Source organism: Actinomyces sp. HMSC075C01 (assembly GCF_001812965.1).
GTDB lineage: Bacteria > Actinomycetota > Actinomycetes > Actinomycetales > Actinomycetaceae > Actinomyces > Actinomyces acetigenes.
In genome coordinates, this window is sequence record NZ_KV811036.1 from 403 (window position 1) to 42,528 (window position 42,126).

The window sequence follows — 42,126 nt, forward strand, 5'->3', positions numbered from 1 at the left end:
CTCGACAATCAGGCCCACAACCACACCAGTCTCAACGCCAACACCAGCCGCAGCCGCAGCGGCAGGGCCCGGTTAGAGACCCGCGGCCCCCAACCCGGCCAGAAACCCGGAGCCTTTGAGACCACCCCCTACCCCCAGGCCGCCCACACCCTCCAACTCGCACCCCTCATCGACCAAGCCCCACCCTTCTGACGAGGACGAAGCGGGCAGCCTCGGGTGCTACGCGAGCGCCGCGCTGTCCATCTGCGCGGGCACGAACCCGCCCCAGCCGTCCTCGATGAGGCCGGTCCGCAGGCGCTCCATGGCGGCATCGAGCTCGGGGGCCTCGGGGCGGCGGGCCGAGGAGAAGGACAGGTCCTCCTCGCAGCGGATCGGCAGCACATGAAGGTGCAGGTGGTCGACGCCGTATCCGGCCACGACGAGCCCGGCCCGGGGCGCCTCGAAGACTCGCACCTGTGTGGCACCGATGCGCTTGGCGACTACGGCCAGGTGCGCCACCACGTCGTCGGGCGCATCCACGTAGGAGTCGACCTCGGCTCGGGGGACCACGAGGACGTGCCCGTCAGTGTGCGGCTCAATGGTGGCGAAGGCGACGCAGACCTCGTCCGCCCACACGAAACGGCCGGGAATCTCGCCGGCGATGATCTTGGTGAAAATCGTGCTCATGGTCCCATTGTCCCCCAGCCGCGCCCGGATCCGTCCAGGCCCTTGTCCCAGATCAGGCCAGCAGCCACAGGGAGCCGTCAGGGATGACGGCGTCCGGAGCACCCTTGGGCCCTGCGCTGCGTGAGGCGTCGTCGTCCAGCAGGGTGATGACGGTAGCCCGACGGCGGCCACCGCCCTCCACGGCCGGCGCCACGGTGCCCCGATCCCGGATCCGCACCCGGCTGTCCAGCCCGATGCCGACCCTCTCCAGGCGGCGCAGTGTCTCGGTGTCGTCCTGGATCCGTCCGACGACGCCGTCGGAGCCCACCGGCAGGGTCTCCAGGCCCACCAGGTCGGGCACGATGAGGCGGCCGTCCGCCGTGGGGATCGGGTCCCCGTGCGGATCACGGGTGGGGTGCCCCAGGACCGCATCGAGTCTCTCCAGCAGCCGCTCGGAGACGGCGTGCTCAAGCTCCTCGGCCTCGGCGTGCACCTCGTCCCAGCCAAAGCCGAGCCGAGTGACCAGGTAGGTCTCCAGGATGCGGTGGCGGCGGATCATGCCCATGGCCCGGCGCCGCCCCTCCTCGGAGAGGGTGACGGCCTTGTAGGGCTCGTGGACGAGCAGCCCCTCCTCCACGAGGCGAGCCACGTTCTCCGAGGCGGTCGAGGGCGCCACCCCCATACGTTTGGCCAAGCCGGTGACGGAGGCGCCCGCGCCGCCCCACTCACTGGCGACCCACACGACCTTGAGGTAGTCCTGCGTGACGGTCGAGTCCCCCGCCACCGAGGACTTCCCGCCGGATCCGCTCGGAGTCCTCCGCTCCATGGGCGCAGTCACCCGAACAGCCTGGCCAGCTGGCCGCCGAAGGCGATGACGATGGTGAGGATCACCGCCAGGTACATCGCCGCCATGATCCACCAGCGGGCCTTGAGCACGTCCAGCGCCAGGTTGTCGCGCAGCCCCAGGTGCCCGCCGGCCGCAGCCCAGGCCCAGGAGTGGGCGGCCACCGGGATGGTGACGGACCAGATGACCATGCAGAAGGGGCAGAGCTTGCCGAAGGTCATGATGGAGACGGACAGGAACCAGATGACGAAGGCGATCCCGCCGAGGCTGCCGGCGCTGAGCCCCCACCACATCCAGCGTGGCAGGCGCGCGCCGCTGAGCAGGACCGCACCGATCGCGGCCAGGGCCCCGAAGGCGATGGCCCCGACAAAGGAGTTCGGCACTCCCAGCAGGTTGCCCTGCCACACGTTGAGGGAGTCGCCGCAGGACACCAGGGGGCTGACGTCGCAGACGAGCTCCGCGTCCGGGTTGCGCAGCAGGTCGAGCTGGGCGCTGATGAGCTCCCAGCAGGCGAGGATCCCGATGAGCGCGCACACAGTGAGCAGCCAGCCGAATCCCCGCTCGGCCCCGGAGCGCCGCAGCCAGGACGGGCGCGCGGCTAGGTCCTCGCCGGCATCGCGGCGGGTGCGCCGGTCGAGCTCCTGAGCGGGGGCGGAGCCCAGGTAGGCCTCGAGCTCTTCCTCGCTCATCTCATCGATCTCGGCATCTGTGGGCATGCGCGACATCGTCAGTCTCCTCACCGGTGGTGCGTCAGCAGTTCTTCTGGGCGTCATGGGGGTTGTCAGGACGAGAGCGTATGCCACATGCGGCCACCTGCGCCCTACCCGTCCGAGGAATCGCTCTCCCCCTGGGCCTCGGCCCCCTCCTGTGGCTGCGTGGCCTCCTCAGGCCCCACGCTCTGCGAAGCCTCGGTCGGTGCCTGCACCGAGGTGGCCGACGCCGACGGGCTCGGAGTCGACGCCATCGTGGCCGTCGTCTGTCCCGAGGCGATACCGGGCACGGGCCGCCACGCCCCCACAGTCACTGAGGCATCGGAGTGAAGGATGACCGCCCGCCAGGCCACCAGCGCCCCGGTGGCATCGAAGGACAAGACGTGGAGGAAGGCGTCCTCGGTGACCGCGCCCAGTGACGTGCCACCCTTGCCCGCGCCCGAGATGATCCCGGTGACGGGCAGGCCGGTTCGGGGGCTGATCTCAGTGGTCATCCCCCGCTCGGCGTGGACGTGACCGGCCAGGAGCAGCGGCGCACAGCCCTCCTTCGTGAGCATGTCGAAGGTGGCGGGCTGGTGGATGAGAACGACGTCGACCGGCGTGCCCCCGCAGCTGGTCGTGGCCAGGCGGGAGGCGATCTTCTCGGTGGTCTCCCCGCTGCGGGGCTTGGTGCCCGCCGCCGTCGTGCGCTCGGCGTCGTCGTGCCCCAGGACAGTGATCCCGGCGACCGTCTGAACCGAGCCGTCGGTGACGGTCCACCCCTGGGAGCGCAGGCGGGAGGCGGTGGCGTCGGAGTCGTGGTTGCCGATCGTGGCGACCTTCTTCGCCGAGCTCGGGACCGCCTGGGTCAGCGCGTCGACGCACACCCGCTCCGGATCCGAACCGGTCATCGTCAGGTCGCCGTCATCCATGTGGATATCGGCGCCCGAGAGCTGGTCGAGGACCCCGGAGAAGGCGATGACATCGAGGTTGCAGTGCAGGTCCGTGGTGAGCACGGCGGTCTTGCGTCCGCGCTCGGACACTGAGCGGGCCCCGGTCACCGAGATCGAGGGCGTCGCAGCGGCCCTCGGGCTCTCAGACGGCTGCGGGGCGGCATCGGGCTCAGGATCGGTGGCCTTCACCAGGGTCTTCGCGGAGGACGCCCTGACCCGGGCCTGCAGGTCCTCGGTGTCCACCTTTCCGTCAACGGCGGTGACATCCACCAGGCCCTCAGTCTGCTCGGCGGCCTTCCAGGCAGCCCGCAGGTTGGTGTCCGCCTTGGCGTAAAATCCCTTACTCGTCTCCACGAAGGTACGCGCCTTGGGACCATAGGCGGTGACGACGTCGGCGATGCGTCCTGAGAAACGGGCCTGGGCCAGCGGGGTCCCCTCCAGGACGGACAGGGTGGAGCCGGGCGAGGGGGCCGTGCGCATGGCCGGCACCAGGAGGGAGGCCACGGTGGCCACGGCCGCGGAGAACGCCACGGTGGCGGCCCAGCGGTGCGAGACGCCGGCTCGGACAGTCTCACGCCAGGGCTTGGTCGGTGCCAGGCGCCAGGCGGCCACACAGCACAGGAAGATTGCCTCGACGACCCCGGCCCGGCGCAGGGCGTCGCCGGCAAGTCCATAGAGGCCCTGCCGGATCGTCAGGTCGGGGTGGGAGACCAGTGAGAGGTAGGAGGTCGCGTCGGAGGACAGGGACTGCCCCACGCTGGCCGCATTGGCCGTATCCAGTGCCGGATCGCCCGGGATCTCCCCCAGGACCACCTTGACACCGAGGATCCCCGCAGGGGACTCCATTGCCGCGGTTCCCAGCGGCCCGAGGTCCAGTGTGACCGTGGAGTCCAGGGTCGTCGACCAGGTCGCCTCGTGCGGGCCGACCGGCGTCGAGGCCGTCGCCGTAGACACCCCCAGCAGGAGGGAGACGAGGCTGGAGGCCAGGATCATGGTCGCCGTACTGATCGCCGTGCGGGTGCCGCGGCGACGACGACGCCACCACAGGCGCGGTGCCAGCAGCACCGTGACGACCAGGGCGCAGCAGTGCCGCACGGCTGTCAGCAGACCGTCCCACCGGTCTCCGGCTCCTCCGGTAGTGCCGGTACCGGCATCGGCGTCAGGGTCTGAAGCTGTCCGTAGCACGGCTCACCTCAGAGACGAGCGCCCAGTGAGACCTGGGCGGCAGGGTCCTCACCGCCGTGCGTCTGAGAGGCGATGAGACTCGCCAGGGAGGTGACGTAGGTGACGGTGTCCTGCCAGCCGCCCACGGCCTGGCAGGGAACGCCCAGGGCCTTGACGGGGTAGTCGTTTCCCTCCGGGTCCAGGCGGTCGCCGACGAAGATCATCTCCTCCAACGCGATACCGGTCACCTTAGCCAGGCGCCTCATGCCATAGGCCTTGTCCACCCCCTTGAGAGTGATGTCGACGCTCGTGGAGCCGCCTGAGCGGACCTCCAGGTCCGGCAGGAGCGGGGCGACGGCGTCACGCAGAGCGGCCTTCTTCTCACCCGTGGGGTCCCACGCGCGCTTGGCGTCCAGAGGGGCCTCCTGCCCCAGGGCGGAGAAGGTGATCTGGCTGCCGCGGTCCTCCAGGATCTCCCCCCAGGTCTTGTCCTCCCACAGGCCGAGCCGACGCGCCTGGGCCTCGACGATCTCGAAACCGGTGCGGATCTGCTCAGGGGTGAGGTCGTTGGCGTAGACCAGCGTCCAGGCGTCCTCATCGCTCTCGGCGTGTGAGGGGTCGTAGGTGTAGTAGCGCGTTCCGCAGGTGGGCATGAGGTGGAGCCGGGAGAGCTCGTCGGCGTCGGCGTCGAGGTGGGCCAGGACCTGGTCGCGGAACTGCCCCATCTGCCCCCCGGAGATGATGCAGACGGGGACGACGTCGAGCAGCCGCCTGAGCGCTGTGGCCATGGCCGGCGGCATGGCCGACTTCGAGGGCGCCAGCGTGTCGTCGAGATCGAAGGCCACCAGGCGGGGCAGCACCTGGGGGCTCATATCAGTCTGAGTCATAGGCGTATTGTGTCCCACCCGCCTGGAAACCGGCCGAACCGGGCCCCAGACGGATGGTGGAGTCAGTCTCTCTTCTCAGGCGGTCTCGTCAGTGGATCTCTGCGGACCGCACTGCGAACCGCGCCGGTCAGTCGGCCTGCTCGGGGTTGAGCATGTGCTCGCGGGCACGCGCCGAGGCCTCGGCCCGGGCGTCGCGGTCCTCGCGGCGTCCGCGCGAGATGAGTGCGGTGATGGACACCGCCAGGCCACCCCAGATAATGACGATGGCGATCAGCATGATGAGCACGGCGATTCCGGTCATCTCAGTCCTCCTCCCGGGAAGCGGCCTCCAGCGTGAGGGGCTCGAACTCGTCCACCGGGGTCTTCCAGGGGATGAGGCTCATGACGGCGGTGCCCAGGGCGACCACCAGCAGCATCCCCCACCCGAAGACCATGACGAAGCCGCTGGAGTAGGCCTCCGACTCGTATCCTTCGGACAGGTACGTCCACAGGGTCTGGATGAACATGTATCCCAGCAGGACGGGGACGACGGCGCCGACGAGGACCCGCCACCACAGGCCGATCATCCGGGACTCGGAGACGGCGTTGAGGTGGTCCTGAAGCAGCCTGGTGCGCCGCAGCACCCAGCCGACCACCACGCACATGATGATGGCCGAGGCGACCACGCCGATGTTGTTGATGAAGGCGTCCACGACGTCGAGGTCCGGCAGGCCCGAGCTGGTGGCGAACAGGACGAAGGACAGGACGGCGGCCGGGACGCCGACGACGAGGGAGGCCTTCTTCGGCGTCAGGTCGAGCTTCTCCCCCACGCCGGCGGCCACCACCTGGATGATGGAGATGAAGGAGGTCAGCCCCGCCATGGAGAAGGAGGCGAAGAAGAGCACCCCGAAGAGCGCGCCTCCGGGCATCTGGGCGATGACGGTGGGGAAGGTGATGAAGGACAGGGAGGGCCCGGTGATCTTCATCTCGCTGATCCCGACATGCTGCGTGTGCGCCATGAAGCCGAGGGTCGCGAAGACTCCGATGCCTGCGAACAGCTCGAAGGAGGAGTTGGCGAAGCCCGCCACGAGGCCGGTTCCCACCAGGTTGGAGCGGCGCCGTTGGAGGTAGGAGGCGTAGGTGAGCATGATGCCGAAGCCCACGGACAGGGAGAAGAAGATCTGTCCGAACGCCGCCATCCACACCTGGTAGTCCAGCAGGGCGGACCACTTGGGTGTGAACAGGGCATTGAGGCCTTCCCCCGCCCCCGGGAGCATGAGGGCGCGCACCACGAGGCCGGCGAACATGAGGACCAGCAGCGGCAGGAAGATCTTGTTGGCCTTCTCCACACCTCCGCTGACTCCCAGGGCGGTCACCACCAGGCCGAAGCCCCATACGAACAGCAGCGGCAGGGCCACGCCCATGATGACTGTCGGGGAGTAGGCGACCTCGGAGCCGAGCCGGTCCATCCCGATGTAGTTCTGAAAGAAGCCTGCCGCGTCATCGCCCCAGGCGATGTTGACGGAGAAGAGCATGTAGCGCAGGGACCAGGCCACGACCACCGCGTAGTAGGTCATGATGACGAAGCAGATGAAGACCTGGAACCATCCCAGCCACTCGAGCCTGGCGGACAGGCGCCTAAAGACCGCCGGCGGGGAGCCGCGGAAGCGGTGGCCCAGGGCGTAGTCGAGGAAGAGGATCGGCAGCCCAGCCGCCAGCAGTGCGATGACGTAGGGAACGATGAAGGCGCCGCCGCCGTTGGTGTAGGCCACGCCGGGGAAGCGCCAGATGTTGCCCAGCCCGATCGCCGAGCCGATGGCGGCGATGAGGAAGCCGAGCTGACCGCTCCACTGCTCGCGCGGGGGCGCCTGAAGAGACTCGCTCTCCCCTGTCTTGGAGGTCATGAGTGCCTTCCGTGATGTGACGAACGAAGGCGGCCCTGGGGCTACCTTCTCCTGCGGATGGGGCGCAGGCCCTTTTGTCGTTGGACGCTAGCCCAGCGACCACGATGTGTCGTCTGATGTTCACGATACGGACAATCGTCAGGGCGGGAGCCTGTCTTTTCTCACGCGATCCATGCCACACTGAACACCACTGTCCACACCTGATTCACCACTCCGAGAGGACCCCTCCATGGCCACCCCTCATATTGCCGCAGAGCCGGGAGACTTCGCCCCAGCCGTCCTCATGCCCGGCGACCCCAAGCGGGCTCGGCGCATTGCCGAGCTCCTCATGGAGGATGCCCGCCTGGTCACTGACGTGCGCGGGATGCTGGGCTTCACCGGGACCGTGAACGGCAGGCCACTGAGCGTCATGGGCTCGGGAATGGGGCAGCCCTCCTTCACGATCTACGCCACCGAGCTGTTCAGCCAGTTCGGGGTGGAGCGGATCATTCGGGTGGGCACCGCCGGCGCCCTCTCCCCGAAGGTCAAGGTCGGCGACGTCATCGTGGCCACCGGCGCCCACACGGACTCCTCCATGAACCAGCTGCGCATCCCGGGCGTCAACTTCTGCGCGGTGGCGGACTTCCGGCTGGCTGCGGCCGCATACAAGGCCTCGCAGCTCGAGGGGGCTCTGGCCGGCGGAGAAGTCCACCTGGGCACCGTCATGTCACGGGACCACTTCTATTTCACCCCCGAGGGGCAGACCGAGGCGCTGGCGAGGTACGGGGTCCTGGGAGTGGAGATGGAGGCCGCCGCCCTCTACGGGGTCGCCGCCGAGTACGACAAGCAGGCGCTGGCGATCCTGACCGTCTCCGACCACCTGCTGGACCACTCCGGCGATATGAGCGCCGCCGAGCGCGAGACCCGTTTCGCAGACTCTCTGCGCCTGGCCGTGGCGGCGGCCCACAGTTGATCCACGTGCAGTCCTCCAGGTCGCTCGGACCTCCGGGCGGTCCAGGCAGCAGCGACTCCCCGGAGGCGGGGCGGGCAGTGTCCGCCCCGCCTTTGACGTAGTGCCCTCGCACAGCGACAAGTCCTCAACCACACCCTCGCAGGGCTGCCTTACCTGCGAGGAATAACGAAAACCGACGACACACAACCCCAGCCTTCCTCAAAGGCCTCCAACGGGCGAAAACAACCTGATGCGGATCACCAAAACAGCGTCATTGCAACGATTGACAACGCGATCCGAAGCAGGACAGGCTGCCCTTCGTTGCCGGGGAGCGGATGCGGATTTACGTTATTCACGTCCACAGCGCACATCCGCTCGAAAGGAAAAGCATCATGTCCGTCACCAAGATCTCCTCCTGCACCACCACCTCCTGCGCCTTCAACAACGGCGGCTGCACCGCCTTCGCCATCACCGTCGGTGGCGACAACGGCGCACCGGCCTGCGACACCTTCATCAGCCTCGACGCCCGCGGCGGTCTGCCGGTGGCCGAGGGCCACGTGGGTGCCTGCCAGCGCCTCGAGTGCGTCCACAACAAGGACCTCATGTGCACGGCCGAGGCCGTGACCGTCGGCGGCGACACCGCCGCCTGCACGACCTACGAGGTTCGCTGACCGGAAGGCTCTCCAGCTCGAGCGGCTGGGGGCCAACGGGGATGTCACCGCATGGTGGCATCCCCGTTTTGGTTTCTGCAGTCGGATCAACGACCGTCAGCGCAGCCGGGTGACTGAATCTCGCCTCAGGGACGAGCCAGGCGCTGCGGCAGGGCCTGAGAGGCCAGCTGCTCCAGGGTAGGCCCGACCTCACCGGCACCGGCCAGGGCCTGCGGGAAGGAGACCACCAGCGTGATGACCTCTTCACCGGTGATAGACATGAGGGTCACCCCGTGGGCATCGACGTCGACGCACAGGGTCCTGTCCCACAACGTGGGGCACACCCCGACGGCAGGGCGGGAGGAGCAGACCCATCCGAGCATCTGCCCCTCGCGCACGGCCTCGCACACGGCCCGCAGCCCCAGCTGGCCGACGGCGCTGACCGCCTCATGGGCGTCCATGATCTCCTGAGGGCTCCAGGAGGGTGAGGGGGCTGCGCCGGCATCGGAGGAGTCGACGTCGAGGATCTCCTCAATGTCGTGGCTGGAGACCCCGGAGACGCAGTGAAGCATGACCCGCTCGCAGGCAATGACGCCCAGCCGCCCACCGGGTCCCGAGGCAATCTCCCGGACCCGCTCGAGCGGATCCTCGCCGACGATGGCGCAGTGGCAGGCAGAGGACCGAGAGGAGGCCAGGACCAGGGTGCGGTCCTCGCCCTCGACCCAGGTCAGGCTCCCGAGCAGATGAGCGGTGGCGGCAGTGATGCGGACACCGGGCTCGGCCGCGTCGAGAGTGACATCAAGTCGGACGTCAACGGCGACGCCGTCGGGCGCGATGGCCAACGGGGTGCTCTTGGGAGGACAGGCGGCAACGAGGATCCGGCCATCGGCCCGCATGGCATGAGCGACGAAGGCAGCCGGTGCGGAGGGATCGATGCGGTAGGCCGTTACCGCGGCGCTCCCACTGCCGGCCAGAAGACGCCGGGCCATGCGCCGAGCACGCTGCATGATGTCAGGAACCTGAACGGAGGTCACACGCTTACCTTCCTACCGTGTTGCCGCACGTGGGAGCGGGGTGCTCCCAGCAGCATCTGAAGGTGAGGCTACCCTCAGTCTGCTCGCGGAGCCAGTTCCTCTCGAGAACCCGCACGTGGGGCGCGTCTCAGCGAGCCAGCCCCGGGAAGAGGTGCTGGATCCCGACGACGATCATCTGCACCGCGATCGAGGCCAGGATCATTCCCATGAGGCGAGTCATAATGGTGCGCATCGTCTTGGACATACGAGCACCGATGCTGGCTGAGAAGTAGAGGACGATCCCGAGCGCTATGAGGACGGCCGCCAATGCAGCCACAACCGCCGCATGCCCGTCCAGTCCCCGGGCCTGGGACTGGATGACAATGATGGTGGCGATTGTTCCCGGACCCACGAGGATGGGGAAGGTCATGGGGTAGAAGGCAATGTCGCTCCCGTCACCGGCAATGACGTCGCGCTGCTGCTTCTCCTGCGCACTGCCCTCATGGGCGCTGGAGCCACTGCCGTGGAGCATGGACAAGGAGATGATGAGCAGGACGATTCCGCCCGCAATCCGGAAATCGTCGACGCCGATGCCGAAGAATCTCAGGATCGTCGCACCGAGGAGCAGGACGACGGCGCACATGATGGTGGAGGAGATCGTTGTACGAACCGCTGTGCGCCGCTGGGTCGCAGCATCCTGGTCTTGGGTGAGGCTCAGGAACAGGGGCAAGTTGACAAAGGGGTTCATGATCGCGAAGAAGGCACCCAAGGCCTTGACCAGTACAGCAATAGCCATACCCGCATTGTGCCGCACAGTGTAACGGTGAGTGGAGAAACACAATGACCCTCGCCTGGATGGCGGGGCCTGCTCGGTGATGTGGTGGAGCTAGGGGGATTCGAACCCCCGACCTCTTCCATGCCATGGAAGCGCGCTACCAACTGCGCCATAGCCCCGTCCGGGTGTCCCACCCGATGTTCACTCCGAGGGGATCGTGGAGCTAGGGGGATTCGAACCCCCGACCTCTTCCATGCCATGGAAGCGCGCTACCAACTGCGCCATAGCCCCGTCCGGGTGTCGCTCGCGTGCGGCGACGCGGACAACTGTATGAAGTTCGGACCCGTCAGAGCAAATCCGCACCACGTGCACTACCTCACCCGTTCAGCCCAGGATGCTACCCAACGGGCTGGAGTCCACCGGCGGCCCGGCGTTCCACGTCACCACCGACCAGCCCGGAGGCCGTTCACCGGTCCGCAGGAGCGCGTAGCAGCAGTTGCTCATGCCACGTAGGCCGAACCACTGCTGGGCATCCATCCCCAGCAGGTAGGTGGCCCCCAGGTTGGTGGCCGCTCCGTGGGAGACGGCCACGACGACGTCGTCCTTCTGAGAGCCTGCGACGATGGCCTTGAGCGCCTCCCCCACCCTCTCGGCGGTCTGACGGCGCCCCTCGATCCTGAACTGCGGAAGCTCTCCCCCGGCGCGCCAGGTGGCGTAGTGCTCCGGCCACTGCTTCTTGATGTCAGCGGCCTTGAGCCCCTCCCAGTCCCCGAAGGACTTCTCCGCCAGTCCCTCAGCGATCTCGACGCTCAGGCCGGTCAGCGACGCCAGCACCTCAGCCGTGGCCCGAGCCCGCACCAGCGGGGAGGAGACGATGCGAGCGGGCCCCAGCGCCACGATGCCCTCGGCGGCGCGCCGGGCCTGGTCGCGACCGGTCTCGTTGAGAGGGATGTCGACCCGGCCCTGAATACGCCCTTGACTGTTGTAGTCGGTCTGACCGTGGCGCCACAAAATGAGATCCGTCATGACGCAGTGGTCTCCCAGCCACCGAGGGCATCACCGTCTCGGCTGCTCTCATGCGTCAGGTCCACCGGCAGCTCGATAGCGGGGCAGTCCTTCCACAGACGTTCGAGCGAGTAGAACTCCCGGTCCTCGTTCTGCAGGACGTGGACGACGATGTCGCCGTAGTCCACGAGGACCCAGTGGGCGTCGGCGAAGCCCTCCCGGGTGCGGCGCTTGGCCCCGGCATGGTGCATGGCCTCATCGACCGCGTCGACGATGGCGTGGACGTGGCGGTCGTTCGCCCCGGAGGCCAGCAGGAAGACGTCGGTGAGTCCCAGTCGCTCGGAGACGTCGATGGCGACGAGGTGCTCGGCCTTCTTATCGGCCGCCGCGCGAGCGGCAGCGATCGCCAGGCCGGTGGCGTGTTCAGTGGCGGACACGGCTCTCCTTCGGGACGGTCAGTCGGACATCATGCGGCAGCGGCGACTGTACCGTGCACGCCGCCGTCAGACGAGCTGACGGATCCACTCCCCCGCCCCGATGCCGGCCGCCATGGCGCTCGAGCTGCCGCCGAGCTTGCCGTTGGAGATCAGCAGCGCCAGGACAACACCGATGATGAGCAGCAGGAGGACGATGATGAGTGCGGCCATGAGTATCTTACCGATGCGTGAGGAGGAGCCGGGCTGCTCCATCGGCAGGACGTGATCGGGGGTGGGCACCCTGCCGGTCACCTCGTTGACGGGAGCCAGGTAGGGCTCCTCGGGAGCCTCAGCAGCCGGGGCCGCCACGGAGTCCCACTCAGAGGCCCCCAGCGGACCATTACCGTTCTCGGCCTCCTCGCTGTAGAAGGCGTAGGGGCTGACGGCCTCACCGGGGACGGCTGCGGTCTCAGCCGTCCCGTCCACGATCGCCTCCTGGAAGCTACCCGCCTGCGGGGGCTCATGCAGAGACCTCCACTGCGGGGCCCCGGGCGCACCGAACTCAGAGTCCTGCGCAGCCTGCTGAGTCGAGGGTGCCGACGTCGGCACCACCATGGTCTGCGCCTCGACGTCGATCTCGACCTCAGCGTCGCCCTGCACCATCGGCTCCTCGACGGAGGGGGCGCCGTAGACATCCTGCGCGTCGGCGGCCTCCTGGGCCGACGGCGAGCTGTCCACGGGCTGGACCGAGCTGAGCTCTCCCGTGGAGGCGTTCACGGTGCGTACCCCCTGCGCAGCGGCAGGAATCCGCACGATGGGGCGGCGCACCGAGCCTGCGGAGGACGCCGACCCGGCACTGACCCCACTGCGGGCGGACTCGGTGGTCCGCACGGCCCCGGCCTGCCCGTAAACGGCGAGGTCGGCGGCACCGGGGACCGTCGCGGAGACGGCGGGAACAGCGGAGGCGGCGCTGACGACGTCGGTCGATGAGGAGGACTGCGAGGAGGAATCCCCGTCGCCCTGGGCCGCCGGCTCGAGACCCTCCCGGTAGTCGTAGGGACTGGTGGCAGGCTCCTCGGTCTCAGCGCCGTCGCTCGCCTCAACCGCGCCCCGAAGCTCATTGCCCTGCGGGCTCTCCGGCTCCTCCGCCTCGGAGACGGAGCCTCCTTCAAGGCGGTCCTTGAGCGAGAAGCGGGTGGGCACCGGCGCCGGCTCGGAGCTGGCCTCCGCGGCCCAGTGGGCGTCGTAGTCAAGGGTGGCCACCGGCAGATCAACGGCCTCCATCAGGCCCGTCTCGATCTCGGAGATCGCCACGGCCTCGGCCGCCGACAGAGAGCGCCAGCTCGGAGCGGAGGCGGCCGGCCCCTCGGGGTCGGACATGCTCAGGGGCGGGTTCTGCCCTCCCTGCTCGAGATAGTCACCCCCGTCCACGGCAGCGGGCTCGACCGGCTCCCCCGGGCCGGACTCGGCCTCGTCACCGGAGATGGCGGAGGAACGAGAGGTGACCGACGTGGGATCGGCAAGAGGGTCCTGGAGCGCCTGAGCCTGTTCAGGGGTGATCTCGCCCGCCTCGACGGCAGCCCTGAGCGCCTTGGCCTCCTCACGCAGACGCCTCATCTCACGCCGGGTCAGGAGCGGCTGCTGACCGGTCAGGATCGCCTCGCGCTCCGCGGCACGCTCCGCCTGCCGGATCGCACGACGACTACCGCGTGGAGCGTGCTCATCCGGCGTCGGCTCCTCGGACGTGGGGGCATTGACGCCGGTCTGCTCAGTGCTCACCGTCGTTCTCCTTCCTCAGGGACTGCTCACGGGCCACTCTCGCCGTCATCGACGTCGCCGACGCCGGCCGCAAGGCCATACGATAGAGCCCGTACTTGCGTATGTACTGCACGACACCGTCAGGAACCAGGTACCACACCGGAGACCCCTCGCCGACCCGCTGACGGCAGTCAGTCGACGAGATCGCCATGGCCGGCACCTCCACCAGCGAGATCCGGTCGCGGGGAACCCCGGAGTCGCTGAGGACGTGCCCGGGACGCGTCACCCCCACCAGATGAGCCAGGTCGAAGATCTCCTCACTGTCCTTCCAGGTGAGGATCTGTGCCAGCGCGTCGGCCCCAGTGATGAAGTACAGCTCCGCGCCCGGGTATTCGGTCGCGATGTCGTGAAGGGTGTCGATCGTGTAGGTCGTCCCGCCCCGGTCGATATCGACCCGGGAGACCGTGAACCTCGGGTTGGAGGCCGTGGCGATGACCGTCATGAGGTACCGGTGCTCGGCCGGGGAGACCTTGCGCTCCTTCTTGAAGGGCTGGGCCCAGGTGGGCACGAAGATGACCTCGTCGAGAGCAAAGACGTTCTGCACCTCGCTGGCTGCGACCAGGTGCCCATGGTGGATCGGATCAAAGGTTCCACCCATGATGCCGATGCGAAGCGGACGAGCAGACAGGGTCACGCGCTGCGCCTCGCTTCTCTCTTGGGGGACACGTTTGGTTCTCCTCAACCGGCTTGGACAACTGCAGTTGGCGAACATACTGCCACGGCCTACCCCCATTGTGGGTCTCCGCAACGCCATAAGCGAGTTATCAGCCAACGGCGCAGAGACGCGAGGCGGCATTCGGGCTGCCGTCAGACTACTTCCAGCCGGCCAGTGCGCGTCCCGCCGCCCCCAGCGCCGGGGCCGTTGCCCCGAGCCGGGCGGCCATCAGCCGTGGCGCCGGCAGGTCGCCCACGAGATCAGCCACCCGACGTCGCAGAGGCTCAAGGAATGCGGCCTCGTCAGCCCGCATCAGCTCGGAGTTGACGACGACGTCGAGGGGGCCGAGCATACCGACACCGTGAGCGACGAGCTCCGCCAGGCAGTCAAGGCCGGTCTCCCAGACGCGGCGCGCCTCCCGGTCCCCCGAACCTATCGCGCCGAGGAGGGCCTCCAGACCTGAGGCGCACTGGGTCAATGACTCACCGGAAGCGTCATCACAGCTGCCCGTAGCCGGCGCCGTGGCGCCGGAGCCGGAGGAGCCCGCGGAGTCATCGAGCATGCCGGCGGTGTGGCGCCTCACCATGGCGCACACGGAGGCGACATCCTCCAGGCGGGCCCTCTCCCCGCTCCAGTCCGGATCGGGAACCAGGATCCGACCGACCTGACCGGCCCAGCCCTCACCGAGCACCGGGGCGCCACCCAGCAGGACGGCGGAGGAGATCCGCGCACCGACCGCCAGATAGAGGCAGTTCCTTCCGGCCGCACCCCACTGGCTCTCGGCCCAGGCGCCACAGCCTGCATCTTGATAGACCCTCACCTCAAGGTCTCCAGAGAGTCCGGGCACCTCAGCGGCCTGAGACGACAACGACTGCCTCACCAGGCTCGCCAGCGGGGCGTCCTGCAACCCGAGAGTCTCGCTGCGGCGCACGCGCCCCTCATCCTCGTCGACGACGCCGGGCACACTGACCCCGACCACGAGTGCCGCCGCACCGGACGCTCCATTGCTGAGGTCATCGGCGAGGCCCGCGCATAAGGACTGGACCGCGCTGCCGATCTCCTGGGCCAGCCGGTCGGCGTCTAAACGGCACTCCTTGGGAACGGGCCGTTCCAGGGAGGACACGACACTCCCCCGGCCATCAGCGACAACCGCGGAGACGGCGTCGGCACTGACATCGACCCCCATGGCGACGACGCCCTCCTCACGGCGGAGGGGCGCGGCAAGGTCAGCGGGACAACCCATATCTTCTCTGTTCTCGGAGGCAGGGCGGCGAGCCTACGAGGGCCACCACCCCACGCAATGGCGTGATTGATGTCGACGACAGTAGCAAGGTTTGTATCGCGATGTGTCGCTCTCAGGAGGCAACCGCGGGCATCACTGAACTATGCTGACATCCATACGCTGGCTACCTGCCGCACGGTCACTAGAATACGGCAAGTAGTTGATGTGCAAATCACGTCACGTCCCACCCCCGCCCCGTCCCTTCCCTCTTCGTCCCACACCACCCCCTTGACCCCCAGGAGGATCGAGATGTCTCGGCATGATCGCCATTCGGCCATCCTCGACATCGTCATGGACGAGGGCAGCGTCCGTATCGATGACATCATCACGCGGTTGGGGGTCTCGGCGGCGACCGCACGGCGCGATCTCGACCACCTGGCGGACCAGCAGCTGGTCAGCCGTACCCGTGGCGGCGCCATCGCCAACCCCACCTCCACCGAGCCGCCTCTGCGCTATCGCACCTCCAAGATGGCCGATGAGAAGACCCGCATCGCCAAGGCGGCGGCAGCCCTGGTGCACCCGGGTGACTCTGTTGGTCTCAACGGCGGCACCACGACCACCGAGGTGGCTCGCGAGATCGCGCTCCTGCCGGAGCTGACCGATCCGGAGGTGCCGGTCACCCTGGTCACCAATGCCGTCAACATCGCCAACGAGATGGCTGTGCGCCAGTGCGTGCGCGTCGTCGTCACCGGTGGGATCGCGCGAGCCCGTTCCTTCGAGCTCACCGGCCCCCTAGCCTCTCTCATCCTTCCCTCGATCAGTGTGGGCACGCTCTTCCTGGGAGTCGAGGGCCTCGATGACAGAGGCGCCTATACCCAGCACGACGGGGAGGCGGCCGTCAACGCCGCCCTGGTCGAGGCCGCCGAGCACGTCGTCGCCGTGTGCGACAGCTCCAAGCTCGGCAGGACGGCCTTCGCCCTCATCTGCCCCACCGCCAAGATCGACACCGTCATCACCGACGACGCTGCTCCCGCCGACCAGGTCGAGGCCCTGCAGCAAGCCGGAGTCCAGGTGCGACTGGTCTAGCCTCCGACAAACCTGAGAGCTTTCTCATCCGTACTTAACTGTACGCCGGCACCGCCGGCACTCCGGCTCGGCGTCGCCGTGGTCGAGGAGTAGGACGACGTGGCCCGCGGGCTCGCCGTCAGGACGATTCCCGGTTCCTTCGCGGACTCGGCGGGGTGGGGGAAGACCATGCGGGTGACCGCGAGCAGGAGGCCCGCTGTCACCACGACGACCGCGGCGGCGATGACGCGGCCGCGACCAAAACGATGTAGCAGACTCGCCACTCCAGAGTCCTCCCCTTCTCCCCCGGTTGTCCTGGCCCCGTCCAACTCCGAGGCGTCCCAACATCACCCGCAGGCGCGAGGGCTCAGGGACGGATGTGGCCGTCTCCCTCAACGATCCAGGTCGTCGTCGTCAGCTCGCTCAATCCCATGGGGCCGCGGGCGTGGAGCTTCTGGGTGGAGATGCCCAGCTCGGCCCCCAGCCCCAGCTGCCCTCCGTCGGTGAAGCGGGTCGAGGCGTTGACCATGACGGCCGCCGAGTCCATGCCGGCGATGAAGTCGTTGATGACGCTCACGTCCTGGGCGAGGACCGCCTCGGTGTGCCCGGTGGTGTGGGCACGGATGTGGTCGATGGCCTCCTCCAGGCTCTTCACGACACGCACGGCCAGGTCCAGCGAGCCGTACTCGGTGTCCCAGTCGGCCTCAGTGGCCTCGGTCAGGAGGTCATCATGTCCACCGTCCGCGGCCGCCTCGGTCAGGAGCTGGTGGGCAGTGGGGTCGGTGTGCAGGACGGTGTCCTTGTCCCACAGGGCTCGGGCGGCCGCCGGCAGGTAGGTGGCGGCGACGTCGGCGTGGACCAGGAGCGTCTCGGCGGCGTTGCACACCCCGACGCGCTGGGTCTTGGCGTTGACGATGATGTTCACCGCGGCATCGAGGTCGGCACTGGCGTCGACGTAGACGTGGCAGTTGCCCGATCCGGTCTCGATGACGGGCACCGTGGACTGCTCAACGACGGTGCGAATGAGTCCGGCCCCGCCCCGCGGCACCAGGGCGTCGACCAGACCGTGGGCGCGCATGAGGGCGCGGGCCCCGTCCCGACCTGCGGCATCAATGCTCGATACGAGGTCTGCGGGCAGTCCCTGCGCCTCCAGGGCGCTGCGCAGGGCCATGACGATGGCGGCATTGGAGTCCTGGGCGGCGCTGCCTCCGCGCAGAATGATGGCGTTGCCGGACTTGACGGCCAGGGCGGCGGTGTCGACGGTGACGTTGGGGCGGGCCTCGTAGATCATGCCGACGACGCCCAGTGGCACCCGCACCCGGCGCACTCGCAGCCCGTTGGGCATGACCGAGCCGTCAACGACCTGGCCCACGGGGTCGGGCAGGGCGGCCACCTCGCGCAGGGAGTCGGCGATGGCTGACAGGCGGCCGGAGTCCAGGGCCAGGCGGTCGAGGAGACCGGCCTTCATCCCGCCTTGGCGTCCGCGCTCCAGGTCGGCGGCGTTGGCCGCGAGGATCGCTTCACCGTGCTCGGTGAGGCTGCGGGCCATGGCCTCCAGGGCGGCGTCCTTGACGGCGCGCGGGGCCCTGGCCAGGCTCCGTTGCGCTGCGCGGGCTGAGCTGGCGGTTGCGGTGACGAGCTCGTGGGCCTCAACGTCGTTCATGGGGACACCATAGAAGAAGAGACTCCGGCAGGAGGAGTCTGCGTCGGCCCGCAGAACCACTGGCGGGCCACCGGTGTGAGGGCTGAGGTGCCCACGGTGTTCACGAACAGCAGGAGGGTAGGGATCCACCGGCCAGGGGTTGTGCGTACTGCACGAAGGCCCCACCTACCTGAAGCACACCCGCCTCTCCTCCAGTAGCACCCCACCCTCGTGCAGTGGTCCGGCCGAGAGTCGGCTCGGGCGGTCCGGGGATAGTGGGGACTGCGGTTCGCGCCGAGGACGTACTGTTCGTTCGGGGACTGCGTTGTCCGACGGGATACTGGGTTCCCCGCGTCGTCGTTTGCCGTAGAACGCAGTCCTGGTAACAGAAGTACGTCCTCGATGGTGCAGTGGTGCCCTGCTAAAGGTCCACGGCGGCGCGCAAGGACGCTGCAGGAACGAGCAACTCACTCGGACATTGTGACCGCCCCACCGATCGAATCGCCAGGATTCGCGCCCGCGCTTGAGGCGATGCGCTCAGACTCCGGCGATACGGGGCAGCTCGGCGAGATCGTCGCGGTGGATCACTGGGGCCACATGATCGGGGGCGGGGGCGCCCTCGGCCCGGGCCCCCAGGACCTCGCGCAGCTCAGCAGCGGCGTAGCGGCATATTCCCCGCGCCAGGACACCCTCAGGGCCGACGACATCGACGACGGAGCCCGACTCGAAGTCCCCGTCGACGCCGGTCAGGCCGGGCAGCAGGAGCGACTTCTTTCCCACGGTCAGGGCCCGGGCCGCCCCGGCATCGATGAGAACACGCCCTTCGGGCTGGGAGGCGTGAGCCATCCACAGCCGCCGGCTGGGGCGGTGGGGCCCGGTGGGCTCGAACCAGGTGCCCAGGTCGCTGGGAACCCGTCCCTGCCCCAGGAGCCCAGCGGCGTCGTCGGCCCGAGCGATGAGGGTGGTGGTGCCCGAGGCGCAGGCGATGGTGGCGGCCTGGAGCTTGGTGGTCATGCCGCCGGTTCCCACGAAGGAGCCGCGTCCGGAGACACTGACCCCCGCCAGGTCCGCCAAGGAGCGCACATAGCGGATGGGCGTGGCGCCGGGGGTCCCGGGGCGCGCGGTCCACAGGCCGTCGACGTCGGTGAGCAGCACCAGGACGTCGGCGGTCACCAGGTGGGCCACGAGGGCGGCAAGCCGGTCGTTGTCGCCGAGGCTGAACTCGCTGGTGGCCACCGCGTCGTTCTCGTTGATGATGGGGACGGCTCCCAGTGAGAGCAGGGAGTCGAAGGTGGCGCGCACCGTGCGGTAGTGGCTGCGGATGGCGACGTCATGGGCGGTCAGCAGGACCTGGGCGGTCACCAGCCCGTAGGCGCTCATTGCGGTCTCCCAGCGGGCGGCGAGCCGGCCCTGCCCCACGGAGGCGGCCGCCTGCAGGAGACTGAGCTCGTCGGGGCGCCGACTCATCCCCAGGGGCACCAGCCCTGAGGCGACGGCCCCGGAGGAGACCAGGACGACGTCGTGGCCACGCCTGCGCATGCCTGCGATGAGGCCGGCGAGGATGTCGATGCGGTTGAGGTCGAGCCCGCCGTCGGCGCGCGTCAGGGACGAGGAGCCGACCTTGACCACCACGCGGGCGCCGGCGGGCAGTCGTTCCGGGCGCTCCTGCCCACCGGCGGCGCCGGTGCCGGTTCCTGATGGTGTCACGGGATCCCTCCGGTCAGTCCTCGTCGTCCCCGTGCCAGGAGGTGGCATCGGTCCACAGGCCCTCGGCGGCCTCGTCGCGCAGCTGTTGGCGTGCGGCCTCCTTGGCGTCCATCATCTCGTGGTACTGGCTGCGCCGCTCCACGTTGGTCCGACGCCGACTGGTCTCCAGGCGCAGGTCGGTGCCTCGGGCGCCCAGCAGCTCGGGGCCGGTGGTCATCGAGGGCTCCCAGGTGAAGAGCACTCCCCCGTCGACCTCGCCGATGAGGACGGTGTCTCCTGCGTGGGCACCGGCCTTGACGAGCTCGTCCTCAACCCCGGCCGCGGCCAGACGGTCGGCGAGGTAGCCGACGGCCTCGTCATTGGAGAAGTCGGTCTGACGCACCCAGCGCTCGGGGCGCTGCCCGCGAACCTGGTAGACCTGCCCCTCGCTGGGGTGGGCCAGCAGACGGACCTGGGCGACACTCTCCTTCTCCCGGCGTCCGACCGCTGCGGGCCGGATGATGGGGCGCGGCCCACCGGAGCCCCCGGTCCCACCGGACTCGCGGTCGCGCCGGGGAGTTGCCGGAGCGGCCTTGCGGGCCCGCTCGACCTCACCGGCCAGAGCGAAGGACAGGGGACGCAACCCCGTGTGCGCGACCGCGGAGATGATGTGGACGGGCAGTCCCCGGGCCTCGATGTCGGCGCGCACGAACTCGGCGAGCTCGGCGGCGTCGGGGACGTCGACCTTGTTGAGCACCACGATGCGGGGACGCTCCATGAGGGGGACCCGGCCGGTGAGGGAGGGGTCGTCCTCCTGCTCGCCGAGGCGCTCGGAGTAGGCGGCGAGCTCGGCCTCAATGGTGTCCAGGTCGGACAGGGGATCGCGCCCCGGCTCGAGGGTGGCGCAGTCCAGGACGTGGACGATGACCGCGCAGCGCTCGATGTGCCGCAGGAAGTCCAGCCCCAGCCCCTTGCCCTGGGAGGCGCCGGGGATGAGGCCGGGGACGTCGGCGATCGTGTAGCGCACGTCGCCGGCCTCGACCACCCCGAGGTTGGGCACGAGGGTTGTGAAGGGGTAGTCGGCGATCTTGGGGCGGGCGGCGCTCATGGCGGCGATGAGGGAGGATTTGCCGGCGCTGGGGTAGCCCACCAGGGCGACGTCGGCAATGGTCTTGAGCTCCAAGGTGATGTCGCGGGCCTGACCGGGCTCACCCAGGAGGTGGAAGCCGGGGGCCTTGCGCCTGGCAGAGGCCAGGGAGAAGTTGCCGCGCCCGCCAGTGCCGCCCTGGGCGACGACGACGCTGGCGGCCTCCCCCACGAGATCGGCGATGACCTGGCCGCTCGAGTCCTTGACGACGGTGCCCTCGGGAACGGGCAGGACGAGGTTCTTGCCGTCGGTACCGCGGCGCCAGTCCCCCATGCCGGGGGTGCCGTTGCCGGCCCGCTGGTGCGGGGAGCGGTGGTAGCTCAGCAGGGTCGTCACCCGGGGGTCGACAGTCAGGACGACGTCGCCGCCATGACCGCCGTCGCCGCCGTCGGGTCCGGCCAGGGGCTTGAACTTCTCACGGTGCACGGAGGTGCAGCCGTTGCCGCCGTCGCCGCCGGCCACGTGGAGGACCACTCGGTCAATGAAGCTGGGCATGGGGTCTCCTGTGAGTCCGGGATAGCGAGAGAGGGTGGACGGCAGCTGCCGTCCACCCTCTCTCGCGACGTGTTGATGTGCTCGGGGCTCAGGCCTCGGGGAGCACGACGTTGACGACCCGGCGACCGCGGAAGGTGCCGAACTCGACGTTACCGGCAGCGGTGGCGAACAGGGTGTCGTCGTTGCCGCGGCCGACGTTGCGGCCCGGGTGGAAGTGGGTGCCGCGCTGGCGGACGATGATCTCGCCGGCCTTGACGAACTGGCCGCCGAAGCGCTTGACGCCGAGGCGCTGCGCGTTGGAGTCGCGGCCGTTACGGGAGGAACCAAGACCCTTCTTGTGTGCCATGGTTGAAGGCTTCTTTCTTCTCGAGCGTGTGCGTTCAGGATGCCCGCGTACTGGCTGACGCCGGGGCGGTCACTTGATAGCGGTGACCTTGACGGCCGTCAGCTGAGCGCGGTGGCCCTGGCGCTTGCGGAAGCCGGTCTTGTTCTTGAACTTGAGGATGTTGATCTTGGGGCCCTTCTCGTCGCCGATGATCTCGGCGGTGACGGAGGACTTGGCCAGATCGGCGGCAGAGGTGGTCACCTTGTCGCCGTCCACCAGCATGACGGGGGCGAGGGTGACCTCGTCGCCGATCTCACCAGCAAGCTTGTCGACAACCACGACGTCGCCGACGGAGACCTTCTCCTGACGGCCGCCGGCCTTGACGATCGCGTAGACCACTTGAATGCTCATCTCTGTAGATTCTTCGAAAGGCTCTCACTCGGTGCAAGACCGGGATCGGCCTCGCCGGGAGGGCCCTGTCTGGGCAATGGCGCAAGAAGCACCGGCAGATAACTCTAGGCGATCATGTCGCCAGCACCAACCTCCGATCCGCCCCGCCCCCTGTGTTCTTGGGCACGGAGACCTCGTCAGGCCGATGCCTCCGGGGTGTCTGAAGAATTCTCCGGCGAAGGCGCGGCGCTCTTGGCCGCGGCCCGCCGTCGCGTTCTCCTTGCAGGCTTCTCCTCAGCCGAGCCCGACGGCGCCTCGTCGGGCTGCGGCTCAGCAGGGCCCTCAGACGTCGTGGCGGCCTTCTTCTCAGCCTTCCCACCGGTCTTCCTCCCCGACTTCTTCTCCGCCTTGTCGCTCTTCTTCTCACCGGACTTCTTCGCCGACTTCTTGTCAGCCGCCTTCCTCGACCTGGTCTTGGCCGGCTTGTCCTCGGCCGGGGAGTCCGAAGCGTCCTGGCCGTCGACGGGCTCCACGTTCTCCGCAGTCCCCGCCGCGTCATGGGCGCTGTCGCTCACACCCGCGGCCGAGGTCTCAACGGACCTCTCCTCATGAGGGTCCTGCCCCTCCTGCTGGTGGTCCTTGTGGGCCTGTTCGGCGGCGGCCGCGATCTGGGCCAGGGCCCCGCGCACCGCCGCCCGGGCCTCGTCGTCGGCTCCGGACTCCGACGATGCGGCGACGTCGCGCCCTGCGTTTCCCTTGCCGTGGCCGGAGCCCTTGGAACCCTTGGTCTCCTGGGAGTCCTGCTTGGTCTCCTTCTTCACCCCGCCGGTGGCCTGCTCCTCACGGTTCTTGCGCCCGCGCGAGCGCCCGCCACCGCGTGAGGCGGAGGCCGACATATCGACCTGCTGGTTCTCCACGGGCTCATCGTGGACGATGAAGCCCCGGCCCTTGCAGTGCTCACAGGTGGTGGAGAAGGCCTCGACCAGCCCCTGCCCCACCCGCTTGCGGGTCATCTGGACCAGCCCCAACGAGGTGACCTCGGTGACCTGGTGGCGCGTCCGGTCGCGTCCCAGGCACTCCACGAGCCGGCGCAGCACGAGGTCCCGGTTGGACTCCAGGACCATGTCGACGAAGTCGATGACGACCATGCCGCCGATGTCGCGCAGGCGCAGCTGGCGGACGATCTCCTCGGCGGCCTCCAGGTTGTTACGGGTGACGGTCTCCTCCAGGGTGCCTCCCGCACCGGTGAAGCGCCCGGTGTTGACGTCGATGACGGTCATCGCCTCGGTGCGGTCGATGACCAGGGTGCCGCCGCTGGGAAGCCAGACCTTGCGGTCGAAGCCCTTGGCGAGCTGCTCGTCGACGCGGTGGGCGGTGAAGACGTCCTCGGGGCCGACCCAGTGCTCGAGACGCTCGGACAGATCCGGGCTGACCTCGTCGATGTACTGGGAGACCGTGGACCAGGTGTTGTCGCCGGAGACGACGAGTCTGCGGAAGTCCTCGTTGAAGACGTCGCGGATGACTCTCACGGCGAGCTCGGGCTCCCCCTTGAGCAGGACCGGGGCCTTGCCACTGCCCTTCATGACGGAGGACGCCTTCTTGTCGATGGCCTCCCACTGAGCCACGAGGCGTTCGACGTCGGCGGTCAGCTGCTCCTGAGTGGCCCCCTCCGCGGCGGTGCGCACAATGACTCCGGCCGAGTCGGGCACGATCCGCTTGAGGATCTTCTTCAGGCGGCTGCGCTCAGTGTCCGGCAGCTTGCGCGAGATCCCCGTCATGGTGCCTCCGGGGACCAGGACCAGGTATCGGCCCGCCAGGGTGATCTGGCTGGTGAGGCGAGCACCCTTGTGGCCGATGGGATCCTTGGTGACCTGTACCAGGACGGTGTCGCCACTGGAGAGGGCGTCCTCGATGCGGCGGGGCCTGCCCTCCAGGCCAGCGGCGTCCCAGTTGACCTCACCGGCGTAGAGCACGGCGTTGCGGCCCTTACCCAGGTCCACGAAGGCGGCCTCCATGGAGGGCAGGACGTTCTGAACCCGACCGACGTAGACGTTGCCGACCATGGAGGTCTGCGTGTGCCGGGAGACGTAGTGCTCCACGAGGAGCCCGTCCTCCAGGACGGCGATCTGGTTGAGGCCGTCGGACTCGCGCACGATCATCTGCCGGTCCACGGACTCGCGACGGGCCAGGAACTCGGCCTCGGTGATGATGGGACGACGGCGCCCGGCCGCCCGCCCTTCGCGGCGGCGCTGACGCTTGGCCTCCAGGCGGGTGGACCCCTTGAGGGCGGTCACCTCGTCACGCAGGTCGCCACCCTCCGAGCGGGTGCGGGACCGACGCCGCCGACGGCGCGATCCGGACACGGTGCTTGTGGCGGTCTCAGTGGCGCCGTCAGCGGAGGTCTCGCGCGAGAGCGCCGCATCGTCTCCGCCCTCCTCCACGGCCTGCGGCTCATCATCGGCGTCGTTGCGCGCCGAGTCCTCGCCCCGCGAGCGCGAGCGCCGACCGCGTCCGCCACGGCGGCGCTTGCGGCGGGCCCCGCCCTCACGGGAATCCTCCGAGGACTCGGCCCGGGGCTCATCGGTCCCGTCATTCTCTGAGACCTCGGCGGGCTCGGTGTCGGCCTTGTCGTGGACGGAGTCCTCGCGGGGCTCCGGCGGGGCGCCGGTACTGGCTACTGCCTGCCGACGCCGACGGCCGCGGGCACTGCTGCGGTCGGATCGGGAGGACTCGGCCTCAGCCTCCTCGTTGCGTCCCTCCGCGCCGGCTCGGGCACCGGCGTCCTCCTTATCCGCCCAGTCCTTGGCGCCTTGGTGGCGCGAGGCGGTTGGCGCCGCCTGGGGGGCGGCGGTCGCCGCGGTGACCCGGCGGCGTCGACGGGCCCGACTGGGGTCGGGGGCCTGGAACAGGAGCGAGGCTGCGGGAAGGCGGGGGGCCTGGAGGTCCTTCTCATCCAGGTCCGCCTCGGTGAGCTCGTCATCCTCCTGGGAGATCTCGGGCTCCTCATCGTCGGTTCCCTCGGTGTCGACCTGCTCGTCGAGGTCTTCCTGCGCAGCATCGGCGCTCGGCCCACCCTCGGCCACGTGCGCCCCGTCGGTCTCGCTCGCCTCTGCGGCGACGTGGGGCTCGGCGGCGGGAGCCTCCTCGGGGGCGACGGAGGCCGCGACGACCTTCCGACGACGACGAGGAGGGGCCGGCTCGACGGCTGTGGTCTGCGGGGCCGGCTGCACGCCGGACCCCTCGGACCCGGAGGCGGTGACGGCATCTAAGGCCCCTACCGAACCGGGCTGCTCGGCAACGGGAGCCTGGGCGGGGGCGGCCGCGGCCGCGGTGACCCTGCGACGGCGGCGCGGAGTCGGGGCGCTCACGGCGTCACCGTCAGCGCGCTCCTGCTCGTACGATTCTGTTGATTCTGATGTGGTGCGACGTGCCATGGGGCTTGCACTCTCCGGGGCCGACGCCGTCGTCGTACCCTCGACGCGTCAGCGCGGTTGTGCTCCCGGCCGGGAGCAGCGAGAAAGTCTTGAGAGCGCCCGCGAGGGCGCACGCCTTACCTGACGTCCACACAGACCGGGCTCGCAGCGGCGCAGCTCAGGCGGCGCAAGGTCCTCGGACAGGGTCGGCCGGAAGGCGCGGCTTCAGGTACCGGTACGAGACACCCGAAGCCGGCTCGAAGTATCCCACACATACGCCGATAAGCGCTTGTGCGACTCATGGTGTCCCCGATCTCTGCACACGTTGGCCTCATCACCCACCCAGCAACCACCCACCCCACCAAGACACGCGGAAGCCCCACTAAAGTATTACGGACTTTCGACCCAATCTCACAGCAGTCACACCTTCAACGCTTACCTTTTAAACTACTGCGACAACACCTCATCAGCGGTGCGACCACAGGAAAAGAACCGGATGGACCGCAGGCCGCAGCACCTTCACACCTCACGCGTTTCACGACATGGCGTCACAGATGCACTATAATACTCTTATTGACCTGTAGGACGTTCTACAGATTCTCTTATCGACCTCATCGTCATCTCCGAAAGGTGGCACGGATGGCCATCTCTCCTATGGCGCTGGACTCTCTGGATCTGGCGCGCTGGCAGTTCGGTATCACCACCGTCTACCACTTCATCCTGGTTCCGCTGACCATCGGGCTGTCCCCGCTGGTGGCTCTCATGGAGACGCTGTGGCGCAGGACCGGCAACAGGCAGTGGCTCGTGGCCACCACGTTCTTCGGCAAGATTCTGCTGATCAACTTCGCGCTGGGCGTGGCCACCGGCATCGTTCAGGAGTTCCAGTTCGGCATGAACTGGTCGGAGTACTCCAGGTTCGTCGGTAACATCTTCGGCGCCCCTCTCGCCTTCGAGGCCCTGCTGGCCTTCTTCATGGAGTCCGTCTTCCTGGGCCTGTGGATCTTCGGATGGGACCGACTGTCCCCCAGGCTGCACAACCTGTGCATGTGGGCCGTGGCCGCCGGCACGAACTTCTCCGCCTTCTTCATCCTCACCGCCAACTCCTGGATGCAGCACCCGGTGGGCGCCGTCGTCAACCCCAAGACGGGGCGTGCCGAGCTCGACGGCGTGAGCGGCTTCCTCAAGCTCCTGTCCAACGAGCTGGTGTGGGCCACCGTGCTGCACGTCATCTCCTCGGCCCTGCTCGTGGCCGCGGCCGTCGTCATGGGCGTGTCCGTGTGGTGGATGGTCAAGGCCGCCCAGGCGAAGCAGGACTTCGAGGCGCGTGAGCTGTGGCGGCGGGTCGCCCGTTTCGGGGCCGTCGTCATGGTGGCCGCGGGCCTGGTCACCGCCGGCACCGGCCACATGCAGGGCCAGCTGGTCGCCGAGTACCAACCGGGCAAGATGGCCGCCGCCGAGGGACTGTGCCACACCGAGGCCGGAGCCCCCTTCACCGTGGCCGCCTTCGGGGACTGCAAGAACGAGGACGGCATGGTCCGGTTCATCTCGGTTCCCGGTGTCTACTCCTTCATGGCCACCAACGACGTCAACGCCAAGATCACCGGGCTCAAGGAGGCCGGTGACATCTACAAGCAGTACGGCACCACTGATGCGCGCGGCAACGCCGTCGACTACAGCCCCAACGTCATGGTCAACTTCTGGTCCTTCCGCCTCATGATCGGACTGGGCATGGCCTCGATGGGCCTGGGGGCTCTGGCCCTGTGGCTGACCCGTGCCAACAGGCTCGTCTCCCGCCCGCTTCTGGGCAAGGCGGCGCTGGCCACCATGTGGATGCCCTTCATCGCCTGCTCCTTCGGCTGGATCTTCCGTGAGATGGGCCGTCAGCCCTGGGTCATCGTCCCCAACCTGTCCGACCCGGTCTCCCAGGTCTACATGCTCACGGCCGACGGCGTCTCCTCCGCGGTCTCCTCGGGTACGGTGCTGGCCTCGATGGTCATCTTCACCCTGCTGTACGCCGCGCTCGGAGTGGTCTGGTTCATGCTGCTGCGCCGCTACATCCGCGAAGGGGTGCGCACCCCGGTGCCGGACAAGACCGGCACGTCCAAGCAGACGGACCAGGACAGCAAGGACACGGATTCCGACGACGACTCCGACGGCGACTCCGTTGACTCCTCCGAGGCCGCCCCGGCCCTGTCCTTCGCCTACTGAACCGAGGAAGGTAGACAACCCATGACACTGAGCATCCTCTGGTTCATCCTCATCGCCGTCCTGTGGATCGGCTACCTCACCCTGGAGGGCTTCGACTTCGGCGTCGGTATGATCCTGAAGATCCTGGGCCGCGACGAGCGTGAGCGGCGCGCGACGCTGGCCGCCATCGGCCCCCACTGGGACGGTAACGAGGTGTGGCTGCTGACCGCCGGCGGGGCGACCTTCGCCGCTTTCCCCGAGTGGTACTCCACCCTGTTCTCCGGGGCCTACATCGTCCTGTTCATCATTCTGCTGTGCCTCATCGTGCGCGTATGCGCCATCGAGTGGCGCCCCAAGGTCAACTCCCAGACCTGGCGCGACCGCTGGGACTGGGTCCACACGATCAGCGCCTGGCTGCCCTCCATCCTATGGGGCGTGGCCTTCGCGAACCTGGTTCAGGGCATGCACATCGAGGTCGTCCAGACCTCCAACGGCGCCGTCGTCCCGGCCTCCCAGGTGCCGGCCGACTCCCTGGTGCCCGGTGCCGCCCACCAGATCACCGGGGGCCTGCTCACGATGGTGACCCCCTTCACCCTGCTGGGAGGCGTCGTCACCTGCCTGCTCTTCCTCAACCACGGCGCGCTCTTCGTGGCGCTCAAGACCACCGGTGACCTGTCACAGCGCGCACTGCGGATGTCGCGCCGGCTCGCCCCCGCGGTCACCGCGGTCACCGCCGCCTGGGCCCTGTGGGCGCAGCTGGCCTACTCCGGCAGCGCCCTGTCCTGGATCCCGTTGGTCATCGCCGCTGCCGGACTCGTCGGCTCCCTGCTCATGGGACGCACTGGGAACGAGGGTCGGGCCTTCGCCCTGCACTTCGTGGGGATCGCCTTCGCCGTCGTCTTCATCTTTGCCGCGATGGCCCCCAACGTCATGCGCTCCTCGGTGGACCCGGCCTACTCGCTGACGATCCAGCAGGCCGCGAGCGCCGACACGACCCTGCTCATCATGACCGTCGCCGCGGCCGTGTTCGTCCCCGGGGTCCTGGCCTACACGATCTGGAGTTACAAGGTCTTCGCCTCGCGTATCAGCGTCGAGAGCATCAACCCCGACCAGGGCGGGCTGCACCCCACGCTGGTGCGTGACTCGGCCCAGCCCGAGGCCCACTTCGGGTACTGACCATCAGCGCGACGCATCGGCCGGGGGTTTCCGGGCCCTTGGGCCCACTCCCCTATCCTTGAGCAGGTGAAGCCCCTCGATCCCCGGCTGATGCGTTACGCACGCTCCGCCCGCCGATACATCGCCGCCACGGCCGTCACCGGGATGGTGACCGCCGTGCTGGTGGTGGCTCAGGCCTTCCTCATCTCCAGTGCGGTCTCCTCGGTCATCTCCGAGGGGGCCGCACCGTCGGCTGTCAGGGCACTGGCGGTGGCTCTGGGCGGGGTCCTGGCGGCCAGGGCCCTGGTGGTCCTGCTCCAGGAGGCTCACGCCCACCGGTCCGCCACGGAGACGATCGTCGAGCTGCGCCGGCTCGTTCTGGAGCACGCAGCCCGACTGGGCCCCCGGTGGCAGGCGCTTCACGGGACGCAGACCGCCACTTTGCTGACTCGTGCGCTGGACGACCTCGAGCCCTACTTCACCCGCTACCTCCCCCAGCTGGTACTGGCCTCCACGGTGACGCCGGCCATGGTGCTGGTGCTCCTCGCCCAGGACTGGTCCGCCGCGGTGGCCGTGGTGTGCACCCTGCCCCTCATCCCGATCTTCATGATTCTCATTGGCAGGATGACCCAGTCCGTCTCCCAGGAGCGCCTCAAGACCATGCAGGTCCTGGGTGATCAGGTGCTCGATCTCATCTCGGGTCTGCCCACGCTCAAGGCCCTCGGACGCGAGCAGGGACCGGCCGAGCAGGTGCGCTCCCTGGGCCGCTCCTACCGGCGCACCACCATGTCGACCTTACGGGTCGCCTTCCTGTCGGGGGCGGTCCTGGAGTTCATCACGACGTTGTCGGTGGCGATCATCGCCGTCCAGATCGGTTTCCGGCTCGTGGCCGGGCGCATGGACCTGTTCACCGGCCTGCTCGTTCTCATGGTGGCCCCTGAGGTCTATCAGCCGCTGCGGCAGGTGGGTTTCCAGTTCCACGCCTCGGCCAACGGGGTGGCGGCGGCGAACGCGGTCTTCGAGGTTCTTCAGACCCCGGTGCCCGAGCCCGGCGGCCTGCCGGCTCCCGACCTGCGCTCAGCGACGATTGAGCTCGATGCGGTGTCCGTCGCCTCCCGGGGCGCGTGGGCCCCCGCCGGGCTCAGCGCCTCGGTCTCTCCGGGCAGCCTGGTGGCGCTGACCGGTCCGTCGGGTGCGGGCAAGACCACGACGACGCAGGTCCTCCTTGGCCTGCTGGCCCCGGACCGGGGGCGGGTGCGGGTGGTGCCCGACAGTGGTGATCCCGGCGGCGCCGTCGACCTCGCCCAGATCGATCCGGCCACCTGGTGGGAGCAGATCGCCTGGGTGCCCCAGCGCCCCACCATCACCCCGGGCACGGTGCTGGACAACGTCCTGGATCATGCCGAGCCGGGCGCATCCAGAGCGCAGGGCGTCCCCGACGTACTGGTCGAGGCGGCTCGGGCCACCGGCTTCGATGAGGTTGTGGATGGCCTGCCGCAGGGGTGGCGGACCCCGGTGGGCAGTCAAGGAGTGGGTCTGTCCGTGGGGCAGCGCCAGCGTCTGGCTCTGACCAGGGCCCTGTGCTCGACGGCGCCCCTGGTGGTCATGGATGAGCCGACCGCCCACCTGGACGCGGCCAGTGAGGCCCACGTCCTGGACGCAGTCCGTGCGCTGCACGCCTCGGGGCGCACGGTGGTGGTCATTGCGCACCGTCGCGCGCTCATGGCCCTGGCCGAGCAGACCATTGCCGTGACGAGCCAACCGGTGCCGCCGGCACCATCGGCGGGCATCACACCTGACCGGGTACCTGACCGGGCACCTGCCCGTGAGGCGACGGCGCAGGAGGAGGCCCTGTGAGCCCTGTGAGCACTGTCAACCCCGTCACCCCGGTGAGCCCGGCGACCTCTGCCCTCTCCCCCGCGCTGTCCGCCGATGAGCGGCGCTCCCTGCGCCGTGCGGTGGGCCTGCTGAACCTGGACCGGTCACGTTTCATCCTGGCCGTGCTCGCCGGAACGGCGGGTATGGCCTCGGCCGTGGCCCTGTCCGGGGTGGCGGCCTGGCTCATTGCGCGGGCCTCCCAGATGCCCGACGTCGTCGCGCTGGGGGTGGCGCCGGTGGCGGTGCGGCTCTTCGGTATCTCGCGCTCCGTCCTGCGCTACTGCGAGCGGCTCGTCTCCCATGACACCGCCCTGAGAGGCATGGGCGCTCTGCGCACCCGCCTCTATGAGTCCCTGGCGGCGGCCCGCACGGACACGGTTGCGAGCCTGCGTCGCGGCGACGTCCTGGCGCGGGTGGGCAGCGACATCGACGCGGTCGGGGATCTCGTCGTGCGCGCCTATCTGCCTGCGGCGGTTGCAGCCGTCCTGGGTGCGGCCACCTGTCTCGGCATCGGCGTGGTCTACTGGCCGGCGGGCCTCATCCTGCTGGCCTGCCTGCTGCTGTCGGGACTGGTGGGCCCGTTGGCCACCATCCGTTCGGCGAGGATCGCCGAGCAGGCTCGTCAGAGGCAGGCCACCGAGCTGTCCGCGCAGGTCCTGGCGGTCCTGGAGGGGGCCCCTGAGCTGTCCGTCTCCGGGCGCCTGGCCGGCTCGATGCGCCAGGTCGCCTCCCGGGAGGAGGGCCTGAGCCGCCTGCGGGACCGGGCCGCGGTACCGGCCGCGATCGCGGCGGCCGTGGATGTGGCTGCCATGGGCATCGCGGTCCTGGGCAACCTGGTGGTCGGGGTGAGCGCCGTCTCCGCCGGGCGGCTGGCCCCGGTCTGGCTGGCAGTCATCGTCCTGGTTCCGCTGGCGGCCTTCGAGGCCACCTCCGCGCTCGGGCCGGCCAGCGTGCAGCTGGTGAGGTCGGCCGGCGCCGCCTGCCGCATCGTGGAGCTCATCGAGGCGGCCGAGGCCAGTGCCGACGCCGGCGGCGCGACGTCCTGCGCACCTCGGGAGCTGCCCGAGCCCTCCGCCCAGGGCCCGTACCTCAAGGCAAGGGGCCTGGCGGTGGGTTGGCCGGGCGGCCCGGTTGTGGCCGAGGGCATCGACCTGGATCTGCGGGTCGGTCGCCGAGTGGCGATCGTAGGGCCGTCGGGGATCGGCAAGTCGACACTGCTGGCCACGCTGGCGGGACTGCTGGAGCCTCGGGGCGGCACGCTGACGCTCGACGGTGTCCCCCCGTGGCAGGCGGCCCGCCCCGATGTGGCGGCCAGGGTGTGCCTGACCGCGGAGGACGCGCACGTCTTCCACACCAGTGTCCTGGAGAACCTGCGCGTGGCGCGCGGGGACGTCACCCCCGCCCAGGCCGGTGATCTGCTGAGGCGGGCCGGCCTGGGGAACTGGCTCGAGGCTCTTCCCGACGGCGTCGAGACCATCATCGGCACCGATGCCACAACGTTGTCCGGTGGAGAGCGGCGTCGGCTCCTGCTGGCCCGGGCCCTGGCGGCTCCGGCCCCCCTGATGCTGCTGGACGAGCCCGGTGAGCATCTCGATGCCGTCACCGCGGACCGGCTCGTGACCGACCTGCTGACAGCGGGTGACTCGGGCCGCGGCGCTCTCCTGGTCACCCATCGTCTCAGCGCCCTGGAGCACGCCGACGAGGTCCTTGTCATGGGACACCGCCCGCAGGCCACCGGCGTGCAGGCCCCGGCGACTATCCTGCACCGAGGCAGCCACTGTGAGCTCCAGGACGTCTCCGAGACCTACCGGTGGTCGCTCTCCCAGGAGGATCAGGACAGGCAGCAGGACCACGTATCCGCTACGAGCTGAACGAGCTGAGCACGATGACGACACCCCACCCCCAGCACGCAGCAGACACTCCCGGCGACGGCCTTGGCTTGCCCGGTGTGCCCGAGGACGCCCCGGAGGAGATCGACGGCCCCTCAGCGCGACGGGATGAGGCGATGGCGCCCGCTTCGGAGGAGAACGCCGCGGCAGGACGCCTGGCCTACGCCGTCCACGCCGACCAGCTGGTCTCCACCCGTGGCCGCCGGGCGTCGGCCCTTCAGCCGAGCCTGGACGAGGCGACCGTCGCCCTCATCCAGGCGGCCCTCAGGCTCACCAGCTCCCTGCGGGTCCCCGACGCGCTGCGCCGTCTGGTGGAGTCGGCCTGCTCCATCACCGGTGCCTCCTGGGGCACCATCGCCGTGCTCAACCACGCGGACATGGATGTCGACCCGGCCGGCGCCCTCTCGCCCGGTCCCTCCGGCGCGGGCTCAGGCACCGGGCTGTGCAGCGGGGTGCCCACGGCGACCCTCGATGAGCTCGCCCAGATGGCCGGCGCCCCCGATTCCGCTGGTGCTTCGCCCACCTGCGCTGAGTCCATGCTCAGCGGGCTCGAGGGCACCGGGATGGTCATCGACAACGACCTGGGCAGGGCCTCGGCCTTCACCGGTGCCATCGAGGGTGAGGAGACCGGCAGCCTGCTCTCGGCCCCGCTGCGCCTTCACGGCCAGGTCTACGGGCACCTTTACCTGTGTGACAAGCCCGGGGGCTTCACCCGGTCGGATGCCGACGCCGTCCTGACCCTGGCCCAGGCCGCAGCTGTCGCTGTGGAGAACGCCCGCCTGTACCGCGAGGCCCGCGACCGCGAGCAGTGGATGGCCGTCTCCCAGGAGCTGACGACACTGCTGCTCTCGGGCGCCCAGGAGGATGACGCGCTGACGCTCATCGCCCACCGCGTCCGCCAAGTGGCTCACGCCGACACGGCCGCCCTCATCCTGCCCAGCATCGGGAAGCGCTGGATCTGCGAGATCGCCGACGGCGAGCACGCCCACGAGCTCATCGGTACCTTCTTCCCGTCCGAGGGTCGAGCCCTGACCACCCTGGCCCATCAGACCGGCCTGGTCGTGGACTCCCTGGAGGACGCCTGGGGCGACGGCGACCTCCTGGTCCCCCAGCTGGCCCAGTTCGGACCGGCCCTCTACGCCCCCATGATCCACCGGGGGCGGGGCGTGGGGGTCATGCTGCTGCTGCGCTCCCCGGGTGCGGCACCGTTCACCGCCCAGGACCTGGAGATCGCCGAGCTTGTGGCGGGGCAGGCCACGATGGCCTTCGAGCTGGCCGACGCCCAGCACGCCGAGGAGATGGCCACGCTGCTCGATGAGCGAGCCCGGATCGGCCGGGACCTGCACGACCTGGCCATCCAACAGCTCTTCGCCACCGGCATGCAGATCTCAGCGGCCCGGGAACGGCTGGCTTCCAGCACACAGGCGGACCTGGAGGCGGTGTGCTCCGTGCTGAGCACCGCGCTGGAGGCGGTGGACGACTCCGTGGGCCAGATCCGCTCCATCGTGCGCTCCCTGCGCGATCGCGATGAGGAGGTGGGTGTGATCGAGCGGCTGCGGCGCGAGGCCTCCCTGGCCCGCAACGCCCTGGGCTACGCCCCCTCGCTGCTGCTGAGCGTCGACGGCCGGGGCCTGGCCCAGGTGGACCGCGACGAGGAGGACCGGCTCATCGCCTCGGTCGACGCCGCCGTGGCACCGGATGTCGCCGACGACATGGTCGCCGTCGTGCGTGAGGGACTGAGCAACGTGGCCCGTCACGCCCACGCCTCCTCAGTGACGGTGGATGTCAAGATCGAGGGGGTGCAGCCGGGCTCGGAGCAGTGCTGCGGCCCCGGCGACGACGAGGGCCACGCCTCGGGCGACGCCGAGCCCTTCCGGGGCAGCCCGGTGGTGGAGATCGTCTGCCGTGACGACGGCGTCGGGGTGAATCCCTCGGTGACGCGCCGTTCGGGGACGGCCAACATGGCCGAGCGGGCCCGCCGCCACGGCGGCAGCTTCGTCATCGGTCCGCGGGCCCGCTCCGACGGCGAGCGGCGCGGCACCTGCTTCACCTGGCGAGTGCCCTTGGACGGGGGCGGTCGGGAGCGCTGAGAGCGCTTGCGCCCCCTCAGCGGTGGGCTCAGCGCGTCGGCAGGAGCCGTCAGCTGTTGCGCCAGCCCGAGGCGCGCTGGCCGGCGACCCAGGCGGCGACCTGGGTGCGCCGCTGCAGACCCATCTTGGCCAGCAGGGAGGTGATGTGGTTCTTGACCGTCTTCTCGGCGACTCCGAGCCGTTCACCGATCTCCCGGTTGGACAGGCCGTCACCGATGAGGTCGAGGACCTTGCGCTCGGCGTTGGTCAGGTCGGCGGTGGGGTCGTCGTGGTCCGCCCGGCGGCGCGTCACGGTGCGCTCGTCGAGCAGGACGCGTCCGGAGGCCACGGCCCGTACGACGTCGCTGATCTCGGCGCCGTGGACCGTCTTGAGCAGGTAGGCCCGGGCGCCTGCCGCCAGGGCCTCGGCCAGGGCCTCGTCGTCGTCGAAGGAGGTCAGTACGATCGGTAGGGCCTGGGGCACGGAGTCTCGCAGCTCCTGCATGAGCTCGATGCCGGTGCCGTCGGGCAGCTGGAGGTCCACGAGGATGACGTCGGGGCGGACCAGCTCGGCCCGGCGCACCGCCTCGGCCCGAGAGCCCGCCTCGGCGACGACGTCGAGCCCATCGGCGCGGTCAATGATCTCGGCGATGCCGCGACGGACGATCTCGTGGTCGTCCACGATCATGACGCGGACGATCTCCGAGGAGGGGGTGTGTGCCATACTCATGACATTACCAGGGGCTGGAAATCTACGTCACACCTCTGGCTCCGTCGTGGCGCGGCTGTCGTGGAGACTGCCCGACGTCGACGGCCGCCTACCGGCGTCGGCGCGGACGGGTCTGGCAGTGGGGGCAGTAGGTGTGGGAGCGCCCTGCCAGAGTCTCGCGCGCCATGGTGGCCCCGCAGCGGCGGCACTCCAGTCCCTGACGCCCGTAGGCGCCCAGCTCGCGGGCGAAGAACCCGGCGGCGCCCTCGACATCGACGTAGAGGGCGTCGAAGCTCGTGCCGCCGGCCTGAAGGGCCCGGCGCATGACCTCAGCGGTGGCTTCAAGGATCCGGGCCACGGCCCTCGGGCCGAGACCGGTTCCCGGGCGCAGGCCGTGCACCCCGGCCTCCCACAGGCCCTCGTCGGCGTAGATGTTGCCGATGCCCGAGACGAGTCCCTGGTCGAGCAGCTGGGTCTTGATGGCGCGCCTCGAGGCGCGTACCCGGGCGACGACGCCGGTGGGGCCGGTCAGCTCCAGGGCCGGGTCGAGAAGGTCACGGGCGATATGGGTGGCGTCGGCGGGAAGCAGCGGCCGCGGATCGCCCATCCCACCGGGAGCGCCGTCGGCGGTGGGGGTCAGGTCGACGACGTGCAGGCCGCCGAGCATGCGCTGGTCGACCAGGTCGAGTACCGCCGCGCCGGCGCCGTCGTCGCCGTTGTCGCTGTCGTCATCGCAGTCGGTGCTGAGGTGGAGGCGCACTCGCAGGTGGCGGGTGGAGGTGGAGATGTCCCGCACGTAGCGGGGTTGCTCGGTAGCGCTCAGGTCCACGGGACGCCGGCCGGGCAGGGTGTCCGGGGTGGCCAGGAAGGCCGCGGCACCGGCCGGCTGCGGGGCGGCACCAGGAGCGGTCGCGGTGGTGGTGCCGCGCACGAGCAGCTGGCCGCTCATGCCCAGGTGGGCGGACAGGGCGCGTCCGTCGTCCAGGGGCAGCCACAGGAACTTCCCGCGGCGGACAGCCGCGGTCAGGGTGCGCCCGGTGAGCTGGTCGACGAAGGCCTGCGCTCCCCCGTCCTGGCGGCGCAGCGGACGCGGGTCGAGGACCTCGACGCGGGTGACGGTGCGTCCGGCCACGTGCCGGGCGAGTCCGGCACGCACCACCTCGACCTCGGGCAGCTCGGGCATCAGCTCTTCTGGGAGGTCTGTCCGGTGAGCAGGTCGGCGCGCAGGGCCTCGTTGACACCGGGCAGGTTGAGGCCGCCGTCACCCCGGGCGGCCAGGATGACGGCGTAGGCGGCCTCGGCGGCGTCGTGCTCGGCGACCTTCTTCGAGCTTCCGGTGCCCTGCCCCAGGACCTGGCCGTCGACGATGGCGCTGGCGTTGAAGACCCGCTGGTGGTCGGGGCCGGTTCCGGTCACCTTGTAGGTGGGGTTGCCGAGCTGGTGGACGGCGGTGAGCTCCTGGAGGCTCGTCTTCCAGTCCAGGCCCGCGCCGCGGGTGCGGGCCGAGTCCAGGAAGCGGGAGACGAGCCGGGTGACGACCGTGCGGGTCTCCTCCAGGCCGTGGGTGAGGTAGGTGGCGCCGATGAGGGCCTCGACCGTGTCGGACAGGATGGAGTCCTTGTCGCGCCCGCCCGAGAGCGCCTCGCCCTTGCCGAGCTTGATGAACTCCCCCAGCCCCAGGTCGCGGGCGACGGCGGCCAGGGCCGGCTCGGAGACGGTGGCGGCGCGCATCTTGGCGAGCTGGCCCTCGGGGACGTCCGGGTGGGTGCGGTAGAGGTACTCGGTGACGATGATGCCCAGGACGGAGTCGCCCAGGAACTCCAGGCGCTCGTTGGTGGGCAGGCCGCCGTTCTCGTGGGCGTAGGAGCGGTGGGTCAGGGCCAGGTCGAGCAGCTGGGCATCGATGCTCGGCCCCCAGCGGTAGACGAGGGCCTCGGTGTCGGTGCGCGCGGGCGGGGCGCTGCGGCGCTTGGCCATCAGGCCTGCTCCTCCCTGCTCGTGGGCGCGTCCGGCTCGCCCTCCTGACCGGTCTCGGTCTCCAGCAGGCCGGCCAGGGCGGACCAGCGCGGGTCAAGGACCTCGTGGTGGTGGTCGGCGGGTAGGTCCTCGAGCCGCTTGCCGCAGTCGGGGCACAGTCCGGGGCAGTCGGGGCGACACAGGGGCTGGAAGGGCAGCGTGGGCACCAGGGCGTCGCGCAGCGCCGGTTCGAGGTCCAGGGTGGTCTCCCCCACCACCAGGAGGTCCTCGGCCTCCTCATCGCCTTCGGCCCGCTGGGCCTCGATGACCTCGGGGAAGAGGTAGAGCTCGTCGATCCTCACGCTGCGGTCCTCATCGAGGTCGCGCAGGCAGCGCACGCACTCGCCGTGGACGTGCAGGTCGGCGTCGGCATGTGCCAGGACGCCGTCGTCCATGGAGGTCAGGGTGACGTCGAGGGCGAGGTCGCTGCCCTCGGGCACACCGATGACCTCGGTGCCCAGGTCGGCGGGGGCGGGGGTGCGGATCTGCAGGTTCTTGACCGAGCCGGTGGCACGGGGCAGGTCGACGATATCGACGACGAGTCCTGACATGGGTTCCTCCACAGCGGGTTGACCGCGCCGTATCCAGCGATGACCGAGGGGCCCCAGCGGCATGATGACCGCGTGATGCCCAGCTGATGCACAGGTGCTGCACACGGTGCTGGGCTGCTGGAGGGCGGGGTGATTGGACGAGGTGTCTGGCGCGAGCGTACCCGGTGGGGCGGCGGCGCCACCGATTCAGTGGGCGGAGGGGTCCACGGACCAGGCCGAGCGGCGGCGGACGGGCTCCTGGATCTCCACCGGCTGGCCCGAGCCGTCGCCCAGGCGGCCGGCCAGGACCTCACGGCCGGCGCGGATCTGCTCGGCGACCTTGGCGACCTCGGCCTCCAGGGAGGCCAGGGTGCGGTCGGAGTACTCGTCGGCCCCGTGACGCAGGGAGGCGGCCCTGTCCTCCGCCGCGGCCACGATGCTGTCGGCCCGGTCATTGGCCATGCGCACGATGTTCTCCCCGGCCACGAGGCGCTCGGACTCCTCCTGGGCGTACTGGACGAGCCGTTCGGACTCGGCCCGTCCCTCAGCCAGGACGGCGTCGGCGTCGGCGACGATCTTCTCGGCGCGACGAACAGCGGTCGGGACCGCGTCACGAGCCCGATCGATGAGGTGCAGGACGTTCTCCCGGTTGACGATCACCGAGGCGCTCATCGGCATGGATCGGGCGTTGCTGATGAGCTCGTCGAGCTCATCGAGGATACGCAGCAGGTCGTCTCCGGCATCGCGGCTGGTCGTCACGGTAGGTCCTCTCGAGTGTGGTCGGCGCCGACGAAGCGGCTTGGCGGGGTCCCGGGTGGGACGGGTCCTGAGTCGACGCCGTCATGGGCTGCAGAGCCGGGGGCCTGGGCCAGCCGGACCTCCAGGGCGTGGGCCACAGCGGGCGGTACGAGGGCGGAGACGTCCCTGCCATAGCCGGCGACGTCCTTGACGAGGGAGGAGGAGATGTGCGTGTAGGCGGCGGACGCGGGCAGAAAGACCGTCTCGGGCGCCCCCAGGTCGCGGTTGAGCAGGGCCATGGGCAGCTCGGCATCCAGGTCGCTGCCGTTGCGCAGGCCCTTGATGATGGCGCTCGCCCCACGCCGGCTGCAGTAGTCGGCCAGGAGCCCGGGGACGATGTCCACCTCGACGCCGGGCAGGTGGGAGGTGGAGTCCCTGGCCAGGCGGAGGCGTTCGTGGACGTCGAGCAGGTGGCGCCCGGCCTTGGCGGCGTTGTGGGCGATCCCGATGACGACGACGTCGAAGAGCGTGGTCGCACGGGCGGCGATGTCGACGTGCCCCAGGGTGAGGGGATCGAAGCTTCCGGGGTAGACGGCCAGGCTCATACGCTCACGCTACTGGCTGGGCCCGCCGCGGTGCGGGACGCGCGCCGCACTACCCGCGCCAGCACGCTGCCGCTGCGCGCCGGGCGTCCTGGGAGCCCCATGGAGGCGCTGCTATATTTCCCTTGTGTCCACACGCGTGACCCTCAGTGACGTGGCCGAGGCGGTCGGAGTCTCGTCTCAGACCGTCTCCCGCGTACTCAACAACCACCCGTCGGTCCGTCCCGAGACACGTCAGAAGGTTCTGGCAGCCGTTCAGGCGCTGGGTTACGAGCCGAACCTCGCCGCCCGCTCACTGGCCTCGGGCTCCTCCGGGGCCGTGGGAATCCTGCTGACCGCCGGGCTGTCGCACGGGATGGCCTCCACCTTCTCCGCGATCGCCAGGGCTGTGCGCGAGCGGGGGGATACCTTCGTCCTGGCCACTGCCGAGGGAAGCGACTCGGAATCCGTGCGACAGGCACTGGCCCATCTTCACGGCCACCGCGTGGCGACCATCGTGGTCCTGGCTCAGCGCGCCGACGTCCTGGCCATCCTCTCATCCCAGCGCCACCGTGGTCCGGTCGTGGCCATCATCTCAGGTCAGCACGAGTTCTCCGAGCTGTCCACCGTCTCCATCGACCAGTCCCTGGGGGCCAGGCTGGCAACGGAGCACCTTCTGGCTCAGGGGCGCAGCCGCCTGCTGCACGTCACCGGGGACCTGTCCTGGCAGGACGCCTCGGAGCGCCTGGCCGCCTACCAGTCGGTATGCGCCCAGGCCGGGGTTCCCGGCCGCTGGGTGGGTACGGATGCCTGGACGGGAGAGGCCGGGGCCAAGGTCGCCAGGCGCCTGCTCGACAGTGGTCTGCCCGACGCAGTCTTCGCCGCCAACGACGACATCGCTCTGGGGCTGTGCCACGAGCTGCTCGCCGCCGGCGTGAGGATTCCCGACGACGTCGCCGTCGTCGGCTTCGATGACATCCCCCTGGCGCGTTGGACGACCCCGTCCCTGTCCAGCGTCACGCAGGACTTCGACGCCCTGGGAAGGGCTGCGCTGAGCCTGTCCGACGAGCTCGTCGAGGGTGCCCCTGCCCACAGCATCCGCCTGGAGCCGACACTCGTCGTCAGGGCGTCATCGACCAGGGCCTAGCGCCGGCGACCACCTCCTCGGGCAGACCCACTGAGCCTACGGAGGGGCCCTCTGCGCCCACGTCATGTCACGTGGGTGCAGAGGGCCCCGAAGTGGGAGCCGACCGTCAGGAGGCGCTGACGGGCCTGGGCGCGCGCAGCGTGTAGACCCCGTAGGCGGCCACCACCACGAAGCACCCGGCAACCGTGACATAGGACACCGCAGGAGACGTGTGATCCATGATGGCACTTTGCACCAGAGGCATGGTGGCCCCACCGATGATGGCCATGACCAGACCGGCGGCCCCGTACTTGGTGTCCTCCCCCAGCCCCATCAGGGCCTCGCCATAGATGGTGGGAAACAGCAGGGAGATGCACGCGGACAGGGAGATGATGGCCAGCACCCCCAGAATGTTGACGCTCACCATGGCGAACAGGGACAGGCCGACCCCGAGGGAGCACATGAGCAGAAGCAGCTTGCGTGCGTCATACCGCCCCATGAGCCCCACCATGAGGAAACGGAAGACCAGGAAGACGATCAGGCTGGCCTGAAGCCAGTAGCCGGCGACCTTGTCCGAGACGCCCAAGGCGCTGGTGACGTAGTGCAGGGTGTAGGTCCAGATGCAGGTCTGGGCCGAGACGTTGAAGTACTGCGCCACCACCCCGAAGCTGTAGCGCTTGTTGCGCAGCAGGCGCATGAGCCTGCCTGGCCCACCGCTGCCACCCGCGGCGGACTCCACCGGCCGCTCCACGACCTTGACCCGGCCGATCATGACGGCCAGCAGGATGTAGAGGAGCCCGAGGGCGACATAGGGGCCCATGACCGCCTTGAGCTCTGCGCTCTGGGTGGCCAGCAGGGTCTCCTGACTCATGGCCGCGCGCTGCTCGGCGGTGGCCGGGTTCACCTTGGGCAGGATCAGCAGGGCGGCCAGCAGTACCCCGAGGTTGGAGCCGATGGGGTTGAAGGCCTGTGCGAAGTTGAGACGACGGGTGGCGTTATGCTCCGGCCCCATGGACATCACGAAGGGGTTGGCGCTGGTCTCCAGAATGGACAAGCCGGCGGCCAGGGTGAACAGGGCGGTCAGGAACACCGAGTAGGTCATGACATAGGCCGCGGGGATGAACAGGAGCCCGCCGGTTCCCGCCAGCACCAACCCGATGAGGACCCCGCCCTTGTAGCCCAGGCGGCTGTTGATGAAGGCCGCCGGGATCGCCAGGCAGAAGTAGGCCCCGTAGTAGGCCGACTGCACCAGCGAGGACTGCAGGTTCGACATGGAGAACACGGAGCGGAAGACCTTGACCAGGGGATCGGTCATGTTTCCGGCGAGGCCCCAGGCTGCGAAGCAGGAGACCAGCAGACAGAAGGGCAGCGCCATCCCGGGATACAGGAAGCCCCGCTTGGCCGTCCCCTCCCGGACGGGGGCCTCCTCAGCCACGGGGTCGAGGATCGCAGTCATCACAGCACGCCCTTCTTGAGGATGAGGTTGCCGTACAGGGCGGTCTCCCCGGTGAGCACGACGGCGTAGACGCTGGGGG

Annotated in this window: 38 protein-coding genes, 2 tRNA genes and 1 pseudogene; 10 read left to right on the forward strand and 31 right to left on the reverse strand. The window is 69.4% G+C overall.

All coding sequences use genetic code 11. The features are described 5' to 3' along the window. Positions 1–192: pseudogene (locus HMPREF2883_RS11885) on the forward strand (hypothetical protein); the annotation flags it as partial. Between the two features lie 27 nt (positions 193–219). Here HMPREF2883_RS11885 and HMPREF2883_RS11890 read toward each other — a convergent pair. The 7 genes from HMPREF2883_RS11890 to HMPREF2883_RS11920 all read right to left on the reverse strand — a co-directional run bounded on the left by HMPREF2883_RS11890 (position 220) and on the right by HMPREF2883_RS11920 (position 7,065). Next, the gene (locus HMPREF2883_RS11890; RefSeq protein ID WP_070662770.1) at positions 220–666 is read right to left on the reverse strand and encodes an HIT family protein; all 447 of its coding nucleotides are present in this window, start codon (positions 664–666) and stop codon (positions 220–222) included. Between the two features lie 52 nt (positions 667–718). Beyond that, positions 719–1,471, reverse strand: a complete 753-nt coding sequence (locus HMPREF2883_RS11895; protein WP_070662772.1) for a metal-dependent transcriptional regulator — start codon at positions 1,469–1,471, stop codon at positions 719–721. 8 nt (positions 1,472–1,479) lie between these two features. Next, a complete protein-coding gene (locus tag HMPREF2883_RS11900; protein ID WP_070662776.1) occupies positions 1,480–2,214 on the reverse strand; it encodes a vitamin K epoxide reductase family protein in 735 nt (244 codons plus the stop codon). Positions 2,215–2,309: 95 nt separating this feature from the next. Next, entirely contained in the window at positions 2,310–4,316 is a 2,007-nt protein-coding gene (locus HMPREF2883_RS11905; protein ID WP_070662779.1) for a serine/threonine protein phosphatase, read from the reverse strand. A gap of 8 nt (positions 4,317–4,324) precedes the next feature. Beyond that, complete coding sequence (locus HMPREF2883_RS11910; RefSeq protein ID WP_070662784.1) at positions 4,325–5,182, reverse strand: HAD hydrolase family protein; 858 nt, start codon at positions 5,180–5,182, stop codon at positions 4,325–4,327. 127 nt (positions 5,183–5,309) lie between these two features. After that, positions 5,310–5,483, reverse strand: a complete 174-nt coding sequence (locus HMPREF2883_RS11915) for a methionine/alanine import family NSS transporter small subunit (RefSeq protein WP_070662787.1) — start codon at positions 5,481–5,483, stop codon at positions 5,310–5,312. A 1-nt stretch (position 5,484) separates the two neighbouring features. After that, positions 5,485–7,065: a sodium-dependent transporter gene (locus HMPREF2883_RS11920; protein ID WP_070662790.1), complete on the reverse strand. Its 1,581-nt coding sequence runs from the start codon at positions 7,063–7,065 to the stop codon at positions 5,485–5,487. 229 nt (positions 7,066–7,294) lie between these two features. Here HMPREF2883_RS11920 and deoD point away from each other — a divergent pair, with 229 nt between their 5' ends. Both deoD and HMPREF2883_RS11930 read left to right on the forward strand, forming a co-directional pair. Next, positions 7,295–8,017 carry a purine-nucleoside phosphorylase gene (gene deoD / locus HMPREF2883_RS11925; protein ID WP_070662792.1) on the forward strand — a complete coding sequence of 241 codons (723 nt, stop codon included), beginning with the start codon at positions 7,295–7,297 and terminating at the stop codon, positions 8,015–8,017. 371 nt (positions 8,018–8,388) lie between these two features. Beyond that, positions 8,389–8,667 (forward strand): DUF1540 domain-containing protein, encoded by a 279-nt coding sequence (locus HMPREF2883_RS11930; protein WP_004565152.1) that lies wholly within the window; start codon positions 8,389–8,391, stop codon positions 8,665–8,667. 125 nt (positions 8,668–8,792) lie between these two features. On the opposite strand, the gene HMPREF2883_RS11935 is transcribed toward HMPREF2883_RS11930, so the two are convergent. The 9 genes from HMPREF2883_RS11935 to HMPREF2883_RS11975 all read right to left on the reverse strand — a co-directional run bounded on the left by HMPREF2883_RS11935 (position 8,793) and on the right by HMPREF2883_RS11975 (position 15,571). Next, entirely contained in the window at positions 8,793–9,680 is an 888-nt protein-coding gene (locus HMPREF2883_RS11935) for a hypothetical protein (protein WP_070662795.1), read from the reverse strand. Between the two features lie 127 nt (positions 9,681–9,807). Continuing rightward, positions 9,808–10,455 (reverse strand): MarC family protein, encoded by a 648-nt coding sequence (locus HMPREF2883_RS11940; RefSeq protein WP_070662798.1) that lies wholly within the window; start codon positions 10,453–10,455, stop codon positions 9,808–9,810. An 82-nt stretch (positions 10,456–10,537) separates the two neighbouring features. Continuing rightward, positions 10,538–10,613, reverse strand: a tRNA-Ala gene (locus HMPREF2883_RS11945). A gap of 39 nt (positions 10,614–10,652) precedes the next feature. Beyond that, a tRNA-Ala gene (locus HMPREF2883_RS11950) sits at positions 10,653–10,725 on the reverse strand. A gap of 93 nt (positions 10,726–10,818) precedes the next feature. Continuing rightward, positions 10,819–11,460 carry a histidine phosphatase family protein gene (locus HMPREF2883_RS11955; RefSeq protein WP_070662801.1) on the reverse strand — a complete coding sequence of 214 codons (642 nt, stop codon included), beginning with the start codon at positions 11,458–11,460 and terminating at the stop codon, positions 10,819–10,821. Further along, entirely contained in the window at positions 11,457–11,876 is a 420-nt protein-coding gene (gene rsfS / locus HMPREF2883_RS11960) for a ribosome silencing factor (protein WP_070662804.1), read from the reverse strand. Before rsfS ends, HMPREF2883_RS11955 begins: the two co-directional genes overlap by 4 nt. A 66-nt stretch (positions 11,877–11,942) precedes the next feature. After that, a complete protein-coding gene (locus HMPREF2883_RS11965; RefSeq protein ID WP_070662807.1) occupies positions 11,943–13,634 on the reverse strand; it encodes a hypothetical protein in 1,692 nt (563 codons plus the stop codon). After that, on the reverse strand, positions 13,624–14,307 hold the full coding sequence (gene nadD, locus HMPREF2883_RS11970; protein WP_070662809.1) for a nicotinate-nucleotide adenylyltransferase: 684 nt from the start codon (positions 14,305–14,307) through the stop codon (positions 13,624–13,626). Before nadD ends, HMPREF2883_RS11965 begins: the two co-directional genes overlap by 11 nt. Positions 14,308–14,485: 178 nt before the next feature. Next, positions 14,486–15,571, reverse strand: coding sequence for an ROK family protein (locus HMPREF2883_RS11975; protein WP_070662811.1), 1,086 nt, complete (start codon positions 15,569–15,571; stop codon positions 14,486–14,488). A 288-nt stretch (positions 15,572–15,859) separates the two neighbouring features. Between HMPREF2883_RS11975 and HMPREF2883_RS11980 the strand changes: the two genes are divergently transcribed. Next, the gene (locus tag HMPREF2883_RS11980; RefSeq protein WP_070662813.1) at positions 15,860–16,636 is read left to right on the forward strand and encodes a DeoR/GlpR family DNA-binding transcription regulator; all 777 of its coding nucleotides are present in this window, start codon (positions 15,860–15,862) and stop codon (positions 16,634–16,636) included. Here HMPREF2883_RS11980 and HMPREF2883_RS11985 read toward each other — a convergent pair. The 7 genes from HMPREF2883_RS11985 to HMPREF2883_RS12015 all read right to left on the reverse strand — a co-directional run bounded on the left by HMPREF2883_RS11985 (position 16,633) and on the right by HMPREF2883_RS12015 (position 25,734). Next, a complete protein-coding gene (locus HMPREF2883_RS11985) occupies positions 16,633–16,899 on the reverse strand; it encodes a hypothetical protein (RefSeq protein WP_256277471.1) in 267 nt (88 codons plus the stop codon). The two genes, HMPREF2883_RS11980 and HMPREF2883_RS11985, sit on opposite strands and share 4 nt — an antisense overlap. An 83-nt stretch (positions 16,900–16,982) precedes the next feature. Continuing rightward, complete coding sequence (locus HMPREF2883_RS11990; protein WP_070662815.1) at positions 16,983–18,278, reverse strand: glutamate-5-semialdehyde dehydrogenase; 1,296 nt, start codon at positions 18,276–18,278, stop codon at positions 16,983–16,985. 516 nt (positions 18,279–18,794) lie between these two features. Next, positions 18,795–19,889, reverse strand: coding sequence for a glutamate 5-kinase (gene proB / locus HMPREF2883_RS11995; protein WP_070662817.1), 1,095 nt, complete (start codon positions 19,887–19,889; stop codon positions 18,795–18,797). An 88-nt stretch (positions 19,890–19,977) separates the two neighbouring features. Continuing rightward, the gene (obgE, locus tag HMPREF2883_RS12000; protein WP_070662819.1) at positions 19,978–21,585 is read right to left on the reverse strand and encodes a GTPase ObgE; all 1,608 of its coding nucleotides are present in this window, start codon (positions 21,583–21,585) and stop codon (positions 19,978–19,980) included. An 88-nt stretch (positions 21,586–21,673) separates the two neighbouring features. Continuing rightward, positions 21,674–21,931, reverse strand: coding sequence for a 50S ribosomal protein L27 (rpmA, locus tag HMPREF2883_RS12005; protein ID WP_003785909.1), 258 nt, complete (start codon positions 21,929–21,931; stop codon positions 21,674–21,676). A 69-nt stretch (positions 21,932–22,000) separates the two neighbouring features. Next, a complete protein-coding gene (gene rplU / locus HMPREF2883_RS12010; protein ID WP_004565174.1) occupies positions 22,001–22,321 on the reverse strand; it encodes a 50S ribosomal protein L21 in 321 nt (106 codons plus the stop codon). A 176-nt stretch (positions 22,322–22,497) separates the two neighbouring features. After that, a complete protein-coding gene (locus HMPREF2883_RS12015) occupies positions 22,498–25,734 on the reverse strand; it encodes an Rne/Rng family ribonuclease (RefSeq protein WP_070662821.1) in 3,237 nt (1,078 codons plus the stop codon). Positions 25,735–26,352: 618 nt separating this feature from the next. On the opposite strand from HMPREF2883_RS12015, the gene HMPREF2883_RS12020 reads away from it, so the two are divergent. From HMPREF2883_RS12020 to HMPREF2883_RS12040, 5 genes are all read left to right on the forward strand, one after another. Further along, on the forward strand, positions 26,353–27,921 hold the full coding sequence (locus HMPREF2883_RS12020) for a cytochrome ubiquinol oxidase subunit I (RefSeq protein ID WP_070662823.1): 1,569 nt from the start codon (positions 26,353–26,355) through the stop codon (positions 27,919–27,921). Between the two features lie 21 nt (positions 27,922–27,942). Next, positions 27,943–29,076 carry a cytochrome d ubiquinol oxidase subunit II gene (gene cydB, locus HMPREF2883_RS12025; RefSeq protein ID WP_070662825.1) on the forward strand — a complete coding sequence of 378 codons (1,134 nt, stop codon included), beginning with the start codon at positions 27,943–27,945 and terminating at the stop codon, positions 29,074–29,076. Positions 29,077–29,142: 66 nt separating this feature from the next. Beyond that, on the forward strand, positions 29,143–30,912 hold the full coding sequence (cydD, locus tag HMPREF2883_RS12030) for a thiol reductant ABC exporter subunit CydD (RefSeq protein WP_178389271.1): 1,770 nt from the start codon (positions 29,143–29,145) through the stop codon (positions 30,910–30,912). Then, a complete protein-coding gene (gene cydC / locus HMPREF2883_RS12035; protein ID WP_256277472.1) occupies positions 30,909–32,804 on the forward strand; it encodes a thiol reductant ABC exporter subunit CydC in 1,896 nt (631 codons plus the stop codon). The genes cydD and cydC overlap by 4 nt, the downstream gene beginning before the upstream one ends. Positions 32,805–32,818: 14 nt before the next feature. Continuing rightward, a complete protein-coding gene (locus tag HMPREF2883_RS12040; RefSeq protein ID WP_070662827.1) occupies positions 32,819–34,912 on the forward strand; it encodes a GAF domain-containing sensor histidine kinase in 2,094 nt (697 codons plus the stop codon). A gap of 49 nt (positions 34,913–34,961) precedes the next feature. On the opposite strand, the gene HMPREF2883_RS12045 is transcribed toward HMPREF2883_RS12040, so the two are convergent. From HMPREF2883_RS12045 to coaD, 6 genes are all read right to left on the reverse strand, one after another. Then, a complete protein-coding gene (locus HMPREF2883_RS12045) occupies positions 34,962–35,621 on the reverse strand; it encodes a response regulator (RefSeq protein ID WP_020991587.1) in 660 nt (219 codons plus the stop codon). Between the two features lie 88 nt (positions 35,622–35,709). Next, positions 35,710–36,783, reverse strand: a complete 1,074-nt coding sequence (gene mutM, locus HMPREF2883_RS12050) for a bifunctional DNA-formamidopyrimidine glycosylase/DNA-(apurinic or apyrimidinic site) lyase (protein ID WP_070662829.1) — start codon at positions 36,781–36,783, stop codon at positions 35,710–35,712. Next, complete coding sequence (gene rnc, locus HMPREF2883_RS12055) at positions 36,783–37,577, reverse strand: ribonuclease III (RefSeq protein ID WP_070662831.1); 795 nt, start codon at positions 37,575–37,577, stop codon at positions 36,783–36,785. The genes mutM and rnc overlap by 1 nt, the downstream gene beginning before the upstream one ends. Beyond that, positions 37,577–38,167, reverse strand: coding sequence for a YceD family protein (locus HMPREF2883_RS12060; protein ID WP_070662833.1), 591 nt, complete (start codon positions 38,165–38,167; stop codon positions 37,577–37,579). The genes rnc and HMPREF2883_RS12060 overlap by 1 nt, the downstream gene beginning before the upstream one ends. Before the next feature lie 186 nt (positions 38,168–38,353). Then, positions 38,354–38,905: an ATP synthase subunit B family protein gene (locus tag HMPREF2883_RS12065; protein ID WP_070662835.1), complete on the reverse strand. Its 552-nt coding sequence runs from the start codon at positions 38,903–38,905 to the stop codon at positions 38,354–38,356. Beyond that, positions 38,902–39,489, reverse strand: coding sequence for a pantetheine-phosphate adenylyltransferase (gene coaD, locus HMPREF2883_RS12070; RefSeq protein ID WP_070662837.1), 588 nt, complete (start codon positions 39,487–39,489; stop codon positions 38,902–38,904). Before coaD ends, HMPREF2883_RS12065 begins: the two co-directional genes overlap by 4 nt. 124 nt (positions 39,490–39,613) lie before the next feature. Between coaD and HMPREF2883_RS12075 the strand changes: the two genes are divergently transcribed. After that, positions 39,614–40,612, forward strand: coding sequence for a LacI family DNA-binding transcriptional regulator (locus HMPREF2883_RS12075; RefSeq protein WP_075370861.1), 999 nt, complete (start codon positions 39,614–39,616; stop codon positions 40,610–40,612). 106 nt (positions 40,613–40,718) lie between these two features. On the opposite strand, the gene fucP is transcribed toward HMPREF2883_RS12075, so the two are convergent. Continuing rightward, entirely contained in the window at positions 40,719–42,047 is a 1,329-nt protein-coding gene (gene fucP / locus HMPREF2883_RS12080) for an L-fucose:H+ symporter permease (protein WP_070662839.1), read from the reverse strand. Then, positions 42,047–42,106: a hypothetical protein gene (locus HMPREF2883_RS15915; protein ID WP_371080849.1), complete on the reverse strand. Its 60-nt coding sequence runs from the start codon at positions 42,104–42,106 to the stop codon at positions 42,047–42,049. Before HMPREF2883_RS15915 ends, fucP begins: the two co-directional genes overlap by 1 nt. Positions 42,107–42,126: the final 20 nt, after the last annotated feature.

Coding starts and splice junctions, on each gene's coding strand:
- HMPREF2883_RS11890 (WP_070662770.1), bottom strand. CDS start 666: ATGAGCACGATTTTCACCAAGATCATCGCCGGCGAGATTCCCGGCCGT.
- HMPREF2883_RS11895 (WP_070662772.1), bottom strand. CDS start 1,471: ATGGAGCGGAGGACTCCGAGCGGATCCGGCGGGAAGTCCTCGGTGGCG.
- HMPREF2883_RS11900 (WP_070662776.1), bottom strand. CDS start 2,214: ATGTCGCGCATGCCCACAGATGCCGAGATCGATGAGATGAGCGAGGAA.
- HMPREF2883_RS11910 (WP_070662784.1), bottom strand. CDS start 5,182: ATGACTCAGACTGATATGAGCCCCCAGGTGCTGCCCCGCCTGGTGGCC.
- HMPREF2883_RS11915 (WP_070662787.1), bottom strand. CDS start 5,483: ATGACCGGAATCGCCGTGCTCATCATGCTGATCGCCATCGTCATTATC.
- HMPREF2883_RS11920 (WP_070662790.1), bottom strand. CDS start 7,065: ATGACCTCCAAGACAGGGGAGAGCGAGTCTCTTCAGGCGCCCCCGCGC.
- deoD (WP_070662792.1), top strand. CDS start 7,295: ATGGCCACCCCTCATATTGCCGCAGAGCCGGGAGACTTCGCCCCAGCC.
- HMPREF2883_RS11930 (WP_004565152.1), top strand. CDS start 8,389: ATGTCCGTCACCAAGATCTCCTCCTGCACCACCACCTCCTGCGCCTTC.
- HMPREF2883_RS11940 (WP_070662798.1), bottom strand. CDS start 10,455: ATGGCTATTGCTGTACTGGTCAAGGCCTTGGGTGCCTTCTTCGCGATC.
- HMPREF2883_RS11955 (WP_070662801.1), bottom strand. CDS start 11,460: ATGACGGATCTCATTTTGTGGCGCCACGGTCAGACCGACTACAACAGT.
- HMPREF2883_RS11975 (WP_070662811.1), bottom strand. CDS start 15,571: ATGGGTTGTCCCGCTGACCTTGCCGCGCCCCTCCGCCGTGAGGAGGGC.
- HMPREF2883_RS11980 (WP_070662813.1), top strand. CDS start 15,860: ATGTCTCGGCATGATCGCCATTCGGCCATCCTCGACATCGTCATGGAC.
- HMPREF2883_RS11990 (WP_070662815.1), bottom strand. CDS start 18,278: ATGAACGACGTTGAGGCCCACGAGCTCGTCACCGCAACCGCCAGCTCA.
- obgE (WP_070662819.1), bottom strand. CDS start 21,585: ATGCCCAGCTTCATTGACCGAGTGGTCCTCCACGTGGCCGGCGGCGAC.
- rpmA (WP_003785909.1), bottom strand. CDS start 21,931: ATGGCACACAAGAAGGGTCTTGGTTCCTCCCGTAACGGCCGCGACTCC.
- rplU (WP_004565174.1), bottom strand. CDS start 22,321: ATGAGCATTCAAGTGGTCTACGCGATCGTCAAGGCCGGCGGCCGTCAG.
- HMPREF2883_RS12015 (WP_070662821.1), bottom strand. CDS start 25,734: ATGGCACGTCGCACCACATCAGAATCAACAGAATCGTACGAGCAGGAG.
- HMPREF2883_RS12020 (WP_070662823.1), top strand. CDS start 26,353: ATGGCCATCTCTCCTATGGCGCTGGACTCTCTGGATCTGGCGCGCTGG.
- cydB (WP_070662825.1), top strand. CDS start 27,943: ATGACACTGAGCATCCTCTGGTTCATCCTCATCGCCGTCCTGTGGATC.
- HMPREF2883_RS12040 (WP_070662827.1), top strand. CDS start 32,819: ATGACGACACCCCACCCCCAGCACGCAGCAGACACTCCCGGCGACGGC.
- HMPREF2883_RS12045 (WP_020991587.1), bottom strand. CDS start 35,621: ATGAGTATGGCACACACCCCCTCCTCGGAGATCGTCCGCGTCATGATC.
- mutM (WP_070662829.1), bottom strand. CDS start 36,783: ATGCCCGAGCTGCCCGAGGTCGAGGTGGTGCGTGCCGGACTCGCCCGG.
- rnc (WP_070662831.1), bottom strand. CDS start 37,577: ATGGCCAAGCGCCGCAGCGCCCCGCCCGCGCGCACCGACACCGAGGCC.
- HMPREF2883_RS12060 (WP_070662833.1), bottom strand. CDS start 38,167: ATGTCAGGACTCGTCGTCGATATCGTCGACCTGCCCCGTGCCACCGGC.
- coaD (WP_070662837.1), bottom strand. CDS start 39,489: ATGAGCCTGGCCGTCTACCCCGGAAGCTTCGATCCCCTCACCCTGGGG.
- fucP (WP_070662839.1), bottom strand. CDS start 42,047: ATGACTGCGATCCTCGACCCCGTGGCTGAGGAGGCCCCCGTCCGGGAG.